Source organism: Actinosynnema sp. NPDC091369 (assembly GCF_044757065.1).
Lineage (GTDB): Bacteria > Actinomycetota > Actinomycetes > Mycobacteriales > Pseudonocardiaceae > Actinosynnema.
The window spans coordinates 1-55,199 of record NZ_JBIVUG010000012.1; the positions used below are offsets into that span (position 1 = coordinate 1).

58 protein-coding genes, 2 tRNA genes and 1 other RNA gene (1 of these 61 running past the window's edge) are annotated in these 55,199 nt (G+C 70.1%); 40 read left to right on the plus strand and 21 right to left on the minus strand.

What is annotated here, in order from left to right; translation table 11 throughout:
- The first annotated feature begins 148 nt into the window (after window positions 1-148).
- On the plus strand, window positions 149-1,003 hold the full coding sequence (locus ACIQMJ_RS32625; protein WP_499764842.1) for a GNAT family N-acetyltransferase: 855 nt from the start codon (window positions 149-151) through the stop codon (window positions 1,001-1,003).
- Here the strand turns inward: ACIQMJ_RS32625 and ACIQMJ_RS32630 are convergent.
- Genes ACIQMJ_RS32630 through ACIQMJ_RS32640 form a run of 3 tightly spaced genes read right to left on the minus strand, consistent with a single transcriptional unit; the run spans window position 984 to window position 2,285 of the window.
- Entirely contained in the window at window positions 984-1,190 is a 207-nt protein-coding gene (locus ACIQMJ_RS32630; protein ID WP_141978970.1) for a helix-turn-helix domain-containing protein, read from the minus strand. The genes ACIQMJ_RS32625 and ACIQMJ_RS32630 overlap by 20 nt on opposite strands.
- Window positions 1,187-1,789 carry a hypothetical protein gene (locus ACIQMJ_RS32635; protein WP_499764843.1) on the minus strand — a complete coding sequence of 201 codons (603 nt, stop codon included), beginning with the start codon at window positions 1,787-1,789 and terminating at the stop codon, window positions 1,187-1,189. The genes ACIQMJ_RS32630 and ACIQMJ_RS32635 overlap by 4 nt, the downstream gene beginning before the upstream one ends.
- 31 nt (window positions 1,790-1,820) lie before the next feature.
- The gene (locus ACIQMJ_RS32640; protein ID WP_499764844.1) at window positions 1,821-2,285 is read right to left on the minus strand and encodes an Lrp/AsnC family transcriptional regulator; all 465 of its coding nucleotides are present in this window, start codon (window positions 2,283-2,285) and stop codon (window positions 1,821-1,823) included.
- Between the two features lie 79 nt (window positions 2,286-2,364).
- Between ACIQMJ_RS32640 and ACIQMJ_RS32645 the strand changes: the two genes are divergently transcribed.
- The 6 genes from ACIQMJ_RS32645 (at window position 2,365) to ACIQMJ_RS32670 (ending at window position 8,981) form a co-directional block, all read left to right on the plus strand.
- Window positions 2,365-2,832: a rhodanese-like domain-containing protein gene (locus ACIQMJ_RS32645; RefSeq protein ID WP_499764845.1), complete on the plus strand. Its 468-nt coding sequence runs from the start codon at window positions 2,365-2,367 to the stop codon at window positions 2,830-2,832.
- 14 nt (window positions 2,833-2,846) lie between these two features.
- On the plus strand, window positions 2,847-3,584 hold the full coding sequence (locus tag ACIQMJ_RS32650; RefSeq protein WP_499764846.1) for a type 1 glutamine amidotransferase: 738 nt from the start codon (window positions 2,847-2,849) through the stop codon (window positions 3,582-3,584).
- A 126-nt stretch (window positions 3,585-3,710) separates the two neighbouring features.
- Window positions 3,711-4,844, plus strand: a complete 1,134-nt coding sequence (locus ACIQMJ_RS32655) for an inorganic phosphate transporter (RefSeq protein ID WP_499764847.1) — start codon at window positions 3,711-3,713, stop codon at window positions 4,842-4,844.
- Window positions 4,841-5,065 (plus strand): hypothetical protein, encoded by a 225-nt coding sequence (locus tag ACIQMJ_RS32660; RefSeq protein ID WP_499764848.1) that lies wholly within the window; start codon window positions 4,841-4,843, stop codon window positions 5,063-5,065. The genes ACIQMJ_RS32655 and ACIQMJ_RS32660 overlap by 4 nt, the downstream gene beginning before the upstream one ends.
- A 31-nt stretch (window positions 5,066-5,096) precedes the next feature.
- Window positions 5,097-8,039, plus strand: coding sequence for a bifunctional [glutamine synthetase] adenylyltransferase/[glutamine synthetase]-adenylyl-L-tyrosine phosphorylase (locus ACIQMJ_RS32665; RefSeq protein WP_499764849.1), 2,943 nt, complete (start codon window positions 5,097-5,099; stop codon window positions 8,037-8,039).
- A gap of 12 nt (window positions 8,040-8,051) precedes the next feature.
- Window positions 8,052-8,981 (plus strand): NADP-dependent oxidoreductase, encoded by a 930-nt coding sequence (locus tag ACIQMJ_RS32670; RefSeq protein WP_499764850.1) that lies wholly within the window; start codon window positions 8,052-8,054, stop codon window positions 8,979-8,981.
- 57 nt (window positions 8,982-9,038) lie between these two features.
- Here the strand turns inward: ACIQMJ_RS32670 and ACIQMJ_RS32675 are convergent, their stop codons facing one another.
- Entirely contained in the window at window positions 9,039-9,254 is a 216-nt protein-coding gene (locus tag ACIQMJ_RS32675; RefSeq protein WP_141978961.1) for a hypothetical protein, read from the minus strand.
- A 189-nt stretch (window positions 9,255-9,443) separates the two neighbouring features.
- Here ACIQMJ_RS32675 and ACIQMJ_RS32680 point away from each other — a divergent pair, with 189 nt between their 5' ends.
- Window positions 9,444-10,097, plus strand: a complete 654-nt coding sequence (locus ACIQMJ_RS32680; RefSeq protein WP_499764851.1) for a hypothetical protein — start codon at window positions 9,444-9,446, stop codon at window positions 10,095-10,097.
- On the plus strand, window positions 10,098-10,487 hold the full coding sequence (locus ACIQMJ_RS32685) for a YkvA family protein (protein ID WP_499764852.1): 390 nt from the start codon (window positions 10,098-10,100) through the stop codon (window positions 10,485-10,487). It begins immediately after the preceding gene.
- 43 nt (window positions 10,488-10,530) lie between these two features.
- Here ACIQMJ_RS32685 and ACIQMJ_RS32690 read toward each other — a convergent pair whose 3' ends face one another.
- A complete protein-coding gene (locus ACIQMJ_RS32690) occupies window positions 10,531-10,947 on the minus strand; it encodes a TA system VapC family ribonuclease toxin (protein ID WP_499764853.1) in 417 nt (138 codons plus the stop codon).
- On the minus strand, window positions 10,944-11,174 hold the full coding sequence (locus ACIQMJ_RS32695; protein WP_499764854.1) for an antitoxin: 231 nt from the start codon (window positions 11,172-11,174) through the stop codon (window positions 10,944-10,946). The genes ACIQMJ_RS32690 and ACIQMJ_RS32695 overlap by 4 nt, the downstream gene beginning before the upstream one ends.
- Window positions 11,175-11,947: 773 nt before the next feature.
- Between ACIQMJ_RS32695 and ACIQMJ_RS32700 the strand changes: the two genes are divergently transcribed.
- Window positions 11,948-12,499, plus strand: a complete 552-nt coding sequence (locus ACIQMJ_RS32700; protein ID WP_499764855.1) for a hypothetical protein — start codon at window positions 11,948-11,950, stop codon at window positions 12,497-12,499.
- 370 nt (window positions 12,500-12,869) lie between these two features.
- Here the strand turns inward: ACIQMJ_RS32700 and ACIQMJ_RS32705 are convergent, their stop codons facing one another.
- Window positions 12,870-13,295, minus strand: coding sequence for an NUDIX hydrolase (locus ACIQMJ_RS32705; protein ID WP_499764856.1), 426 nt, complete (start codon window positions 13,293-13,295; stop codon window positions 12,870-12,872).
- Between the two features lie 72 nt (window positions 13,296-13,367).
- Here ACIQMJ_RS32705 and ACIQMJ_RS32710 point away from each other — a divergent pair, with 72 nt between their 5' ends.
- The 9 genes from ACIQMJ_RS32710 (at window position 13,368) to ACIQMJ_RS32750 (ending at window position 21,313) form a co-directional block, all read left to right on the plus strand.
- Window positions 13,368-14,147 carry a GntR family transcriptional regulator gene (locus tag ACIQMJ_RS32710; RefSeq protein ID WP_499765014.1) on the plus strand — a complete coding sequence of 260 codons (780 nt, stop codon included), beginning with the start codon at window positions 13,368-13,370 and terminating at the stop codon, window positions 14,145-14,147.
- Window positions 14,148-14,283: 136 nt separating this feature from the next.
- Window positions 14,284-14,718, plus strand: coding sequence for a hypothetical protein (locus ACIQMJ_RS32715; RefSeq protein WP_123745596.1), 435 nt, complete (start codon window positions 14,284-14,286; stop codon window positions 14,716-14,718).
- Window positions 14,719-14,747: 29 nt separating this feature from the next.
- The gene (locus ACIQMJ_RS32720; protein ID WP_499764857.1) at window positions 14,748-15,035 is read left to right on the plus strand and encodes a hypothetical protein; all 288 of its coding nucleotides are present in this window, start codon (window positions 14,748-14,750) and stop codon (window positions 15,033-15,035) included.
- Entirely contained in the window at window positions 15,032-15,286 is a 255-nt protein-coding gene (locus tag ACIQMJ_RS32725) for a transcriptional regulator (RefSeq protein ID WP_499764858.1), read from the plus strand. Before ACIQMJ_RS32720 ends, ACIQMJ_RS32725 begins: the two co-directional genes overlap by 4 nt.
- 412 nt (window positions 15,287-15,698) lie before the next feature.
- Window positions 15,699-17,105 carry an FtsK/SpoIIIE domain-containing protein gene (locus ACIQMJ_RS32730; protein WP_499764859.1) on the plus strand — a complete coding sequence of 469 codons (1,407 nt, stop codon included), beginning with the start codon at window positions 15,699-15,701 and terminating at the stop codon, window positions 17,103-17,105.
- Window positions 17,102-18,760: a replication initiator gene (locus tag ACIQMJ_RS32735; RefSeq protein WP_499764860.1), complete on the plus strand. Its 1,659-nt coding sequence runs from the start codon at window positions 17,102-17,104 to the stop codon at window positions 18,758-18,760. The genes ACIQMJ_RS32730 and ACIQMJ_RS32735 overlap by 4 nt, the downstream gene beginning before the upstream one ends.
- Before the next feature lie 14 nt (window positions 18,761-18,774).
- Entirely contained in the window at window positions 18,775-18,963 is a 189-nt protein-coding gene (locus ACIQMJ_RS32740) for a helix-turn-helix transcriptional regulator (protein WP_499764861.1), read from the plus strand.
- Between the two features lie 36 nt (window positions 18,964-18,999).
- A complete protein-coding gene (locus tag ACIQMJ_RS32745) occupies window positions 19,000-20,190 on the plus strand; it encodes a tyrosine-type recombinase/integrase (protein WP_499764862.1) in 1,191 nt (396 codons plus the stop codon).
- A gap of 88 nt (window positions 20,191-20,278) precedes the next feature.
- Window positions 20,279-21,313 carry a P63C domain-containing protein gene (locus ACIQMJ_RS32750; protein ID WP_499764863.1) on the plus strand — a complete coding sequence of 345 codons (1,035 nt, stop codon included), beginning with the start codon at window positions 20,279-20,281 and terminating at the stop codon, window positions 21,311-21,313.
- Between the two features lie 164 nt (window positions 21,314-21,477).
- Here the strand turns inward: ACIQMJ_RS32750 and glnA are convergent, their stop codons facing one another.
- Window positions 21,478-22,902: a type I glutamate--ammonia ligase gene (gene glnA, locus ACIQMJ_RS32755; protein ID WP_141978957.1), complete on the minus strand. Its 1,425-nt coding sequence runs from the start codon at window positions 22,900-22,902 to the stop codon at window positions 21,478-21,480.
- A 194-nt stretch (window positions 22,903-23,096) separates the two neighbouring features.
- Between glnA and ACIQMJ_RS32760 the strand changes: the two genes are divergently transcribed.
- Entirely contained in the window at window positions 23,097-23,570 is a 474-nt protein-coding gene (locus tag ACIQMJ_RS32760) for an RDD family protein (protein WP_499764864.1), read from the plus strand.
- A gap of 90 nt (window positions 23,571-23,660) precedes the next feature.
- Here the strand turns inward: ACIQMJ_RS32760 and ACIQMJ_RS32765 are convergent, their stop codons facing one another.
- Window positions 23,661-24,401 carry a DUF4191 domain-containing protein gene (locus ACIQMJ_RS32765; protein ID WP_499764865.1) on the minus strand — a complete coding sequence of 247 codons (741 nt, stop codon included), beginning with the start codon at window positions 24,399-24,401 and terminating at the stop codon, window positions 23,661-23,663.
- 63 nt (window positions 24,402-24,464) lie between these two features.
- Here ACIQMJ_RS32765 and ACIQMJ_RS32770 point away from each other — a divergent pair, with 63 nt between their 5' ends.
- The 4 genes from ACIQMJ_RS32770 to ACIQMJ_RS32785 all read left to right on the plus strand — a co-directional run bounded on the left by ACIQMJ_RS32770 (window position 24,465) and on the right by ACIQMJ_RS32785 (window position 28,797).
- Window positions 24,465-26,531 (plus strand): ATP-dependent DNA helicase UvrD2, encoded by a 2,067-nt coding sequence (locus ACIQMJ_RS32770; RefSeq protein ID WP_499764866.1) that lies wholly within the window; start codon window positions 24,465-24,467, stop codon window positions 26,529-26,531.
- Between the two features lie 592 nt (window positions 26,532-27,123).
- Complete coding sequence (locus tag ACIQMJ_RS32775) at window positions 27,124-27,522, plus strand: WhiB family transcriptional regulator (RefSeq protein WP_499764867.1); 399 nt, start codon at window positions 27,124-27,126, stop codon at window positions 27,520-27,522.
- Window positions 27,519-27,743: a hypothetical protein gene (locus tag ACIQMJ_RS32780; protein ID WP_387489646.1), complete on the plus strand. Its 225-nt coding sequence runs from the start codon at window positions 27,519-27,521 to the stop codon at window positions 27,741-27,743. The genes ACIQMJ_RS32775 and ACIQMJ_RS32780 overlap by 4 nt, the downstream gene beginning before the upstream one ends.
- A 136-nt stretch (window positions 27,744-27,879) precedes the next feature.
- Window positions 27,880-28,797 (plus strand): class I SAM-dependent methyltransferase, encoded by a 918-nt coding sequence (locus tag ACIQMJ_RS32785; protein WP_499764868.1) that lies wholly within the window; start codon window positions 27,880-27,882, stop codon window positions 28,795-28,797.
- A 609-nt stretch (window positions 28,798-29,406) separates the two neighbouring features.
- Here the strand turns inward: ACIQMJ_RS32785 and ACIQMJ_RS32790 are convergent.
- The 4 genes from ACIQMJ_RS32790 to ACIQMJ_RS32805 form a co-directional block, all read right to left on the minus strand.
- Window positions 29,407-29,961 (minus strand): hypothetical protein, encoded by a 555-nt coding sequence (locus ACIQMJ_RS32790; protein WP_499764869.1) that lies wholly within the window; start codon window positions 29,959-29,961, stop codon window positions 29,407-29,409.
- An 81-nt stretch (window positions 29,962-30,042) separates the two neighbouring features.
- The gene (locus ACIQMJ_RS32795; protein ID WP_499764870.1) at window positions 30,043-31,353 is read right to left on the minus strand and encodes an ABC1 kinase family protein; all 1,311 of its coding nucleotides are present in this window, start codon (window positions 31,351-31,353) and stop codon (window positions 30,043-30,045) included.
- 86 nt (window positions 31,354-31,439) lie between these two features.
- A complete protein-coding gene (locus tag ACIQMJ_RS32800; RefSeq protein ID WP_499764871.1) occupies window positions 31,440-32,450 on the minus strand; it encodes a ThiF family adenylyltransferase in 1,011 nt (336 codons plus the stop codon).
- A 130-nt stretch (window positions 32,451-32,580) separates the two neighbouring features.
- The gene (locus tag ACIQMJ_RS32805) at window positions 32,581-32,736 is read right to left on the minus strand and encodes a DUF5679 domain-containing protein (protein ID WP_015098458.1); all 156 of its coding nucleotides are present in this window, start codon (window positions 32,734-32,736) and stop codon (window positions 32,581-32,583) included.
- Window positions 32,737-32,939: 203 nt separating this feature from the next.
- Here ACIQMJ_RS32805 and ACIQMJ_RS32810 point away from each other — a divergent pair, with 203 nt between their 5' ends.
- Window positions 32,940-33,467: a M48 metallopeptidase family protein gene (locus ACIQMJ_RS32810; RefSeq protein ID WP_499764872.1), complete on the plus strand. Its 528-nt coding sequence runs from the start codon at window positions 32,940-32,942 to the stop codon at window positions 33,465-33,467.
- Window positions 33,468-33,526: 59 nt separating this feature from the next.
- Here the strand turns inward: ACIQMJ_RS32810 and ACIQMJ_RS32815 are convergent, their stop codons facing one another.
- Window positions 33,527-34,873: a zinc-dependent metalloprotease gene (locus ACIQMJ_RS32815; protein WP_499764873.1), complete on the minus strand. Its 1,347-nt coding sequence runs from the start codon at window positions 34,871-34,873 to the stop codon at window positions 33,527-33,529.
- A gap of 81 nt (window positions 34,874-34,954) precedes the next feature.
- On the opposite strand from ACIQMJ_RS32815, the gene ACIQMJ_RS32820 reads away from it, so the two are divergent.
- A complete protein-coding gene (locus tag ACIQMJ_RS32820) occupies window positions 34,955-36,040 on the plus strand; it encodes a YlbL family protein (RefSeq protein ID WP_499764874.1) in 1,086 nt (361 codons plus the stop codon).
- Between the two features lie 151 nt (window positions 36,041-36,191).
- Here the strand turns inward: ACIQMJ_RS32820 and ACIQMJ_RS32825 are convergent, their stop codons facing one another.
- Entirely contained in the window at window positions 36,192-36,734 is a 543-nt protein-coding gene (locus ACIQMJ_RS32825; RefSeq protein ID WP_387489621.1) for a PPA1309 family protein, read from the minus strand.
- 105 nt (window positions 36,735-36,839) lie between these two features.
- On the opposite strand from ACIQMJ_RS32825, the gene ACIQMJ_RS32830 reads away from it, so the two are divergent.
- The 3 genes from ACIQMJ_RS32830 to ACIQMJ_RS32840 all read left to right on the plus strand — a co-directional run bounded on the left by ACIQMJ_RS32830 (window position 36,840) and on the right by ACIQMJ_RS32840 (window position 40,285).
- Window positions 36,840-39,818 (plus strand): UPF0182 family protein, encoded by a 2,979-nt coding sequence (locus ACIQMJ_RS32830; protein ID WP_499764875.1) that lies wholly within the window; start codon window positions 36,840-36,842, stop codon window positions 39,816-39,818.
- 94 nt (window positions 39,819-39,912) lie between these two features.
- Window positions 39,913-39,986 (plus strand) — tRNA-Met (locus ACIQMJ_RS32835).
- A gap of 225 nt (window positions 39,987-40,211) precedes the next feature.
- Window positions 40,212-40,285, plus strand: a tRNA-Met gene (locus tag ACIQMJ_RS32840).
- 52 nt (window positions 40,286-40,337) lie between these two features.
- Here the strand turns inward: ACIQMJ_RS32840 and ACIQMJ_RS32845 are convergent.
- Window positions 40,338-40,535 (minus strand): hypothetical protein, encoded by a 198-nt coding sequence (locus tag ACIQMJ_RS32845; protein WP_053717392.1) that lies wholly within the window; start codon window positions 40,533-40,535, stop codon window positions 40,338-40,340.
- 394 nt (window positions 40,536-40,929) lie between these two features.
- Between ACIQMJ_RS32845 and ACIQMJ_RS32850 the strand changes: the two genes are divergently transcribed.
- From ACIQMJ_RS32850 to ACIQMJ_RS32875, 6 genes are all read left to right on the plus strand, one after another.
- Window positions 40,930-41,430 carry a PadR family transcriptional regulator gene (locus tag ACIQMJ_RS32850; RefSeq protein WP_499764876.1) on the plus strand — a complete coding sequence of 167 codons (501 nt, stop codon included), beginning with the start codon at window positions 40,930-40,932 and terminating at the stop codon, window positions 41,428-41,430.
- Between the two features lie 51 nt (window positions 41,431-41,481).
- Complete coding sequence (prfB, locus tag ACIQMJ_RS32855) at window positions 41,482-42,582, plus strand: peptide chain release factor 2 (protein ID WP_499764877.1); 1,101 nt, start codon at window positions 41,482-41,484, stop codon at window positions 42,580-42,582.
- Between the two features lie 67 nt (window positions 42,583-42,649).
- Window positions 42,650-43,339 (plus strand): cell division ATP-binding protein FtsE, encoded by a 690-nt coding sequence (gene ftsE / locus ACIQMJ_RS32860; protein WP_141978939.1) that lies wholly within the window; start codon window positions 42,650-42,652, stop codon window positions 43,337-43,339.
- A 53-nt stretch (window positions 43,340-43,392) separates the two neighbouring features.
- Entirely contained in the window at window positions 43,393-44,295 is a 903-nt protein-coding gene (gene ftsX / locus ACIQMJ_RS32865; protein ID WP_387489611.1) for a permease-like cell division protein FtsX, read from the plus strand.
- 47 nt (window positions 44,296-44,342) lie between these two features.
- Window positions 44,343-44,819: an SsrA-binding protein SmpB gene (smpB, locus tag ACIQMJ_RS32870; RefSeq protein ID WP_141978937.1), complete on the plus strand. Its 477-nt coding sequence runs from the start codon at window positions 44,343-44,345 to the stop codon at window positions 44,817-44,819.
- Window positions 44,816-45,676 carry an amidohydrolase family protein gene (locus ACIQMJ_RS32875; RefSeq protein WP_499765015.1) on the plus strand — a complete coding sequence of 287 codons (861 nt, stop codon included), beginning with the start codon at window positions 44,816-44,818 and terminating at the stop codon, window positions 45,674-45,676. Before smpB ends, ACIQMJ_RS32875 begins: the two co-directional genes overlap by 4 nt.
- Here the strand turns inward: ACIQMJ_RS32875 and ACIQMJ_RS32880 are convergent.
- Entirely contained in the window at window positions 45,663-46,307 is a 645-nt protein-coding gene (locus ACIQMJ_RS32880) for a response regulator transcription factor (protein WP_499764878.1), read from the minus strand. The two genes, ACIQMJ_RS32875 and ACIQMJ_RS32880, sit on opposite strands and share 14 nt — an antisense overlap.
- Window positions 46,295-47,542 (minus strand): sensor histidine kinase, encoded by a 1,248-nt coding sequence (locus ACIQMJ_RS32885; protein WP_499764879.1) that lies wholly within the window; start codon window positions 47,540-47,542, stop codon window positions 46,295-46,297. Before ACIQMJ_RS32885 ends, ACIQMJ_RS32880 begins: the two co-directional genes overlap by 13 nt.
- A 165-nt stretch (window positions 47,543-47,707) precedes the next feature.
- On the opposite strand from ACIQMJ_RS32885, the gene ssrA reads away from it, so the two are divergent.
- Window positions 47,708-48,080, plus strand: a transfer-messenger RNA (tmRNA) gene (gene ssrA / locus ACIQMJ_RS32890).
- 133 nt (window positions 48,081-48,213) lie between these two features.
- Here ssrA and ACIQMJ_RS32895 read toward each other — a convergent pair.
- The 3 genes from ACIQMJ_RS32895 to hrpB are packed head-to-tail and all read right to left on the minus strand — an operon-like array spanning window position 48,214 to window position 51,623.
- Entirely contained in the window at window positions 48,214-48,825 is a 612-nt protein-coding gene (locus ACIQMJ_RS32895; RefSeq protein WP_499764880.1) for an alpha/beta fold hydrolase, read from the minus strand.
- Window positions 48,822-49,277 carry a hypothetical protein gene (locus ACIQMJ_RS32900; RefSeq protein ID WP_499764881.1) on the minus strand — a complete coding sequence of 152 codons (456 nt, stop codon included), beginning with the start codon at window positions 49,275-49,277 and terminating at the stop codon, window positions 48,822-48,824. The genes ACIQMJ_RS32895 and ACIQMJ_RS32900 overlap by 4 nt, the downstream gene beginning before the upstream one ends.
- Before the next feature lie 24 nt (window positions 49,278-49,301).
- Complete coding sequence (hrpB, locus tag ACIQMJ_RS32905; protein ID WP_499764882.1) at window positions 49,302-51,623, minus strand: ATP-dependent helicase HrpB; 2,322 nt, start codon at window positions 51,621-51,623, stop codon at window positions 49,302-49,304.
- Between the two features lie 29 nt (window positions 51,624-51,652).
- Here hrpB and ACIQMJ_RS32910 point away from each other — a divergent pair, with 29 nt between their 5' ends.
- The 4 genes from ACIQMJ_RS32910 to ACIQMJ_RS32925 form a co-directional block, all read left to right on the plus strand.
- Window positions 51,653-52,753 (plus strand): glycosyltransferase, encoded by a 1,101-nt coding sequence (locus ACIQMJ_RS32910; protein ID WP_499764883.1) that lies wholly within the window; start codon window positions 51,653-51,655, stop codon window positions 52,751-52,753.
- A 5-nt stretch (window positions 52,754-52,758) separates the two neighbouring features.
- A complete protein-coding gene (locus ACIQMJ_RS32915; RefSeq protein ID WP_499764884.1) occupies window positions 52,759-53,571 on the plus strand; it encodes a GNAT family N-acetyltransferase in 813 nt (270 codons plus the stop codon).
- A gap of 61 nt (window positions 53,572-53,632) precedes the next feature.
- Window positions 53,633-54,949, plus strand: a complete 1,317-nt coding sequence (locus ACIQMJ_RS32920) for an MFS transporter (RefSeq protein WP_499764885.1) — start codon at window positions 53,633-53,635, stop codon at window positions 54,947-54,949.
- A 67-nt stretch (window positions 54,950-55,016) separates the two neighbouring features.
- A protein-coding gene (locus ACIQMJ_RS32925; RefSeq protein WP_499764886.1) for a DsbA family protein crosses the window boundary here: on the plus strand, window positions 55,017-55,199 show its start. The gene runs 576 nt beyond the window's last position; only the first 183 of its 759 coding nucleotides appear in the window; the start codon lies at window positions 55,017-55,019; its stop codon lies beyond the right edge, outside the window.

Sequence of the window (55,199 nt, forward strand, 5' to 3'; positions counted from 1 at the left end):
GGTAGTTAAGCCTTCCAGCGCCGATGGTACTGCACTCGTGAGGGTGTGGGAGAGTAGGACGCCGCCGAACATAACTTCGCCTTCAGGGGCACTCGTGAACTCGAGTGCCCCTGAAGGCTTTTTGCGTTACGGTCCGATCGTGGCCGAGGTGAACAGACACGACGACCTGGCGGAGTTCTGGGCGCTGACCAGGGACTTCTTCAACGCCGACCCGGTGTTCCACACGATCCCCATCGCGGCGATCAGCCGCAGGCTCAACCACGCGGTACCCGAGGACGAGCCGGCCCTGATGGTCAGCGTCATCGAGGACGGCGTCCTGGTGGCCGCGGCCCTGCGCACACCGCCGTGGCCGCTGACGGTGAGCGGTGTGGCACCGCGGTGGGCGGAGGCCGTCGCGGACGCGTTGGCCGGTGACGTGGAACTGCCCGGCGTCAACGGCCCGCGCGACTCGGCGGAGGCGTTCGTCGTCGCCTGGGCGGCCCGCACCGGCTGCGGTGCCCGCGAGCACATGGCGTTGCGCCTGTACCAGCTCGGCGACCTCGTCACACCGGACGTTCCCGGCGCGGCCCGCGTGGCGACGCTGGACGACCTCGGCCTGCTCAGCCGCTGGCGCACCGACTTCGCCGACGAGGCGGACGTCCAGAACGCCGAGGAGAACAGCCTGGAGCGGTCCCGGCTCATGCTGGAGATCAGCATGGCGGCCGGGAACGGTCAGCTGATCTGGTACCACGGCGACACACCGGTGGCGTGGGCCGGGGCGAGCGCGCCGGCGTCCGGCATGTCCCGCATCGGCCCCGTCTACACCCCGCCCGAGCACCGCAGGCACGGCTACGGCGCGGCCGTCACCGCGGCGTGCGCGTCGTGGGCGCGCGAGCAGGGCGCGGAGCACGTCGTCCTCTACACCGACCTGGCGAACCCGACGTCGAACTCGATCTACCAGCGGATCGGGTTCCGCCCGGTGGTCGACTCGGCGGACTTCGTGTTCACCCCCGCCGGTGGCTGAGCAGGTCGCCCGGCTGGCAGTCCAACGCGTCGCAGAGAGCGGTCAGCGTGCTGAACCGGATCGCCCTGGCCCGCCCGTTCTTGAGGATCGACAAGTTGACCACGGTCACGCCGACCCGGTCCGCCAACTCGGTCAACGTCATGCCCCGCTCCGCCAGCAGCCGGTCCAGGTGCACCTGGATGCTCACACGGTCCCCTCCAGGTCTGCGCGCATGTCCGCGCTCCTGCGCATGATCTTCGCAAGCGTCAGCAGCCCGGCTCCGGTGACCACCGCCCACCACGGGACGTCCCACTCCCCGAAGAACGAGAGCGCGCCGGCGTCGTAGGTGACTGCGGCGTGCACCAACGTGGTGCGCGCGATCGACTCCACCCACGTCGCCCCGAGGACCGCCCACACCAGGCAGTGGCCGAGCCGCCGCACGCGGACCGCCGTGCCTACGGTGTGGATGCCTTCGTGGGTTGCGTGCTTGATCAGGAGCACGAGGACCAGCAGCGTGAAGGTGTAGGAGTACCAGCCGACCACGTCGGCGGTGAAGCCGGTCAACCGCTGCCAGAGCGCGGGTTCCTGGATGCACAGCCACACCTCGCGCACCCCGTCGAGCGTGGTGCCCGGGGCGAGGCCCTGCTCCTCCGCGCCGTACGGCCAGTTCCTCGCGACGAAGCACACCGGCTGGGTGATCAGCACGTACAGGCGGGCCACGGTGCCGACGACGAGCGCACCGCCGGTCACCATGAAGACCATGGACGTCGTGTTGGCCAGCGGTTGTAAGAGGTTCCCCTCGGACATGACATGCCCCCCCGCATATCGTTTATCGATGTTATCGAGAAACGATACCCCCGAGGACGTCCCGCGTCACGGGCCGGTTGCGCGCGTGGGAGGAGAACACGAGGGACGTGGTCGTGTCGCCGTACCGCTGGGCCTGCTCCACGAACTCCTCCAGCTCGACCATCGACCGGCACACCACGCGCAGCAGCCAGCAGTCGTCACCGGTCACGTGGTCGGCGTCGCGCACCTGCGCCAGCGTCACCACCCGCTCCCGGAACCGCGGCGTGTCGAGGCTGCGCACCCGCACCCGCACGATGGCCTCGATCGGCAACCCGAGCCGGTGCGTGTCGACCACCGCGACGTAGCCGGTGACGATCCCGGCCTGCTCCAGCCGCCGCACGCGCTCGGTCGTCGCGGGCGCGGAGAGGGAGACGCGCTTGGCCAGCTCGGTGAACGTCATGCGGCCGTCGCGCTGGAGCAGCTCCAACAACTTCCAATCCAGATCGTCCAGTTCCACCGTGGAATCGTAAGCGGATCGCGGTGCACGCCTGGAGTTCTCCATGGGGAAGAACACGCTGGTCAGCGACGATTTACCCATGACCAACACGCTCCGCTTCCCCGCCGCCGACCCCGCTGCCGCCGCCGCGTTCTTCGCCGCGGAGCTCGCCTTCGAGGCTGACCCGGACGACGTGGTCCGCGACCTGGCGGCGGGCACGACCGAGGGGTTCCGGCTCGTCGAGACCCGCAGCCCCGAGGCGTTCGCCCGCCTGCGCATCCCCGGCGCGATCAACCTCCCGCACTGGGACGTCGACGAGACCACCACCGCCGACTGGGACCGGGACCTCGTCTACGTCTGCTACTGCGAGAGCTTCGAGTGCAACGCGGCCACCAAGGGCGCGCTCAAGCTGTCGCGGCTGGGGTTCAAGGTGAAGCGGCTGGCCGGTGGCATCACGACCTGGCACGCCTCGGGCTACCCCGTGGAAGGCGACACGGTGGAAGGCGCCACGGCGACGGGTGACGCCGTGGTGCACGTGAGCCCGCACGGGATCTCCTGCGACTGCTGACTACCCTCGGACGGGTGACGCGCTTGCTCGTGGTGCAACCCGACGCCGACGACCCGCCCGCCCGCCTCGGTGAGTGGCTGACCGCCGCCGGGGCGGTGCTGGACGTGGTGAAGCCCTACGAAGACCCCGTTCCCGACACGCTCGACGGCTACCAGGGCGTGGTGTGCCTGGGCGGTGCCATGGGTGCGCTGGACGACGCCGTGCACCCGTGGCTCGCCGACGTGCGCAAGCTGCTGTCGCACGCCGTGGCGAAGAACGTGCCGCTGCTCGCCGTCTGCCTCGGCGCGCAACTGCTGGCCGTGGCGACCGGCGGGCAGGTGCGGCGCAGCCCGCAGGGGCCCGAGATCGGCGTGCAGCTGGTGGCCAAGCGGGACGTGTCGAGCGGCGACCCGTTGTTCAACGACCTGCCGTGGACGCCGGACGTGCTGCAGTTCCACGAGGACGAGGTCGGCTTCCTGCCGCCCACCGCGGTGCTGCTCGCGTCGTCCCCGAAGTGCGCCAACCAGGCGTTCCGCGTGGGTGATCGCGCCTACGGCCTGCAGTTCCACATCGAGACCACGCCCGAAGTGGTTCTGAGGTGGGCGGCGGGGTACCCCGAGGCGGTGGAAGGTGTGCGTCCGGGGGTGCTCGACCCGGTCCGGCTGGCCGAGGGGCACGAGGACATCCGGGAGGTGTGGCAACCGTTTGCCGAACGATTCGTGCGCCTGGCGGCCGGTGAGCTGACGATCCACCGGAGCCTGCCGCTGGTGTGATGAAGCTCCACCGATGTGAGCGTTCATCGTTCGGACAGGTAGCGTTCACCTTGTCGTTGTGAGTGTTCATCGGCCAGACGGGTAGCGTTTACCTTCGACTGTGTCGATTCAGTTGGAGGAATCAGCGTGGATGCCTCGCTCCTCGTCATCATCGTGGTCATCACAGCTCTGGTCTTCGACTTCACCAACGGCTTCCACGACACCGCGAACTCGATGGCGACCTCCATCGCCACCGGCGCGCTGCGGCCCCGCACGGCCGTCGCGTTCTCCGCGGTGTTGAACCTGGTGGGAGCGTTGCTGTCGGTCGAGGTGGCCAAGACCATCTCCGGCGGGATCGTCGACGACGCCAGAATCACGCCCGCGATCGTGTTCGGCGGGCTGATCGGCGCGATCATGTGGAACCTGGTGACCTGGTACGTCGGGCTGCCGTCGAGCTCGTCGCACGCCCTGTTCGGCGGCCTGATCGGGGCGACCTGGATCGCCTCGGGCGCGGACGCGGTGCACTTCGCGAAGGTCGTGGACAAGGTCGTGGCGCCCGCGATCGCCGCGCCGCTGGTGGCGGGCATCGTGGCGATGCTGGCCACCTACCTGACCTACCGGCTGACCAAGCGGGCCCGCAAGTCGGTGACCGACAAGGGGTTCAAGGCGGGCCAGATCGCGTCCGCCGCGCTCATGTCGCTGGCGCACGGCACGAACGACGCCCAGAAGACGATGGGCATCATCACGCTCACGCTGATCACCGCGGGCACGCTCGCGCCCGGCTCCGAGCCGCCGCTGTGGGTGATCCTGAGCGCGGCCATCGCCATCGCGCTGGGCACGTACCTGGGCGGGTGGCGCATCACGCACACCCTGGGCAAGGGCCTGACCACGATCGAGGCGCCGCAGGGCTTCGCCGCCCAGACCAGCGCGGCGACCGTGATCATGGCGTCCTCGCACCTGGGGTTCGCGCTGTCCACGACCCACGTCGCGTCCGGCGGCATCATGGGCTCCGGCCTGGGCCGCCAGCGCGACGGCGTGCGGTGGGGCGTGGCCGGTCGGATGGCCGCGGCGTGGGGGTTGACGCTGCCGGCGGCGGGTCTGGTCGGCGCGCTCGCGGGCAAGGTCGCCTCCCTGGGCACGTGGGGCGTGGTGGCCGTGGCGGTGGTCGGGGTGGGCGTGTCGCTGGTGATCTGGCTGCTGTCGCGCCGTGAGCCGGTGCGGCCCGAGCACGTGGTGGACGAGATCGCGGCGCAGGCCGAGACGCACAAGGTGGCGGCGTGAAGATCGACTGGGCGGCGTTGGCCGCCGTGTTCGGGGTGAGCCTCGCGGTGGTGCTGGGGCTGGTCCTGCTGTTCTCGGGCGGCCTGCGGGCGCTGTCGGCGCGGGAGGCGGCGCAGGAGCGCCAGGCGTCGACGGCGCTGCCGACGATCGCCGCGGGGGTGTGCCTGCTGGCGTGCGTGACCGTGGTGTTGTTCGGCATCTACTTGATCGTGGCCGGCTGATCACACCCCCGGCGGGCTACGGTGTTCGTCGATGACCGATCCAGCCCGTCTCCCCACGTCCCCCGCGCGGTTCGGCCTGACCGAGGCGCGCAGCGGTGAGCACCTGCACGCGGCCGGCTGGTGGGAGGGCCGGCGGCCGAGCGAGGGCAACGAGCCGATCCTGGTGGCGTTGTCCCGCAGCCCGGACCCGGACCTGGCGCTGCGCGGGGTCGACCGGCTGCGGGAGGCGCTCGGCGACGGCTGGCCCGAGCTGGACCAGGCGTTGCGGGACAGCGAGGCGTTGCGCGGCCGGCTGCTGGCGGTGCTCGGCTCGTCCACCGCGCTGTCGGACTTCCTGGTCGCGAACCCGGACCGCTGGCGCGGACTGGTGGACGACGAACCGGTGGACGCCGGGTCGTTCGCGCCCGCCCTGGTCGGTGCGGTCGAGGGGCTGACCGGCGCGGACGCCGTGAAGGCGTTGCGGCTGGAGTACCGGGCGCTGCTGTGCCGGATCGCCGCCGCCGACCTGGCGCACGTGGTCGAGCCGGAGCAGCTCTACGTCAACTACGACGACGTGGCCAGCCTGCTGTCGGACCTCGCGGTGGCCGCGTTGCGGGCCGCGCTGGACGTCGCCGCGCGGCAGGTGCCGAGGTCGGACGAGTGCCGGCTCGCGGTGATCGCGATGGGCAAGTGCGGGGCGCGGGAGCTGAACTACGTCAGCGACGTGGACGTGGTGTTCGTCGGCGAGGGGGACCTGGCCGTGGCGACCCGGCTGGCCGGCGCGGTGATGCAGGTCGCGGGGCAGGCGTGCTTCGAGGTGGACGCGGCGCTGCGGCCGGAGGGCAAGGCGGGCGCGCTGGTGCGCACGCTGGACGGCCACGCCACCTACTACCAGCGGTGGGCGCGGACGTGGGAGTTCCAGGCGCTGCTCAAGGCCCGGCCGGTCGCCGGTGACGAGGAGCTGGGCCGCCGGTACATGGACGTGGTGCGGCCCCTGGTGTGGACGGCCGCCGAACGGGAGAACTTCGTGCCCGACGTGCAGGCCATGCGCCGCCGCGTCGAGGACCACGTGCCCGCGGGGCTGGCCGACCGGGAGCTGAAGCTGGGCCGCGGCGGGCTGCGCGACGTCGAGTTCGCCGTGCAGCTGCTGCAACTCGTGCACGGACGTGGTGACGAGGAGCTGCGGATCACCACGACCACGCAGGCGCTGGCGGCGCTGGGGCGCGGCGGGTACATCGGCCGCGCGGACGCCGCCGACTTCGGCCGCGCCTACCGGTTCCTGCGCACGTTGGAGCACCGGTTGCAGTTGCAGCGGATGCTGCGCACCCACCTGTTCCCCGCCGACGACGACGTGGCCGCGCTGCGGTGGCTGGCGCGCGCGTCCGGGGTGCAGGCCGAGGGCGGGCTGTCGGAGGGGCAGGTGCTGCTCGCCGAGTTCCGCAAGCGCGCCAACCAGGTGCGCCGGCTGCACGAGAAGCTGTTCTACCGGCCGCTGCTCCAGGCCGTCGCGAACGTGCCGACCGAGGCGTTGCGGCTGACCACGTCCCAGGCGGCGGCGCGGCTGGCCGCGTTGGGCTACGCCGCCCCTGACGGCGCGTTGAAGCACATCGAGGCGTTGACCAGGGGTGTTTCCCGGCGGGCCCGGATCCAGACGGCGTTGCTGCCGGTGCTGCTGGACCTGTTCGCGACCACGCCGGACCCGGATGGCGGGCTGCTGGCGTACCGGAAGGTGTCCGAGGCGCTGGCCGAGACGCCCTGGTACCTGCGGCTGCTGCGGGACGAGGGCACGGTGGTCGACCGGCTTGCGGCCCTGCTGGGCACGTCGAGGCTGGTGCCGGACCTGCTGGTGCGCGCGCCGGAGGTGCTGCCGCTGCTGGCCGACACCGACGCGCTGGTCGGCCGCGACCCGATGACCATCGGCAACCCGCTGCGCAGCGCCGTGTCCCGCTACCGGGACCTGGACCGCGCGGTCACCGCCGCCCGGTCGTTGCGCCGCCAGGAGCTGCTGCGGGTCGCGTCGGCCGACCTGCTCGGGCTGGCGCCGTTGCGCACGGTGTGCGTGTCGCTGTCCGAGGTGTGGGTGGCGGTGTTGCAGGCGGCGCTGGACGCGGTGGTGCGGTCGGCGGGCGAGCCGGCGGCGTCGATCGCGGTCATCGGCATGGGCCGGCTCGGCGGGCGTGAGCTGGGGTACGGCTCGGACGCCGACGTGATGTTCGTGTGCGAGCCCGCGCCCGGCGTGAGCGATCCGGACGCCGCCCGCTACGCGTCGTCGGTGGTGGAGCAGGTGCGGCGGCTGCTCAGCGCGCCCAGCCAGGACCCGCCGTTGCAGGTGGACACCGACCTGCGGCCGGAGGGCAGGCAGGGGCCCCTGGTGCGCACGCTCGACTCCTACCGGGCCTACTACGCGCAGTGGGCCGAGCTGTGGGAGGCGCAGGCGTTGCTGCGGGCCCGCGTCATCGGCGGCGACGCGGACCTCGGCGCGCGGTTCATCGAGATGATCGACCCGGTGCGGTACCCGGCGAAGGGGTTGGACGCGGGGGCCGTGCGCGAGATCCGGCGGATCAAGGCCCGGGTCGAGGCCGAACGGCTGCCGCGCGGCGCCGACCCGTCCACCCACACGAAGCTGGGCCGCGGCGGGCTCGCCGACGTCGAGTGGACCGTGCAGCTGCTGCAACTCCAGCACGCGTTCGAGGTGCCCGGCCTGCGCACGCCGTCGACCGTGCGCGGGCTGCGCGCCGCGACCGAGGCGGGGCTGGTGTCGGCGGACGACGCGGCGGCGCTGATGGAGGCGTGGGAGGTGGCGACCCGGGCGCGCAACGCCGTCATGCTGGTGAAGGGCAAGGCCGGTGACCAGCTGCCCACGGTCGGGCGCGACCTGGCGGGCGTGGCGTCGGCGATGGGGCACGCGGGCGAGCCAGGCGAGTTCCTGGACGCCTACCGGCGCACCACGCGCCGCGCGCGGGCCGTGATCGAGCGCATCTTCTACGGGTCCTGAAGACTGGGGCCCGTGGAAGCGATCGCGCAGACCGAATTCGGAGATGCCGACGTCCTCGTGGTGCGGGAGCTGCCGGACCCGCCGATCGCGTTGGACCAGGTGCTGGTCGAGGTGCGTGCCGCCGGGGTGAACCCGGTCGACCGGCTGGTGCGCATGGGGTACGTGGCGAGCTCGATGCCGTGCCACTTCCCGCTGGTCCCGGGCTGGGACGTGGCCGGGGTCGTGCGGGCCGTCGGACCGGCCGTGGACGGGTTCGCCGTCGGTGACGAGGTGTTCGGCTACCAGCGCAAGGACCACGTGCAGCACGGGACGTACGCGCAGCTGGTGGCGGCCACCGAGCGCGGGCTGGCGCACAAGCCGGCGTCGCTGTCGTTCGAGGAGGCCGGTGGCCTCGCGCTGACCGGCCTCACCGCGTTGCAGGCGTTGCGCAAGGTCGGGGTGTCGTCCGGTGACACGGTGCTCGTGCACGCCGCCGCCGGTGGTGTCGGGCACCTGGCCGTGCAGGTGGCGCGGATCCTGGGCGCGGCACGGGTGATCGGCACGGCGTCGCCGCGCAACCACGGGTTCCTGCGCGGCCTGGGTGTGGAGCCGGTGGCCTACGGGGACGCGCTCGTGGACAACGTGGCCGAGCTCGTCGGCGGTGACGGGAAGGTCGACGTGGCGTTCGACTGCGTCGGCGGGGCGGCGCTCAACGACTCGCCCGCGCTGGTGCGCGACCCGGCCCGGATCGTGTCCATCGTGGACACCAACGTGCTGGAGCTGGGCGGCCGGTACGCCTACGCCAAGCCGGTGCGGGCCGACTTGGACTGGCTGGCCGAGCAGGCCGGCTCGGGGGCGTTGAAGGTGGAGGTGCAGCAGGTGTTCCCGCTGGAGCAGGCCGCGGAGGCGCACCGGCTGCTGGAGGGCAGGCACGTGCGGGGCAAGGTCGTGCTGACCGTGTGAGCAGGTGGTGAAGGGCCCCCATCCCGGTATCGCCGGACGCGGGAGCCCTTCGCTGCCTCACTCCTCGTCGGCGGTCGGGACCGAGGTGAGCAGTTCGACGATCCACTCCTCGACGAGCGCGTCGTCGGACTCCTCGTCCTGGACGAGGCGGTTCGACACTCGGACACCGAGGCCGAGCACGTCGGCGGCGCCGATCGCCTCGATCGCCTCGGCGGCGGAGTCGAAGATGTTGGTGGACAGCACCTGGGCGGGGGTTGCGACGTCATCAGACACGGCGCGACCCTAACCGCCCACCCCGGTCGGGGGACGGGCAGCCCTGGTGGGGACGGCGTGTCGATTGGGGGCTACCCACCGTCGAACCAGGGGTCGCACGCATTGACTATTGGTGTTCCTTATGTCGAGACTATCGGCACTCCTGGGGGAGATTCACGTTCGCACGCGTGCGCCCGGACGAAGGACGTCATGGACGACGGGAACCACCGCAAGAAGAGCAGCGCCGCTCTCAAGATCAGTTTGGTCGTGCTCGGAGTGCTGGTCCTGCTCGGCGTGATCCAAGCGGTCACCGCCGGCACGATCGGCGTCGGCGCGTTGAGCTTCACCCTGCGCGAAACCTCTTCGACCACCCCCGCCCCGACCGCTGCCCCCACGTCCTCCACTGAGGACGCCGTCGGCAGCCTGGACGGCGCCGTGGGCGGTGCCGCGTCGACCTCGGCTTCGCCGGACGACGCCCCGCCGAGCGTCGACGCGAAGGTCGTCACCGGATCGTGGAAGCAGGCGCGCGGCCTGCTCACCGTGGAGGTCACCAAGGTCGAGAACCTGGGCGGCCGCCTGAAGGTCTTCGTCACCGCGATCAACGCCAGCACGGCCAAGATGGACCTCCCCGTCGCGTCCGTCTCCGCGGTGGACGACGCGCAGCGCGACTACGGCGCGTCCACGACGACCAGCCGCTGGCCCGCGTCGATCGCGAAGAACTCCAGCATCAACGGGTTCCTGGAGCTGGACGCGGAGGCAGGCGCCGACAGCACCACGTTCTCGCTCACGTTCTCCGGGATCATCGGCCAGCTCGCCCCGACCGGCGGCGAGGTGACCGTGACCGGCATCCCGATCCCCCGGTAGGTGGACGTCCTCATCGGCGTGGCCATCGGCCTGCTGGGCCTGTGGCTGCTGCTGGTCCTGTGCCTGTTCCTCCTCCGGCCACGCGGCTCGGCGCTGTCCCAAGCCGTCCGCCTGCTCCCGGACGTCCTGCGCCTGATCACCCGCCTGGCCCGGGACCGCACCGTCCCCCGCCGCGCCCGCGTCCTGCTGTGGCTGCTCCTGGCCTACCTGGCCCTGCCGTTCGACCTGGTACCGGACTTCATCCCGGTGCTCGGCTACGCGGACGACGTGATCGTGATCAGCTGGGTCCTGCGCTCCGTCATCCGCTCCGCGGGCCCCGACGTGGTCGCCTCCCACTGGCCGGGTACCCCCGAGGGTCTGGCCGTCGTGCGCCGCCTGACCAGGACCTGACCGACCACCCGAGACCCGTGCGGCGTGGTGTCGGTACGCGGTGTCAGCGTGACGGCTGAACGGGAACTGTCGGCAGCAGGTCCGCGATGTCGCGGTGGAGCTGCGCGAGACCTTGGTCGAACGTCACGAGCCTGCCGCCGTGGTGTCGGGCGAGCTGCGCGAGGTAGGAGTCGGTCACCTGCCGGTGGCCGAGCACCCCGTGCATGGGCACGTCGCTGAACGCGACCGAGTCGGGCCAGAACTCATGGCGTTCGTCGTCCTTCACGGCCTTGAGAACGGCTTGGGCGCTGTCCGCGGTCTGCCCTTCGCGGATCAACAAGCGCAGCAGGCTGCCCTCGGTGATGGGGCACGTGGCGAAGCTGTCGTCCGAAGCTGCGAACCAGTCCTCGGCGAGGTCGTGGTGCACGTGGTCCGTGACGACAAGGGCGATGAGCACGTTCGCGTCGAGCAAGGTCGTCACTGATCGTCCTCCAGCGAACGGACGTCATCGGTGGTGATGACCTTCCCGAGGCTCACTACTGGCAGACCTGTCTTCCGACTGCGCGAACTCCCCGCAGCGGTTCTGCCTTCGCCGAGCCCGCGGCGTATGAGTTCGGCGACGGTCTCGCTGAGCGTGCGCGAGGTGTCGCGCGCGATGGACATGGCCTGACGGTGCAGGTCGTCCGGCAAGTCGATCGTCGTTCGCATGTGCTCATCATATCATCACTGCATCATGATGCAGAGCCACGATCCACCTCTCGCGGCAGCCCGGAGACGCCTGTCCTTCGGCGTCGCTATCCAGCGGCTTTACGGGCGTCTGATGGAAGCAGTTCTGCCTGTGCCAGACCTCGGTCGGCAAAAGGCTTAAGGCCGGGTGACTGTGGCAGTCACCCGGCCTTCGGCCTGTGGAGGCACTGGTCGGGACCTCACGGCCCCGCGCCGATCACACGTCGTAGGACTGTCAGTGGTCGGCGGCTACCTGCGGTTCGCCCTGTCGAACCATGCCTGACCTGCTCGTTTCGTCTCGACGTTCACCATCGTTGACCAACGCTGATCCACGTCTGACGGCCTGGAGACGGCCTGATCATGGCTATCTCCTTGATTGATTACATGACCAGCTTGGAAGTGCGGCGTCAGCCCCAGCTCACCGCCGCCAGCCAGCTCTTGTTGAGGTCTCAGTTGACTGCTGTTGACCCTCATTGACCTGGGCTAATCGTACGGTAATCGCACGGGTGCGACGTACGATGCATGACCACGTCGTGCGGAGCGATGAGGCGTGAGGTTGGGGCGTCCACCCCGATCGGCTCGACCTCCTTGGCGCAAAGGGTGCATATGTATTCACGATTCGGTTCGTCTAGATGCAAGGAGCTGGCAGGCAAGCTGGAGAACCTTTGAAGATCAGTCCCTCTTGTAGTGCGCGCTAAGCGTTGTATGATCGGGCGAGTTCTCGAACGAGTTGCGCATAAACTCACGGGGGATATGTGGACTACGACCTTCCCGCGCTCGGTGACCATGAAGCGGAGCAAATTCGATCACGTTTCTTGAAGGAGAGATTCGAGGATGGGTTGGTGCCCAGGCAGGTATTACTGGTGCTAAAAGGTCTAACGGACCCGGGTTGGTGGTTGCGTTACGGGAGAGTCGGAATGGAAACGGTAGTCGCCGCAGTCGGCAAACGACTCGGGGCAAAATATGCGTCACTTGTCGGCGCTTCAGAAGAGATTATGGATAAAATTCAAGACTCCAGGGGCAGCGCGTCTATCGTGAAATCGCACTGGAAATATTATGCGGAGTTCAATCGTAGTGGGTCTCGCGGTTTTCCCACTGTAAGGGTGGCGGTTTTCGCTGGTGATGAGTGTACTAACGAAATTGGTCCCACTGTGCTTGGTGGTGGCGTCACGGAGCCGTTCCATGAGGAGGTGACGCAGGCGATCGAGCGTCTAGGGTTTCGGCTGGTCATGGGGAAGACGTGGAAGAAGGCGGGCGACGGCAGCGGAGGCTGGGAGGTTCAAGTGCTTAGGAAGAGAAAAAGGTAGATGTCGCCGAGTGTGTAGATGAAGATATCGGTGAGGACTGACAATGTCCTCTCGGTGCCGCTGTGCGATTAGTCGTTGGCAAGACGGCGGAGCCGTCGCGGCAGTCGATCGCCGTGCCCAGCGCTGGCAGTCGTGTGACCGCGCGATCGTCCCGACTCTGGTGGCTGGAAGTGGCTTGGTGGCAGCTCGGGTCTGCGTGGCGCGCCGCCTTCCCGGCCACGTGCACCGACTCCGCGCGCGGCCGACGGGCGGAGCGGAGCGGGAGCCCGGCGTGCCGCGATGCGGGGAGTCGGTGCAGACGTGAGTCGGGACTGACCGCGCGTTGCCGCAGGCGGCGCGCCTTGATCCCATACAGCAGAATTCAGCAGTGCTACGGCAGAAGGTTCACGCCGTCGTGAGCGCGGGTGTGCAGCTCGGGCTCGAATGCGTCGGTTACTCGCACTGCGTATGCCGGTGACATTGCTTCGCGGACTTCGTCCAGTGTCATCCAGCGGACTTCAGTTGCCTCGGCGGTGGCGTGGACAGGCTCGTCCAGGGCTGTGCAGCGGTAGACCAGGGCGACGATGCCGCGCTGCATGTTCTTGTACACGCCGGTCAGGCGCTGGACCTGCACCGAGATGCCGGTCTCCTCCAGCACCTCGCGCCGGACGCCTTCCTCGAAGGTTTCGGCCACCTCCAAGACTCCGCCGGGTGGCTCCCAGTGGCCGTTGTCCCTACGGCGGATGACGAGTACCTGACCCGAATCGTTGACCACGATTCCGGCCACGCTGACCGAATGACGCGGCGTGTCGGCCATTCTCCCACTTTCGTCGCTGGGTGGACCTGTGGGAGCATGAACACGTCTAGTCGTCTGTAGGAGTAGGTGACCATGCTCGATCTAGGAACTATAGACAGGGCAAGCGATCGTCCGCCGTATCGGCAGATTGCAGACATCCTGCGTCAGCACATCGAGCGCGGTCGCCTGGCGGCTGGAGAGCAGTTGCCGTCCGAGGCGGTGATGATCGAGCACTACGGCGTGGCTCGGATGACGGTTCGTGAGGCCATCAAGGAGCTGCGAACCGAGGGCCTGGTGGTGGCGCAGCACGGTAAGGGTGTGTTCGTGCGGTCGGCTCCGCCGGTGCGTCGGTTGGCGTCGGACCGGTTCGCGCGGCGGCATCGGCAGGAGGGGAAGTCGGCCTTCCTAGCTGAGGCTGAGGCGGCTGGGCACGTGCCGAGGGTCGACCAGATCAGGGTGACCAACGAGGCTGCGTCGGCTGAGGTGGCGGAGCGGTTGGGGTTGAAGCCGCGGGAACGGGTCATCGTGCGGTCACGGCGGTACCTGGCTGATGGGCGGCCGGTGGAGGTGGCGACGTCGTACATCCCTGAGTCGATCGCCAAGGGGACGGCCATCGCGGAGGTCAACACGGGGCCTGGTGGGATCTACGCGCGGATCGAGGAGGCGGGGCACGAACTGGCGCGGTTCACCGAGGAGGTGTCGGCGCGGATGCCTTCGCCGGATGAGCGCAAGGCGTTGGAGATCGGGTCGGGGTCGCCGGTGTTGACGTTGGTCCGCACGGCGTTCGACACCAAGGGCCGCGCGGTGGAGGTCTGTGACACGGTCAAGGTGGCCACGTCGTTCGTGCTGGAGTACGACGTCCCGGCCAAGTAGTTCGGTTGCGAAAGCGAAGAGAAGGGCGGACTAGTTGAACTCCTCTAGACGACTAGGTACGGTGAACTTGTCTAGAGGACTAGGTGAGCTGATCTGCTCCGGTTGAGGAGCACGGAAGATCGAGAAAGGTCTAACGATGGCTATTCCTGCTGGTCACAGGTTCCCGATCACCTTCGACGAGCTGTTCCCGCAAGGGTTCTTCGTGCTGAAGGTGGAGCGGGCGCAGGAGTTCAACGAGGGTAAGGCACCGCGTCCGGCCAACGACAAGGTGACGGGCCTGCCGGTGTGGACGGTGCAGGGCACGGACCCGTCGGCGCGCGGGAAGAACACCGGTGCGGTGGTCAAGATCGCGTCGGAGTACCAGCCGGTGCCGCCGGAGGTGCTGCCCGGTACGCCGTTCCGTCCAGCGGTGTTCACCGGGCTGAAGGTGTCGCCGTACGTGCGGGACGGCTGGGTGAACTACACGATCTGGGCTGAGGAGATGGTGTCGCCGCAGGAGGCAGCGGCGAAGGGGCGTCGGGGCAACGGCAAGTCGGACTCGTCGGCGGGCGCTCCGCCGGTTGCGGCCTGAGAGGGGGCGTCGTGGAGATCGAAGGATTGATGACGCCTGGTCTGAACGCCGCGCCGCAGGTGGTCACCAAGCCGGGTACGGACTGGTACGGGCTGCGGCTGATGATGGACCCCGGTGAGGTCGTGCTGGGCCTGCCGGAGGACGAGGACGGGCGGCAGAGGTTGGCGACCTTCCTGACCGAGTTGGCCCGGTGCGCGCATTTCCTCGTGGGAGTGCTCGACCCGTCACCGAACCACCTGTTGATGCCGGGAAGCGGCACGGTGTTGTCGGACGCCACGTTCTTCGGGGAGTCCGGGCCGGGGAGTCGACCGCGATGACCGCTGCCACCGGTGCCAAGCCCAAGTACACGGTCTTCCTTCGAGCGAACTCGTTCGGGCGGGCCATGGCGTTGGCGGGGTTCCGGTCGGAGTACGCGTTGGCCAAGGCCATGGGGCTCAACCGGTCGACGGTGAAGCGCGTGCGGACCGGCGAGCTGATGCCGGGGCCGGGGTTCATCGCTGGTGCGTTGAAGGCTCTTGCGCCGATGGCGTTCGAGGACCTGTTCGAGGTCGACGCCAGCGAGGGGTGACCGTGCCTGCGGGTGCGTGACAACTGAACAGATCGCGGCTGGTCGGTGTGGTCGCGGGGAGGCAGTCCAAGTCTTGGCGGGCTCCGGCCGTCTCCCCGCGACTCACCTGACTGGCTTCGCCATGCACTTTTGTTGACACACAAGGGATTCCAGTCATGTCAAGGGTATCTCGTCGCGGGGGACGTGCGTCAAATCGGGCCGTCGCCCCGTCAAGGTGGAAGCTGTCCAACGGTTCCAAGTGCCAGCGTTGCAAGCGGATCGGTGTGTTCGCGGCCGGACAGCTCGCCTGCTGCGCCTGTCTGGGGTGGCTCGCGCTGATCTTCGCCCCGGTCGGGGGTGCGGTCTGATGGCGCGGTGGGTTGATCCGGCTTCGTTCGAGGGTTCTCGGCCTCAGTTGCCGTGGTGGGCGTTGGTGCCGGGCAAGCTGAAGTGGTTGGCGCTCGTCGTCGCGGTGGTGTGGCTGCTCCTGGTGGGCGTCGTGCGCCTGGTGCTCGTCGTGGTCAGGTACCCGGTGGTCACGCTGGTGCCGTTGACGGCGGCCTGGTGCTGGTTGCGGTTCGGGCTGTCACCGCTGGTCCTGGCATTGCTGAGCCTGACGGCAGGGCTCACGGTCTGGGCCGGCTTGGATCGGGCGTCGTTCCTGCGGCACGTGTGGTTCCGGCTGGTCACCGAGTACCGACGGGCGACGGTCTACGTGCCGCGTTGGCGTACCACCATGCGCCTGGCGGAGCTGGCCAAGGACAACCGGGGACGTGAGTACCGGCCCAAGCTGCGGCGCGTCCGGTCCGAGGGTTGGCGGGACCGGGCCCGGGTGCGGATGATCCCGGCGCAGGCACCGGAGGCGTGGGAGCTGCGTCGTGACGGCCTGGCGCACTCGTTCGGGGCGCAGTCGTGCCGGGTGCGGGTGCTGCGCCCGAAGGTGATCGAACTCGACTTCGTGCACTCCGACCCGTTGGCGCGGTCGTTGCCGGTGCCCGCACTGGCCGATGACGCTGACGTGGTCGACCTGAAGCGGGTCGTGGTCGGGCGTACGGAGACCGGTAAGCCGTGGCGGATTCGCTTGCAGGGCAACCAAGTTCTCGGCGTCGGTGTGCAGGGTGCGGGCAAGGGGTCGGTGCTGTGGTCGATCATCTGGCACCTTGCTCCGGCGGTTCGGGCCGGTCTGGTGCGCCTGGTGGGTATCGATCCCAAGGGCGGTATGGAGCTGGGGCAGTGCCCGGACGCGTTCGCCCGGCTGGTGTTCGACAACGGCCGTGAGGCGGTCGAGCTGCTGGAGGAGTTGGCGGCTGAGGTCAAGGAGCGTGCGGCGCAGTACCGGGGTGTCCGCCGGCTCTGGACTCGCTCGAACGGTGAGCCGTTCACCGTGCTGGTGGTCGACGAGCTGGCGGACCTGATCGCCTATCAACCGGACAAGGGCCTGCGAGAGCGGGCGATCCGCGCCATTCAGACGATCACCTCCCAGGGGCGGGCTCCGGGCTTCTGCGTCCTGGGCCTGGTGCAGGACCCGCGCAAGGAGGTCGTGGGCTTCCGGCACCTGTTCGGCACTCGCGTGGCGCTGCGCCTGGACGAGTCGGCGCAGGTGGACATGGTCCTGGGCGACGGTGCTCGTGCCCGTGGCGCTGCGGCTCACGAGATCAGCGAGCAGACACCCGGCGTGGCCTGGGTCAAGACCGATGGACGCGGTGAGCCGGAGCGCGTGCGGGCCTTCCACGTCACCGACGCGGACTTGGTCGAACTGGGCGTCTACCTGGCTGACGCGTCCGTGCACGAGTTCCCGAACCGACCCGATGGCGACGTGACCGGAGGTGCTGCGGCATGACCACCCCTGTTGTGCCTGCGGTGACGCTCGACGTGGCGGGCATGACCTCGGCCGAACGCGCCCGGCTGCCGCTGTCCCTCGACGTGGTCAAGGCGGCGGCCGAACAGTACGGCGTCTGCACCCGGCCCGTGCTGCGCGAGGTAGTGGACCTGGACACCGGAGAGGTGCGGATCGTCGGTATCCGCTGCAACTCCACCCAGGCGTCGAAGTGCCCGGCCTGCGCCGAACGTAACCGCCGTTCCCGCATGGCCCAATGCCGTGAGGGCTGGCACCTCGACCACGAGCCCGTGGCCGAACGTCATGCGCCCACGGTCGACCAGATCGAGCTGGTCACCTACCGCTCGGACCTGACCGCCGAGTACCGCAGTGCCGTCGCTGAGGGCGCGGTCGACCAGGTGGAAGACCTGCGCGAGGGCATCCGGGAAGCGGACATCGACCTCAAGCGGGAGGGAGTCCGCGGGAACCTCCCCAACGTCGAGCGTCCTGGTCGACCGGCGCCCACGCGCTCCACCCGGCGCAGGCAGGACGCGCCCAACCTGCCTCGTCGCAAGGTCGCCAAGCGCACCGTGGGTCGGGAGTTCGCTGGCAAGTACCGGCCCTCGACCTTCATCACGCTCACACTCGACAGCTACGGCAAGGTCGGACCGGACGGTGCCCCGGTCGACCCGGACACCTACGACTACCGGCGGGCGGCTCGGGACGCCGTGCACTTCGCCTCCCTGGTCGACCGGTGGTGGCAGAACCTGCGCCGGGTCGTGGGCTGGGACGTCCAGTACTTCGGCACGGTCGAGCCGCAGCGTCGGATCACGCCTCACGCACACTTCGCCGTGCGTGGGTCGATCCCGCACAAGGTCGTCCGCCAGGTCACGGCGGCCACGTACTTGCAGGTCTGGTGGCCCCAACACGACCGGATGATCTACGGCGGCGACCGGCTGCCGGTCTGGGACATGCGCACCAAGGGCTTCGTGGACCCCGACACCGAACAGCCGTTGACCACCTGGGTCGACGCCGTAGCCGACCTGGACGCTCCCGCCCACGTAGCCGAGTTCGGCCGCCAGGTCCACTCGAAAGGCATCCTCGGCGGCACGGAGGAGTCCGGGCGGCACATCGGCTACCTGACCAAGTACCTCACCAAGTCCATCACCGAAGTGGTGGACGCGGACACCTCGCCCCGGCTCACCGACCACGCCGACCGCCTGGCGGCGGAGCTGGCCGTCACGCCGTGCTCGGAGCGCTGCGCGGTCTGGCTGCTCTACGGCGTCCAACCCAAGGGCGTCACGTCCAAGACCACGCCCGGCCACTGCAAGGGCAAGGCGCACCGCCGAGACACCCTCGGCCTGCCCGGTCGTCGGGTCCTGGTCTCGCGGCGGTGGTCCGGCAAGACGCTGGCCGAGCACAAGGCGGATCGGGCCACATTCGTCAGGGAGGCGCTCAAGGCTGCGGGCATCGCCAAGCCGGAGGCCGAACGCGCCCGGCTGCAGTGGGGACCGGTCCGGCCCGGTGACCCACACGCCCCGTCCCGGACGGAACTGCTGATGCACATGATCGCTCAGCGACTCACCTGGCAGGCCGAATACCAGCAAGCCCAAACCACCCTCGCGCACCTGCGACCACCCGGGCCTGACCTTTCAGCAACTTCGCAGGCGGCGGCTTGAGCAAAGGGGGAGCTGTGGGGGAGATCGAACCGCTGTGGGGCGTGGAAGAGGTCTCGACGTTCCTCGGGGTGCCGGTGCACACCATTCGTGGCTGGCGCAGCAAGAACTACGGGCCACCGGCTCGGAAGGTCGGAAAACACCTGCGGTGGGACCCGGTCAAAGTCCGTGAGTGGTTCGACGGGCTCGACCAGGACGCGGCCTAGAGATTTCAGCAATTCGACACAGGGGAGAAGTCTGTCATGGGGCATGTGCAAGACCGCTGGTGGACCGTCAAGGACGGCAAGCGGGAGAAGACGCCGCAGTACGGCAAGGGAATGCGGTATAAGGTGCGCTTTCCCGGTCCAGACGGTCGGGAGCGGTCGAAGATGTTCCCGGACCGGCAGAAGGGGGCGGCGGATGCCTTCCTGCACGAGATCGAGACCGACAAAAACAAGGGGACGTACCTGGACCCTGACGCGGGCCGCATCACCTTCCGGGACTACACCGAGAAGCACTGGATCAACGCCCGGACCTTCGACGAGTCCACGCGCGAGGGCGTGGAGTTCCGACTCAAGCTCCACGTGTACCCGTACTTCGGGGACACCGAGCTGCGGCTGATCCAGCCATCCACCATCCAGGCATGGGAGCGGAAGCTCCAACAGAAGGGCCTGGCCGAGACGTACCGGCGGACGATCTTCGCCAACGTGTCGGCGGTCTTCACGGCTGCAATCGATGACGAGCGGTTGCGCAAGAACCCGTGCAACGGGAAGTCGGTCATTAAGCCTCGGGGCGAGTACCCGAAGATCACTCCGTGGGAGGAGAAGCGAGTACATGCGGTGCGCGCAGAACTGGGAGAGCGATACCGCGTCGCAGTGAACCTTGGTGCTGGGTGCGGTATGAGGCAGGGAGAGGTGTTCGGAGTTTCGCCCGATGACGTGGACGAGTCGGAAGGGGTGATCCACGTTCTTCGGCAGATCAAGATCGTGCGAGGCAAGATGGTGTTCGGAGCGCCGAAGCACGGGAAGACTCGTGACGTGCCGTTGGCCGGAAGTGTGGCGGCTGCGATTAAAGCCCACGTGAAGAAGTTCGAACCGCTCTCCGTGACGCTGCCGTGGGGCACGCCTGACGGCAAGCCCGTGACGGTGCCGCTGATGATCTACACGCGGGAGTCGGGCCAGCTCCACCGGCACTCGTTCAACCATCACGTGTGGAAGCCGGCGCTGCGGGCGGCTGGGGTCGAGACGCCGGGCCGTGCCGAGGGCTTCCACGCGCTGAGGCACTTCTACGCCTCGTCGCTCCTAGAGGCGGGCGTGAGCATCAGGGCGCTCGCTGAGTACCTGGGCCATGCGGACCCGGCCTTCACCCTCCGGGTTTACACGCACCTGATGCCCGCCAGTCACGACCGCGCTCGAATCGCGGTGGACGGCGTCTTCGGCCCGCCGGGTGCCTAGCGGCGAGCAAGCATCTGCAGCGGATGCTTGCATCGGTGTCGCGAGTGTGGTTCCCCAGCAAGCATCGAAGCAAGCATCGGGAGGTTCGATGGCGGACGACGAGAAGCGCGAAGGTCGAGCTCGTGGAGGGGCGGAGAGGGCTAAGCGCCTGTCGCCTGAGGAGCGGAGCAAGATCGCTAAGCGGGCTGCAGAGGCTCGCTGGAGTGACTCGCTTACGGAAGCGGTTTCGGGCTCGCCTGATCGACCACTTCGGATCGGTGACATCGAGATCGAATGTTACGTTCTTGATGATGGAACTCGCGTGATTACTCAAGCAGCCTTTTTGAAGGCTGTAGGGCGGCACCCGAGGGCGAAGGCGAACAGTGGGCGCGAAGGTGGTGGCAACCCAATTCTACCCATTCTTCAGAGCAAGGCTATCAGTCCGTTCGTCACGGACGAAATCCGTGAAAAGGCTCGCCCGATAGCGTTCAGGGTTCCAACCGGCGGTAGGGCAAGTGGCTATAACGCCGAACTTCTTCCCGTGGTTTGCGAGGTCTACCTTAAAGCGCGAGATGCTGGCCTTTTGGATCGGCAGCAGGTGCACGTTGCCCGTCAAGCCGAAATCTTGGTTAGAGGGCTGGCGCACGTCGGCATCATTGCTCTTGTTGATGAAGCTACAGGTTACCAGGAAGCGCGGGCTCGGGATGCTCTGGCTAAGATCCTTGAAGCTTTCATCGATAAAGAGTTGCAAGCGTGGGTGCGTACGTTTCCTGACGACTTCTACCGCGAGCTGTTCAGGCTTCGCGGGCTTGAATTCCCTATGGACTCCGTGAAGCGTCCACAGTACTTTGGCCGACTGACGAATGATATAGTCTATAAGCGGTTGGCTCCCGGAGTGCTTGAAGAGTTGAAGCGTGTAACACCCAAGAACGAAAAAGGTCGGCCGAAACACAAGCTATTCCAGCGACTTACGGCCAATATCGGTTATCCGAAGCTGCGCGAGCATTTGGGTTCGGTCGTTACTCTGATGAAACTAAGTGACGATTGGTCCGACTTCATTTCAAAATTGGATAAGATTCACCCACGCGTGGGGGACACTATTCCACTTCCGCTTGAATCCGATGAGAACGAAAAGGGGCTATAGCGTTACGGTGGTTACGAGAAAGTTGAAAAAACTCTGGGCCGGATGACTGGTGAGTCATCCGGCCCAGAGTCGTTGAGCTTGGCGGCCTCTCCAGCTCAGACGGCCTGGAGACGGCCTGGGTGGGGCTTCAACCGGTAGAGCTGCTGGTCAGAGCCCCGCGCCGATCACACGTCGTAGTAGAGCGCGAACTCGTAGGGGTTCGGGCGCAGGCGCAGCGGGTCGATTTCCTGCTCCCGCTTGAACGAGATCCAGGTGTCGATGACGTCCGGCGTGAAGACGCCGCCCTCGAGCAGGAACTCGTGGTCCGCTTCGAGGTTGTCCAGCACCGCGTCCAGGGACGCCGGCACCTGCTTGACGTCGCGGGCCTCCTCGGGCGGCAGCTCGTAGAGGTCCTTGTCGATCGGGGCCGGCGGCTCGATCTTGTTCTTCACGCCGTCCAGGCCGGCCATCACCATGGCCGAGAACGCCAGGTACGGGTTGCCCGACGAGTCGGGGCAGCGGAACTCGATGCGCTTGGCCTTCGGGTTGTTGCCGGTGATCGGGATGCGCACGCACGCCGAGCGGTTGCGCTGGGAGTAGACCAGCGACACCGGGGCCTCGTAGCCCGGCACCAGGCGGTGGTAGGAGTTCACCGTCGGGTTGGTGAACGCCAGCAGCGACGGCGCGTGGTGCAGGATGCCGCCGATGTAGTGGCGCGCCGTGTCCGACAGGCCCGCGTAGCCGGACTCGTCGTGGAACAGCGGCTGGCCGTCCTTCCACAGCGACTGGTGGGTGTGCATGCCCGAGCCGTTGTCGCCGAACAGCGGCTTCGGCATGAACGTGACGGTCTTGCCGGCCTGCCACGCGGTGTTCTTGATGATGTACTTGAACAGCATCAGGTCGTCTGCGGCGTGCAGCAGCGTGTTGAACTTGTAGTTGATCTCGGCCTGGCCGCCGGTGCCCACCTCGTGGTGCGCCCGCTCGACGGTGAAGCCCTGGGCCTGCATGTTCAGGACCATCTTGTCGCGCAGGTCGGCGTAGTGGTCGGTCGGCGTGACGGGGAAGTAGCCGCCCTTGTACTTGACCTTGTAGCCGCGGTTGCCGCCCTCTTCGTCGCGGCCGGTGTTCCAGGCGCCGGAGATCGCGTCGATCTCGTGGAAGGACGCGTTCGCGGTCGTGTCGAAGCGGATCGAGTCGAAGATGTAGAACTCCGCCTCGGCGCCGAAGTACGCGGTGTCCGCGATGCCCGACTCGGTGATGTACTGCTCGGCCTTGCGCGCGATGTTGCGCGGGTCGCGGCTGTACGCCTCACGCGTGAACGGGTCGTGCACGAAGAAGTTGACGATCAGCGTCTTCTCGATCCGGAACGGGTCGAGGCGCGCGGTGTAGAGGTCGGGCAGCAGCAGCATGTCCGACTCGTGGATCGACTGGAAGCCGCGCACCGACGAGCCGTCGAACGCGAGGCCCTCCGCGATGGCGTCGGCGTCGAACGCGCTGGCCGGGAGCGTGAAGTGCTGCATCACGCCGGGCAGGTCGCTGAAGCGGACGTCAACGAACTTCACGCCCTCGTCGGAGATGAACTTCAGGACCTCGTCGGGATTCTTGAACACCCTCGTCGACTCCTCTGCTGCGGTGGGGGCGTGGTTGTACGCCGCTGCGTGGTGCGGCCTGCCATCGTGGCGAAACTAAGACCGCGGTGTTGCCCAGCCATCACCCGCGTGTTTCGCCAGTGTTAACGGGCGGCTCAGGTCGGGCAACCCGACCGTCACTCCTCACCCGCTGAGCACGGCCTTACTCTGGTGGGGTGAGCAAGTGGACCGGTTCGTGGCTGTCAGGACCCCGTTCGGCGTTGGAGCCCGGCGCCGACTCCGGTGACGGTACCGGGCAGCGGTGGCGTGGTGAACGCCTCGGCCTGCCGCGGTCCGGTCCGGGCTCGGTCGCGTCCACGGGCCGTCGCGCCCTCGCCATCCTGGTCGACTTCGCCCTGTCGGCGGGCGTGGCGGGGCTGTTCACCATGCCCGAGCTGCCGCGCAACTGGAGCCTCGCGGCCTGGTTCGCCATCACCGTCACCGCGGTTGCGTTCTTCGGCTTCACCCCTGGTCACGCGCTGTTCGGGCTGCGGGTCGTGCGGGTGGACGGCACGGCGACCGTCGGGCTGCCCCGCGCCGCGCTGCGCACCGCGTTGATCTTCCTCGTCATCCCGGCCGTGGTCTGGGACGCAGACAACCGGAGCCTGCACGACAAGGCCGCGGGCACCATCGTCCTGCGGGCCCGCTAGCGCTCCCGTGAAACGCCGCAGGCCCGCCCCGACGACTGCCGGGACGGGCCTGAGCTGCTCAAATGCTGCCAGAGCGCGGCGGAACGCCGGTCAGCGACGCCGCATGGCGCGCTGCACGTTGCGCATCTTGGCACCCTGGGGCATCGGGCCCTTGGGCAGTGCCGCACCCCGGCTCGCCAGCGCGGCCAGCCGGTTGTCGATCGTGTCGACCTGGGCGGTCGAGATGTTGCGGGGCAGCTTCATCAGGTGGCTCTGCAGCTTGCGCAGCGGCACCTGGCCGTCCTCGGTGCCCACGACGACGTCGTAGATCGGCGTCTCGCCGATGACCCGCGCCACCCGCTTCTTCTCCTGGGCGAGCAGGTTCTTCACCCGGTGCGGCGCGCCTTCGGCGACGAGCACCACACCCGGCCGGCCGAGCACCCGGTGCACCATGTCACCGCTGGTCGTGCCCGCGACGGCCTGCGTGACGCGCCACTTGCCGCGCAGGTTGTCCAGCGCCCACGCCGCCGCACCCGGCTGGCCGTCCGCCTTCGCGTACACGGTGCGCTGCACCCGGCGGCCGAACACGATGACCGCGAGCAGCGCGCCCACCGCGATGCCCATGGGCAGCAGCACCCACTGCATGTCCCAGATGAGGCCGATCAGGAACGCCGCGGCCGTCGCGCCCAGCAGGCACGCCAGCATCAACGGCACGAGCGCCTTGTCCTCGCGGCGCTGCATCTTGAACGCCTCGAAGATCTGGCTGCGCTTCGCCTTCGATGCCGCGCGCCGAGCCTTCGCCGCTTCCTTGGCAGCCGCCTTGGCGGCCGCCTTGTCCTGCTTACCAGCCATACCCACCAGGATACGGCGCGCCGCGTCGCCCCATGACGGGAGTACTCGCTGACCTCTGCGAGGATGCAGCGCATGGACCGGCTGCTGGAGGGACTCGACCCGGAACAGCGCGCCGCCGTGGAAGCTCCGCGCGGCCCGGTCTGCGTGCTAGCGGGCGCCGGCACCGGCAAGACCCGCACCATCACGCACCGCATCGCGCACCTGGTCCAGCGCGGGCACGTGTCCGCCGGTCAAGTCCTCGCGGTCACGTTCACCGCACGTGCCGCGGGGGAGATGCGGACCCGGTTGCGCGCGCTCGGCGTGCACGGCGCGCAGGCCCGCACGTTCCACGCCGCCGCGCTGCGGCAACTGCGCTACTTCTGGCCGCGCGTGGTCGGCGGCGAGCAGTGGCAGCTGATCGACCGCAACAAGCTGCGGCTGGTCGCGCAGGCCGCCAACCGCGTGGGCCTGTCCACCGAGTCGGACTCGCTGCGCGACCTCGCCGGCGAGATCGAGTGGGCCAAGGCGTCGCTGGTCGCGCCGGACGACTACCCGAACGCCGCCGGCCGCACCAGCCGGGACACGCCTGCCCCCGCCGACCAGGTCGCGCAGGTCTACCGGACCTACGAGGAGCTGAAGAACCAGGCGCAGCTGCTCGACTTCGACGACCTCCTGCTGCACACCGCGGCGGCGTTGGAGGAGCACGGCGAGGTCGCCGAGGAGTTCCGCGACCGGTACCGGTGCTTCGTGGTGGACGAGTACCAGGACGTGACGCCGTTGCAGCAGCGCGTGCTGGACGCGTGGCTGGGCCAGCGCGACGACCTGACCGTGGTCGGTGACGCGAACCAGACCATCTACTCGTTCGCGGGCGCCTCGCCGCGCCCGCTGCTGGACTTCCCGCGCCGGTTCCCCGAGGCGGTCGTGGTGCGGCTGGAACGCGACTACCGGTCGACGCCGCAGGTCGTGGAGCTGGCCAACGAGGTGATCAAGTGGGCGCGCGGCCGGCCGGCCGGGTCGCGGCTGCGGCTGATCGGGCAGCGGCCGGACGGGCCGAAGCCGACGTTCACCGAGTTCGACGACGAGACGCTGGAGGCCGCGGCCGTCGCGCGGCGGGTGAAGGCGCTGCTGGACGAGGGCGTGCCGGCCAGCGAGATCGCCGTGCTCTACCGCGTGAACGCCCAGTCGGAGGTGTTCGAGCAGGCGTTGGCCGAGGTCGGCGTGCCCTACCAGGTGCGCGGTGGTGAGCGGTTCTTCCAGCGGGCCGAGGTGCGCCAGGCGATGGTGGCGCTGCGGTCGGCGGCGGCGCACGAGCCGACCGGTGAGCTGCCGAAGGTGGTGCGCGAGGTGCTGGCCGGGATCGGCCTGACCGACGAGCCGCCCGCCGGCGGGACGGCCCGGGAGAAGTGGGAGTCGCTGCTCGCGCTGGTCGAACTGGCCGAGGAGCTGGTCACCACCGTGGACTCGGCGGACCTGCGGACGTTCGTCGGCGAGCTGGAGATGCGGGCCGAGGCGCAGCACCCGCCGACGGTGGAGGGCGTGACGCTGGCGTCCCTGCACGCGGCGAAGGGGCTGGAGTGGGACGCGGTGTTCCTGGTCGGGCTGGTCGAGGGCACGCTGCCGATCCAGCACGCCGACGGCGACGACGCGGCGATCGAGGAAGAGCGCAGGCTGCTGTACGTGGGCGTGACGCGGGCCCGCGAGCACCTGTGGCTGTCGTGGGCGTTGGCGCGGGCCGCGGGTGGGCGCCGGTACCGGCGGCGCAGCCGGTTCCTCTACGGGTTGGTGCCCGACGACCACCCGGCGTCACGCACGGCCGCCAAGCGCGAGCCGCTGCAGAAGCGGCCCAAGCCGCAGTGCCGGGTGTGCGGGTCGGCGCTGGTGGACGCGCGGGCGATCAAGCTGAGCCGGTGCGCGTCGTGCCCGTCGGACCTGGACGAGGAGCTGCTGGCCAAGCTGCGGGCGTGGCGGGCGGACCGGGCGCGTGAGCTGAAGGTGCCCGCGTACGTGGTGTTCACCGACGCGACGCTGGTCGCGATCGCCGAGCAGCGGCCGGAGGACGTGGCCGGGCTGGTGTCGATCTCCGGCATCGGGGCGGCCAAGGTGGGCCGGTTCGGCGACGACGTGCTGGCGCTCGTGCGCGGCGGACGCTGACGGCCGGTCGCTGACGGCTGCCCGCCGGCGGGCAGCCTCGTCCGTCCGAGTGGTCGCGTGCTGGCGCTCTGTGCAGGGCAAACGCGGAATTTTCACTCAATCGACAGGTATTTGGAAAAACCTGTTGCACCCGTCCGGCGCGGGGTCATAACCTGCTCAGGCCGGGCACGGAGTGCCCGCTGGGGATTCAAGAGCTAGCAGTCGAGTCGAGACACCCGAGGAGGTGACCGGTCGTGAACACTCTCATGTGCTTCAAGACGCCCGGTTACCTGAAGACCGGGGTGGCCTTGGCCGCAGGCGCTGCTCATGTCGCGGGGGAGAAGTCTGCCCGCGATCGCCACGCCCTCAAGTGGGGTGCTGAGCGAGTTCAGCTGATCCAGGTGCCGGCGCCGTACGCGCCGACCGTTGTCCCGACTCAGAACGTTGCGCCGTCCGCGCACGAGCGAAGTACCTGACCACCCAGTAGTCAGGCCACCAAGCTCACGAAGGCCGCGGACCCGTAACCGGATCCGCGGCCTTCGTGCTGTTCCGACCCGTTTTTCGGTTCGAACGACAAAAACCCCATGCAAGACCCTTGACAGGAGTCCACCTGATGTTGACCGCGACCGTCCCCATAAGCGGGGCGCTGTCCACCGAGTCGGAGCTCGCCGGAGCGGGTGTCGCTTCCTTGATCGACACCGCGCCCGACGCCGGCTTGGAGCTTCCTTGCCGTACCAACAACCCGGACCTGTGGTTCGCCGACGCGCCGGCGGAGCTGGAGGAGGCGAAGAGGTTCTGCGCCACCTGCCCCGTCATCGCGGAGTGCCTGGCCGGTGCGCTTGCTCGCCACGAGCCCTGGGGGGTCTGGGGCGGCGAGATCTTCGAGCGCGGAGCTGTGATCGCGCGCAAGCGTCCCCGTGGACGTCCGCGCAAGGACGCAGCACCTGTTGTTCCCGCGGCGCCCGCCGCGACCGTTGTCCGGGGGGCTAACGACCAGGAGGCCGCCGCGTGACCACGTACCGATCCACCGCAGACGAATCGATGCTCGTCGAAGTCAATCCCAAGGGGAACCCCATGCTGCTCGAAGAAAATCTCGCCAGATCCCGAATGCATGACGCGGAGATATTCGCGCGACAGCATCGGCTGGCCCACCGCCTCGTCGTCGCCCGCAGGTGGCGGCGGCTGGCCGGATGGGCCCAGCGCCGGGCGGCTCTGAAGGCCCGCGCGATCTGATGCTCGCAGGCGGCCCGCCCTTCCCGTCCCGATGACGGGGAGGGCGGGCCGTCCGCGTTCGCGGGTGCCCGGCGACCCGGTCCGCGGGCCGTGGTTGAGAGCGCCCTCACCTCGCCGCGTGGGTACCGTTCGACGTGTGGCAGCTCACTCTCACAACCATGGCCATGCCCACTCGCACGACGGGATCGACTGGTCGTCGCGCCTGACCTTCCTCCGGCAGGCCGACGAGCTGGACGCCGAGTCGAAGCGGGTGGTCGCCCGCAGACTCGTCCGCGCCCTGCCCGACCAGCCGACCGTCCTCGACGTCGGGTGCGGTGCCGGTGGGATGAGCGTGGCGCTGGTCGAGGCCCTGACCGCCCGGGGCGGCGGCACGGTCGTGCTGGTGGACGGCACGCCCGAACTGCTGGACGCCGCCACGACCGCCGCCCGGTCGGCCGCCACCTACGAGACGGACACGACCACGGCGACCGTGCGCGTCCGGCCGGTGCTCGCCGACCTGGCCACCGAGCGACCGGTGGACCTCGCCGGGCCCGCCCAGTTGGTGTGGGCGTCGAACGTCGTGCATCACCTCCCTGACCAGCGTGCGGCTGTGCTCGGGTTGATCGAGGCGGTCGCGCCGGGTGGGTGGCTGGCGCTCGCCGAAGGTGGGTTGAGCGGCAAGTTCCTCCCCTACGACCTGGGTGTCGGTGAGCCCGGTTTGCAGGACAGGCTGTCCGCGGCGCGGGCCGAGTGGTTCGTGCGGATGCGGGAGAACACGACCGGCTCGGTGCGCATGTCCGGTGGCTGGAACCTCGTGCTCTCCGAGGGCGGTCTGGTGGACGTGACGGCGTTCAGCTACCTGGTCGACCACCCCGCGCCGCCCAAGCAGGCGGTGCGCGACTGGGCGGTGAACCAGCTCAAGTGGTACGAGGAGGTGGCGGGCGACGCCCTGCACCCCGCCGACCGCCGCACGGTCCGGCAACTGCTCGACCCGCAGGACCCCGCGTTCCTCGGGCTGCGCGACGACGTGTTCCTGCTGACCGCCAACACCGTGCACGTGGGGCGGAAGCCGTGACCGACTCCTGCGCTCGCTGTGGGCGGACGCGGTCGTCGGTCACCGACCCGGCCCAGCTCTTGGCTTGGGTGCGGGAGCGGGAACGCGGCACCGACCGGTGGCTGTGCCACGTGTGCGCGCGGGCGCACGTTCGGGACATCGAAGGCAAACTGCCCTCCGACTACTGGGCCGCCGGCTGACGCAACGCCGAGCGACGACCGTCACCGGCTCATCCACCTAGAACCCAACACCGCCGCCATGCCCACCGCCGCAATTCAGTTGGAGACGGTGGGTGCGCGGGTCGGTGCGTCGACCGTGTGCGTCGCGCTGAGGGCGCGGACCCGGGTGTCGGCGCTGGTGCCGGAGTAGGTGCTTGGGCTGGCGCTGGGCCGGTGCCGGTGCGGGGTTGGGGCTGAGCTGGGTTGGGCTGGGCGGGGATCTGGTCTGGCTCGATGTGGTGGTTGGGCGCTGTCGCGGTTCGTTCGGGCTGGTTGGGGTCGGTTGGGCGCAAGTAGGGGAAGTTGAGGTTTGGTGCTGGCTGACCTCGGCCGTTCGGCTCGGTGTGGTGGGCCTGGATGGTTGAGGGGTGGGTTGAGAAAGCCCGAGGTTCGAGGGCCTGGGTGTAGTGGGTCAGTGGAGGAGGGCGGAGAGGAGGCGCAGAGTGGTTCGGGGGATGGCGGTGCCGCGTTTGCTGCCGGCGTTCAGTTCTCTGGTCAGCGTGGTGACTGTGCACAGACCTGAGCGGACGGCGGTGGCCAGTAAGTGGTGTTGGCGCAGGGGGTTCGGCTCGTGGCGGGCGGCGTCGAGGGTGGCTCGGGTGGGTTCGGCCAGGCGCAGGCCCGAGTGGTGCACCACTTCGGGTGGGCGGGTGGTGCGTTCCAGCAGGACGTTGTCCGGGCAGGAGCGGCGTGTGGTCGCTGGTTGGAGCAGGTGTATCCGGGGTGGCGGTGGCAGGGCGTCGAGGCCGTGGGCGTGCAGGGCGTCGACGCCGGTGACGACGGCTCTCGGACCCGCGTAGGCCAGCGCGGCCTGAAGGCGTTGCGCGCGAGTGGGCGGGCTCGCGCTGAGCAGCACGACGCCCGGCAGGATGCGCTGCCACGGGCCGCCCGGACGGCACTTCAGGTCGATGACGTAGGCTGGCACGCCGGCCGCTTTCAGGTCCGCGGTCTTGATCACTTGGTCCATGGGGTTGATCCTCCGGGGGGTCCGGGGGTGGTGCCATGGGGTGTGGGTGATCTGTGGATAAGTCGGGAACCTGTGGACAACTCAGTCGTCGAAGCCCGGCTGCCAGCGGGCTACGATGGCCCTGGCCTGCACGTTCGCGTCGAGCTGACAGAGGATGCCCGTCGCGCCCAGCGTCACCCTGTGGATAAGTAGGTACTGCGGGGGCAGGTTCAAGGACCTTCCCGTTTGCGAATCGGGGCTGCGGAGGTCGCCGACGCGCTCCGCCTGCTTCTGCAACCACCGGCGGGTGAAGTGGAACGTCTCGGTCCGCAGCGGCTCGACGAACGGGGCCAGGTAGCTCAGCACGTCCTCGGCGTGCAGCTCGGTCCCCGGTCGGATGAACCGCTCCGACCGCAGCAGCTCCACCAGGTCCCCCGACCGGCCGTCGAGCGCCAGCCGGGTCATCAGGCCGAGCGTCTTCGGCAACCCGTCGGGCAGCCGGGCGACCGCGCCGAAGTCGAGCACGCGCAACCGGCCGTCCGCACCGAGCATGAAGTTGCCGGGGTGCGGGTCGGCGTGCAGCAGCCCCGACCGGCTCGGCGCGGAGAAGTGGAACTCCGACAGCAGCTGACCGGCCAGGTCGCGCTCGTCCCGCTCACCCTCGCGGATGATCTTGGACAACGGCGTGCCGTCGGTCCACTCGGTCACCATCACCTTCGGCGCGCTGGCCACCACCCGCGGCACGAGGACGCGGTCGTCGCCGTCGAACGCCTTCGCGAACACCCGCTGGTTGCCCGCCTCGGTCCGGTAGTCCAGCTCCTCCAGGTACCGGTCCCGCAGCTCCTCCAGCAGCGGCTTGACCTCGGCACCCGGCACCACCGCCTGCAACACCCGGCTGAACCGCAGCAACGTGTTGAGGTCGCTCTGCAACGCCTCGTCCGCGCCCGGGTACTGCACCTTCACCGCCACGTCCCGGCCGTCGTGCCACACCGCCCGGTGCACCTGCCCGATGCTCGCCGACGCGGCGGGCGAGTCGTCGAACGACGTGAACCGCTTCACCCACCCCGCGCCCAGCTGCTCGGCCAGCACCCGGTGCACGGTGCGCGCGGGCATCGGCGGCGCCGCCGTCTGCAGCTTGGTCAGCGCCTCGCGGTACGGCTCGGCCAGCTCGTCCGGCACCGCCGCCTCGAACACGCTCAGGGCCTGGCCGAACTTCATGGCACCGCCCTTGAGCTGCCCGAGCACCGCGAACACCTGCTCCGCGGTCTTCGCCGACACCTCGGCGCTGACCTCCTCGGAGCTGCGGCCGGCCAGGCGCTTGCCCCAGCCGCCCACCACCCGCCCCGCCACGCCGAGCGGGAGGCTGGCCAGCTTGGCGGTGCGCTGCACGGCCTTGCGCGGGATCTCGCTCACCCGGTGATTCTCCTCCCGCCGGTCCACGTCATCGCGGTGGTTCACGCCCCTGCCCCAGAACCTACACAGCTCCTCCTGAGGACCGGTCACGTCGCGGAACGGCACTCGCAGCGCGGGTGCACCGGCGCGATCCGGTGCTCGACCACCCCGGCGAACGCGTCCACCTCCAGCGTCGCGTCCCAGGTGGGCGGCCTCGTCCCGGACGGCTCGGACCGGTCGAGCGCCAGCAGCGCCTGCCCGACCGCCACCCCGGCGGTCGCCGTGACGGTGGCCAGGTCGGCGTGCTGCGCCCGGTCGACCAGCTGCGCGGCGATCATCGGCCACGCCGGGTCCTCGTCGGCCTGGTGCCGGTCCGCGCACCTCAGGCAACTGCTACGACCCGGCACGACCAGCGGCCCGACCACGCCCAAGCCCTCCCGGACCCGCACGGCCAGGTGCGGCGTGCCGTCCGCGGCCAGCCGGTGCAGCAGCTCCGGGGCGGGCACCAGGACGTCGGCCAGCACCACCAGGTCCACCGCCCGCCCCACCGGCCGCACGGTCCCGCACGCCCGCCGCACGGCGTCCTGGGCCGCCTCGGCGCGCGGTCGGCCGACATCCGCCTCGACGTACCCCGATCCGGTGTCCTCCGGCCCCACGCGACCCCGCGCGACCACCCGAACGTGTGCCACTCCGGCAGCCGCCAGGAGCGCGGCGACGGTGACCGCGAGCCGCCCCTCGCCGTGCACGACGACCGACCGGGCGGTGCGGTCGGCGGGCAAGCCGGCGGCGGGGCGACGGGTCCGCAGCGCCCACCCGGTCGCCTCGGCGGTCAGCCGGGGGTGCGGCACGGGCACGGTCTCCTCGACCAGCCCGGCCCGCGCCAAGCCGTGCAGGACACCGGTGAGCTCGGCGGCCTGCCGCCCGTGGCCGGCGAGGCGTTCACGCAGGTCGGAGAGGGTGTGATGGCCGTCGAGGCCGAGCAGGACGGACGCCATGGGCTCGGGCACGTCCTCGACCAGCATGGCGTGCCGCGGGTCCGTGCCGATCTGCACCACGTCGGCCCGGCGGCGCAGCAGCGGCAGGCCGGGCAGGACCCTGGGGCGGTTGGGTAGATCCACACCGGCAGCCTGCCCGGGGCGGCCGGCACGGCAAAACGCCTGTCCACAGGCTTGCCGGTTGTCCACAGAGGCCGACGAGGGCCTTGACGGGAGGCCGGGCGCCGCGAGGGCCCCGGCCACCCGCCGGCGATCAGACCTTCGCCTTGCCGAGGATTCGGGTCACCGTGGTGCCGCAGACCGGGCACTTGCCCTTGGCCATCCTGCGGTTGTTGCTCTCGTGCACCTCGCCCGTGAAGTCGCGCTTCTCACGGCACTTGACGCAGTAGCCGTTGTAGGTCTCGGCCACGGCTTCCTCCTCGCTTCGAGAGTGCGGAGCGATCTGCGCCACACTCGGGGGTTGCGCTGAACGCTACCTCCGGGGACGCCCCTCCGCTGCACGCCGCGTCGAGGGTGTCCAGCCGCCTTTCGGTGGAACCTGTTGGTCCGTCCTTCCACACACCGCCGCTTGGCCGCCGCGGATTGTCGGTCCCTGGCCTTACCGTGAACGCCATGCCCGAACCGCAGGTGGAGGTGCGGCGCAGCGCCCGGCGCCGTCGCATGGTGAGCGCGTACCGCGAGGGGGACACGGTCGTCGTCCTGCTGCCGGCCCGCATGAGCAAGAGCGAGGAGAAGCACTGGGTGGCGGAGATGCTGAGCCGCCTCCAGCGCAGCGAGACCCGCCGGCGCTCACCCACGCGCACGTCCGACGCCGCGCTGCTGGCGCGGTGCGAGGAGCTGGCGGAGAGGTACCTGGACGGCGTGCGGCCGAGCAGCGTGCGGTGGGTGCCGCCGATGCGGACGAGGTGGGCGTCGTGCACGCCGAGCGAGGGCACGATCCGGATCAGCGAACGGCTGCGGGACGTGCCCGCGTGGGTGCTCGACTACGTGCTGGTCCACGAGCTGGCGCACCTGGAGGTGCCGGGGCACGGCAAGGACTTCTGGTCGCTCGTGCACCGCTACCCGAAGGCGGAGCGGGCCATCGGGTACCTGGAAGGTCTCTCGGCCGCGGCCGGGCTGGGCATCACCGAGGAGGATTGAGGCACGACCGAACCCCGCGAGGTCGACGGGCGTGACCTCGCGGGGTTCGGCCGCGGTTGTCAGGCGTCCTTGGGCTTGTCCTGGTCGTCCGCCGGCGCGTCGTCGCCCTCGGCCTGGTCACCGGACGCGCCCTCGTCGCGCAGGGTGCGCTCCAGCTCGGCCATCGGGTCCTCCAGCGCCTTGCGCGTCTGGCCGAACCGCTCGGCGAACTCCATCGGGTCGTCCAGGTCCTCCGCCGACGGCACCAGGTCGGGGTGCTCCCACACGCTGTCGCGCTGCTCGATCCCGTGCTGGTCGGTGAGCAGCTTCCACAGCGCCGCCGCCGAGCGGTGCCGGCGCGGGCGCAGCTCCAGGCCCACCAGCGTGGCGAACGTCTGCTCCGCCGGCCCACCGGACGCACGCCGCCTGCGCAGCGTCTCCCGCAGCGCCTCCGCGCCGGGCAGCCGCTCGCCGACCGCCTCGTTCACCACCACGTCCACCCAGCCCTCGACCAGGGCCAGCAACGTCTCCAGGCGGGTCAGCGCGGCCTTCTGCTCGGGCGTGGTCTGGGGTTCGAGCATCCCCGACTTCATCGCCTCTTCGATGCTCGCCGGGTTGGCCGGGTCGATCTGGCCGGCCAGCTGCTCCAGCGCCGACGTGTCGACGGCGATGCCGCGGGCGAACTCCTCCACCGTGTCCAGCAGCCGCTGCCGCAGCCACGGCACGTGGCTGAACAGCCGCTGGTGCGCCGCCTCGCGCGCGGCGAGGAACACCAGCACCTCGCTGGTCGGCCGCTCCAGGCCCTCGGTGAACTTCTCGATGTTGTCGGGCAGCAGCGCGGCCGTGCCCTCCGGCCCGAGCGGCAACCCGACGTCGGTCGACGTCAGCACCTCCGAGCCGAGCTGCGCCAGCGCGCCGCCCAGCTGCGAGCCGAACGCCATGCCGCCCATCTGCCCGAGCATCGACAGCAGCGGTCCGGCGGCCTCCTTCGCCTCGGCGGGCATCGCGTCGACCCACGCGCCGGACACGCGCCGCGCCACCGGGTCGCACAGCCGCTGCCACGTCGGCAGCGTGCGCTCCACCCAGTCGCGCGCGGTCCAGCCCTGGGACGTGCGGGCGCCCGCGGGCAGCGACGTCACCGGGTCCAGCCACATCTCGGCCAGGTGCACGGCGTCGGTCACCGCGCTGTCCTGGTCCGGGCGGAACCCGGTGCCGCCCTTGCCGGCGAGCTGCTGCAACGCGATCTGCTTCGCGAGGTCGTAGTTGACCGGCCCGGACGACGTGCCCGCGTTGCTGAACATCGCACCGAGCTGGCTCAGCATCGCGCCGAGCTGGTTGAAGTCGAAGGGGTTCTCCCCTTGGTCTCCGGGTTTGCGGTCGCGGTCGTCGGGGTCCTGCGGGCTGAACCCGAAGGGCAGGTCACTCATGGGTCCACGGTACGCGGCACGGCAGGCCCGCGTGGGACCGGTTCGCCGGCAGCGTGACGCCGTGGTCGTACCCTGTCGGGCGTGACCGAAGGCACCGACACCGTCGTGGACCAGGCACCAACTCCACCGCACGCGCCGCGGCGCGGCCTGACCCGGCGGACGTGGACCCTCGTGGTCAGCCTCGCGGTCGTGCTGGCCCTCGGCCTGCTCGGCGGGTTCGCGCGCGTGCCGTACGTCGCCCTGGGCCCCGGACCGACCTACGACACGTTGGGCCAGGTCAACGGGGGCGACGTGGTGTCGGTGGAAGGTCAGGAGACGTTCCCCACCGGCGGCCGGCTCACCATGACCACCGTGTCGCTGACCGACGACGTGTCGCTGTTCGGCGCGCTCGGCCTGTGGCTCAGCGGTCGGTACGCGCTCGCGCCGCGCGAGGAGTTCTTCCGGCCCGGCGAGTCCGAGCAGCAGGTCCGCGACCAGAACGTGAAGGCGTTCCAGGACTCGCAGACCAGCGCCGAGGTGGCCGCGCTGCGCTACCTGGACTACCCGATGAAGGTCGTCGCCGCCGAGATCACCAACGACACCGCCGCGGCCCAGGTGCTGGAGCCCGACGACCGGCTGCTGGAGGTCAACGGCAAGCAGGTCTCCACCGCCGACGACGTGCGCTCGGCGCTGGAGACGACCAAGCCGGGCGACCAGATCACGCTCACGTTCGAGCGCGGGTCCGAGCGCAAGACCGCCACCGTCACCCTCGGCCGCACCGAGGGCCGCGAGACCGGCTTCCTGGGCGTGCTGCCGCTGGACCGCGCGGACGTGCCGTTCGAGATCAAGATCAGCCTCACCGACGTCGGCGGACCGTCCGCGGGCCTGCTGTTCGCGCTGTCGATCGTCGACAAGCTCACACCGGGGGAGCTGAACGGCGGCCAGTCCGTCGCGGGCACCGGCGAGATCAACGACAGGGGCGAGGTCGGCCGCATCGGCGGCATCGGGTTCAAGATGGTGGCCGCCCGCGAGGGCGGCGCCACCGTGTTCCTCGTGCCCGCCGGCAACTGCGACGAGGCCAAGCAGCACGCGCCGGAGGGCCTGCGCCTGGTCAAGGTGCAGAAGCTGGACGACGCCGTGCAGTCGCTGGAGTCCCTGAGCAAGGGCGGCGACGCGCCGGGTTGCTGAAACCCGGACCCGCTACTGGGCCACCACGCGAGGTCGCGTCGATCGTTCGCGGCTCATCTTCCGGCGATCACGCTTCTCGATCGCCGGAAGATCAGGCGCGAGCGGTCGACTTCCAGGCGACCGAGCCGCCGTCTGCGGAGCAGCGGCCATGTCACGGGCGGAGCGTCTCCAGCAGAGCCCTCGTCAGGTTGGGGGCGAGTTCGGGGTGGGCCACGACCTCCTCCGGCACCTCCACGTTGCCCCGCAGCCGCAGCACGCACGCCGCCGAGCCGTCCCGCAGCACGGCCGCCACCAGCCGGGCCTCGCGGCGCTGCGGGTGTTCGGCGGCGAACTTGCGCGCCTGCTCGTCGTCCAGCTCCTGCTCGGTCAGCTGGGCCTCGGCGTCCGGCGGCAGCACGACGATCTCCTGCGCCAGCGCGCACCCGTGCACGACGTCCGGCCACACGATGCCCGCCAGCGCCCGGTCCAGCTCCTCGTCGGGCAGCGAGTCCTGGGCGATCGGCGTCAACGGCGACGACTCGGGGTCGAGCTGGCCCGCCAGCTCCGGCTGCTGCGCCAGCAGCTCGGCCGTCGGGACCAGCGCGAACAGCTGGGTCGGCTGGTTCCAGCCGCCGGTGGACACGAACTCCTCGACCTCGCGGGCGACCTCGGGCAGCACCACGGGCGGCGTTTCACTCGCTGACACGTGCGCCATGGTCGCATCCGGGTAAAGGGTCGACCGAACGGGGAACCCTCGGCGGCCTCCGTAGAGTTGGACAGAACGTACGAACGCCACTACCGCGATCCAGGAGCGTGCCCCGTGGCCACACGGCCCCCGGTCGGACTGCCCAGGCTGTCCCGTCGCAGCCGGATTCTGCTCATCGTCGGTGCGGTGGTCCTGGTCGGTCTGATCACCGGCTCAAGGCTGCTCGGCACCTACGTCAACTGGCTCTGGTTCGGCGAGGTCGGCTTCCGCAGCGTCTACGGCACGGTGCTCGCGACCCGGTTCGGGTTGTTCCTCGCCGTGGGTCTGCTGGTGGGCGGTCTCGTCGCGATCAACCTGATCCTCGCCTACCGCACCCGGCCGGTGTTCGTGCCGGTGTCCGGGCCCGACGACCCGGTGGCCCGCTACCGCGCCGTCGTCAGCAGGCGCATGAAGCTGTTCGCCATCGGACTGCCGGTGCTGATCGGCCTCATCGCCGGCACCTCGGCCCAGGGCGACTGGCGCGAGGCCCAGCTGTTCTTCAACGCCACCTCGTTCGGCGTGACCGACCCCGAGTTCGGCCACGACATCGGCTTCTACGCCTTCCAGCTGCCGTTCTACACGTGGGTCATGTCGTGGCTGTTCATCGCCACGGCGGTCGCGTTCGTCGCCGCGGTGGTGGCGCACTACCTGTTCGGCGGCATCCGGCTGGCGGGCCGCGGCGGTCAGCTCTCCGGGCCCGCGCGCACCCACCTGGCGATCGTGGCCGGCGTGTTCATCCTGCTCAAGGCGGTCGCGTACTTCCTCGACCGGTACACGCTGCTGTTCGAGCGCAACGACAAGTTCGACGGCGCGAGCTACACCGACCTCAACGCGGTGCTGCCCGCCAAGCTGATCCTGCTGTTCATCGCGGTGTTCTGCGCCATCGCGTTCTTCGCGGGCGCGGTGCTGCGCAACCTGCAACTGCCCGCGATCGCGACCGTGCTGCTGGTGCTGTCCTCGATCCTGGTCGGCGCCGCGTGGCCCGCCGTGCTGGAGCAGTTCTCGGTGCGCCCGAACGCCATCGAGAAGGAAGCCGAACCCATCGGCCGCAACATCGAAGCGACCCGACAAGCCTACGGGTTGACCGATGACAAGGTGGAGAGCAAGCCGTACGCGGGCAAGCAGAACGTCTCGCTGGAGGAGCTGAAGAACGACCAGGCGACCGTCGGCAACGTCCGGCTGCTCGACCCGGCCGTCATCTCCAAGACGTTCACCCAGTTCCAGCAGCTGCGGCCGTTCTACGCGTTCCCGGAGAAGCTGGACGTCGACCGGTACACAGTGGACAAGCAGCTCCAGGACTACATCGTCGCGGTCCGCGAGCTGCACACCGCGGGCATCCCGCAGGGCCAGCGGGACTGGATCAACCAGCACCTCATCTACACCCACGGCAACGGCATGGTGTTCGCCGAGGCCAGCAAGGTGAACTCGCCCGCGGACGAGGGCGGCAACGGCGGCTACCCGGTGTTCGAGGTGGCGCAGGTCGGCCAGGACGGCAAGGTCCAGCCCGGCCCGTTCGGCGTGGAGCAGCCGCGCACGTACTTCGGTGAGCTGGGCGGCCCGGCCGACTACGCCATCGTCGGTGGTCGTGGCGAGGGCGCGCCCGGCGAGTACGACACCGACGGCTCGTCCTACACCTACACCGGCAAGGGCGGCGTCCGCATCGGCGGCCTGTTCAACAAGATGGTCTTCGCCGCCGCCTACGGCGAGCGGAACATCCTGTTCAACTCGGCCATCGGCGACGACTCGCGGATCATCTTCAACCGCCACCCGCGTGACCGCGTGGAGGCCGTGGCGCCGTGGCTGACCGTGGACGGCGACCCGTACCCGGCGGTGGTCGACGGCCGCATCACGTGGATCGTCGACGGCTACACCACGCTCGACAACTACCCGTACGCGCGCCGCACGGCGCTGGGCGACGCCACGAACGACTCGCTGCCGGGCGTGGCGCAGCAGCCGAACCGGGAGATCAGCTACATCCGCAACTCGGTCAAGGCCACTGTGGACGCCTACGACGGCACGGTGACCCTCTACGAGATGGACACCAAGGACCCGGTGCTCAAGGCGTGGATGGGCGTCTTCCCGGGCACGGTGAAGGCGAACAGCGAGATGTCGCAGTCGCTGAAGGAGCACCTGCGCTACCCCGAGGACCTGTTCAAGGTGCAGCGGGAGATGCTGTCGGAGTACCACGTGGACAACCCGCGTGACTTCTACTCCGGCGTCTCGTTCTGGTCCGTGCCGTCCGACCCGACCATCGACAACGCCACCACGGTCGAGGCGCAGCAGCAGGGCGTGCAGCAGCAGCGTGACCGGCAGCCGCCGTTCTACGTGCTGGCGGGCGACCCGACCGGTGACGCGAACAAGGTCAGCTTCCAGCTCACCAGCGCGCTCGTACGGCTGAACCGCGAGTTCATGGCGTCGTACGTGACGGTGAGGTCCGACCCGGACAACTACGGCAAGATCAGCGTGCTGACGCTGAACAACGAGGCCAAGGGCCCGCAGCAGATCCAGACCACGTTCCTGACCAACGGCGAGGTCAGCAGCGAGCTGAACCTGCTCACCCAGCGGCAGACCAAGGTCGTCTACGGCAACCTGCTCACCCTGCCGGTGGGCGGCGGCCTGCTCTACGTGGAGCCCATCTACATCGAACGGGCCAGCCAGAACACCCAGTTCCCGCAGCTCTACAAGGTGCTGGTGAGCTTCGGCGACAAGGTGGGCTACGCGCCGACGCTGGCCGAGGCGATGGAGAAGGTGCTGTCCGGCTCGTCGACCCAGGTGCCGCCGTCGGACAACACCGGCCAGCCGCCCAGCTCCACCCCGTCGACCACGCCCACCGCGCCGAACGACGGGCAGGGCGGCACGGAGCTGCAACAGGCCGTGCGGGACATCCAGTCGGCCCTGGCGCGGGTGAAGTCGGCGCAGTCCAGCGGTGACTTCGCCGAGCTCGGCAACGCCTACAAGGCGCTGGACGAGGCGACGAAGAGGTTCGAGACGGCGAGCGCGGCGTCCACCCAGACGCCGTCGACCACCCAGGCGTCCCCGACCCCGACCGGCTGACCTGCACTGATATCGCGATCGGGTGGCCTGGGACACGTTCCGGGCCACCCGATTTGCATATCCCGGTAACGGGGGCGTAGAGTTCTGAATGCAGCGCGGGGTGGAGCAGCTCGGTAGCTCGCTGGGCTCATAACCCAGAGGTCGCAGGTTCAAATCCTGTCCCCGCTACAAAGTGGAAAAGCCCTGTTCGCGGAGATCGCGAACAGGGCTTTTTCGCGTTTGCACCGCGGGGTCGACCCCCGGACCCCGGGCGGGAGGGCTTCGCCTCCCTGCACCCCCGGCAGGTCGGCCAGGGCGGGTGAGCTGCGGCGATCGGGTGGGTGAGCTGGGGAAATGTGGTTGGGGGACCCCGGTGAAAAGTGGTTTTCAGGGCGTGTATAGTTGTCCTTACAGCGCGGGGTGGAGCAGCTCGGTAGCTCGCTGGGCTCATAACCCAGAGGTCGCAGGTTCAAATCCTGTCCCCGCTACTACGCGAAAGGCCCCCGGGAATCGTCCCGGGGGCCTTTCGCCTGTTCCGGCTCAGGTCATGTTCTCGGCCCAGTACTGGGCGCAGGTGAGCGAGCAGACCCGACCTTCGCCGCTCACCGTGCGGTGCCTGCGGATCTGCTTGCCGCACACCATGCACTCGTCCTTGCCCGCCTGCTCCGGGATCGTGCCGGACGCCCAGGCGCGGGCGTTGCGGACTACCTTCGTCCCCGTCGTCCATTTGATGCCCACAGCTGACCTCCCAGTCGAACGAGCACAGTCGAACGAACACCCGCGGTAATGGTCCCACCACCCGACGTGTTTGCCACTTCGAGAGCGCGGACATCACCGGGTTGTGCTATCGGCCCCCGGCCCCGCCGGGGCGGGCCGGACGCGGCGCGTGACCCCGCGCTGCCGTTCGAGTGAACGCAATAGTGCGGTTTCCCTTGTGCTCCAATGGATTTCCACTTCGCGTGGACAGGCGAGGTCAAGCGGCCGAACGCGTGGCGTTGATCAGCGGCCGGTTACGCAGCGATGCTTTGCGTTGCTCCGCTTGGCCCAACTCCACTAGCCCGTGATCAGCCACAGTGGACAGAACGGCTGACCATTGTGGACAGCGACCGGTGAGCGTGGCACCGTTGGAGGGGTGTCGGACCTGAATGCGACGGCAGCTGCCCTGCTCGGGCTGCTGCACGACGGACCCAAGACCGGTGGCCAGCTCGTGGCTGAGGCCGGAGAGCGCTTCGGCGCGTTCTTCAGCGTCACCCGCAGCCAGGTCTACCGCGAGCTGCCCGCGTTGGCGGACGCCGGCCTGCTTCGCCTCGGCAAGCAGGGCCCGCGCTCCAGCCAGCAGTACGTGCTGACCGCGGCGGGCAAGAAGGCTTTCAAGAACTGGCTGCTCTCCGAGCCCGGACCGGACCACCTGCGCAGCCCGCTGATCCTGCGGCTGGTGCACGCGGGCTCCCTGACCGCCAAACAGCGGCAGGCGCTCGTGGACTCCGCCCGCGCGAGCTACGGCGCCGAGCAGGAGGCCGCCAGGACGGCGGTCAAGACCGCGGAGGACGCCTACGCCAAGGCGGTCGCCGAGTTCGGCCTGGCCCACGCCAAGGCCGTGCTCAAGCTGCTCGACGCCATCCCCACGGCCTGAGACGCGCCCACCGGTCGCGCTCCGCGACCGGTGCCGGCGTAATCTTGGGACGTGAATCCCGACGTCGAAGCAGACATCAAGGACCTCTCCGCCACGCTCTCGAGCATCGAGGCGGTGATGGACCTCGATGCGCTGCGCGCCCAGGTCGACGAGCTGGAGCAGGCGGCGGCCCGGCCCGACCTCTGGGACGACCAGGAGAAGGCCCAGAAGGTCACCAGCCAGCTCTCCCACAAGCAGGGTGAGCTTCGTCGTGTCACGAACCTGCGCGACCGGCTGGACGACCTCTCGATCATGTACGAGCTGGCCGAGGACGAGGGCGACGCGGGCAGCCTCGCCGAGGCGGACACCGAGCGCGCGAAGCTCCGCGAGGAGATCTCCTCGCTGGAGGTCCGCACGCTGCTGTCCGGCGAGTACGACGAGCGCAACGCCCTGGTCACGATCCGTGCCGAGGCGGGCGGCGTGGACGCGGCCGACTTCGCCGAGATGCTCCTGCGCATGTACTCGCGGTGGGCCGAGCGGCACGGCTACGGCGTCGACGTGTTCGACACGTCCTACGCCGAGGAGGCGGGCATCAAGTCCGCCACGTTCCGCGTCACGGCCCCGTACGCCTACGGCACGCTCAGCGTCGAGCAGGGCACGCACCGCCTCGTGCGCATCTCGCCGTTCGACAACCAGGGCCGCCGGCAGACGTCGTTCGCGGGCGTCGAGGTGGTGCCCGTGGTCGAGCAGACCGACCACGTCGACATCGACGAGAAGGACCTGCGGGTCGACGTCTACCGCTCGTCCGGCCCCGGCGGCCAGGGCGTGAACACGACCGACTCGGCGGTGCGCCTGACGCACATCCCGACCGGCATCGTCGTCTCCTGCCAGAACGAGCGCTCGCAGCTGCAGAACAAGGCCACCGCGATGGCCGTGCTCCAGGCCAAGCTGCTGGAGCGCCAGCGGCAGGAGGAGCAGGCGAAGATGGACGCGCTCAAGGACACCGGGTCGAGCTGGGGCAACCAGATGCGCTCCTACGTGCTGCACCCGTACCAGATGGTCAAGGACCTGCGCACCGAGCACGAGGTCGGCAACCCGTCCGCGGTGCTCGACGGCGAGATCGACGACTTCCTGGAAGCGGGCATCCGCTGGCGCAAGCAGCACCAGTCCTGATCGGTCAAGCCCCCATCCGGCGGGCGTGACGAGGGCTTTACCCGGCCCGCGAGTACACTCGCGCCTCGTGATTCGCCTCGAACACGTGTCCAAGGTCTACAAGAGCTCCGCGCGTCCCGCGCTCGACAACGTCTCGGTCGAGATGGACAAGGGCGAGTTCGTGTTCCTCATCGGGCCTTCCGGTTCCGGGAAGTCCACGTTCCTGCGGCTCCTGCTGCGGGAGGAAGTGCCCAGCAAGGGCCGCGTGTACGTGTCGAACTTCGACGTGGCCAAGATGTCGCGGCGCAGGGTCCCCCGCCTGCGCCAGTCCATCGGCTGCGTGTTCCAGGACTTCCGGCTGCTGACCAACAAGACCGTGGCGGAGAACGTCGCGTTCGCGTTGGAGGTGATCGGCAAGCCGCGCAACACCATCGTCAAGGTGGTGCCCGAGGTGCTGCAACTGGTCGGCCTCGACGGCAAGGCCGACCGGATGCCGAACGAGCTGTCCGGTGGCGAGCAGCAGCGGGTGGCGATCGCCCGCGCGTTCGTCAACCGGCCGCTGGTGCTGCTGGCCGACGAGCCGACGGGAAACCTGGACCCCGACACCAGCCAGGACATCATGTTGCTGCTGGAGCGGATCAACCGCACCGGCACGACGGTGCTGATGGCCACCCACGACCACTCCATCGTCGACTCCATGCGCCGTCGCGTGGTCGAGCTGGACCACGGCCGGATCATCCGCGACGACGCGCGGGGTGTTTACGGCGTGGGCCGCTGAGCCCGAGGCCGCCGGACCCCCTCATCCCCCGACCCTGAGGAACGTTCCCCCCGATGCGTACCAGCTTCGTGTTCAGCGAGGTCGTCACCGGCCTGCGCCGGAACGTCACGATGACCATCGCGATGATCCTCACGACCGCGATCTCGCTCTTCCTGCTCGGTGTCGGCCTCCTGGTCGTCAACATGGTGGGCAAGATGCAGGACGACTACCTCGGCAAGCTCGAGGTGGCGGTCATGCTCACCAACGACATCAGCGTCAACGACAAGGACTGCACGCAGCAGCCCTGCTCGAGCCTGCGCAGCCAGCTGGAGACCACGTCCGGGGTCGAGACCGTCGTCTACGAGAACCGCGACAAGGGCTTCGAGCGGTTCAAGAAGGTCTTCGAGTCGCAGCCCGAGCTGGCGAAGCTGGCCCGTCCGGAGGCGATCCCGGCGATGTTCCGGGTCAAGCTGGAGGACGCGGAGCGGTCCGACGTGATCGTCCAGGCGTTCACCGGCAAGGCGGGCGTGAAGAAGGTCGACGACCAGCGCGAGGACCTCGACCGGCTGTTCGGCTTCCTCAACGGCGTGCGCGACGCGGCGCTGGCCCTGGCGCTGCTCCAGGCGTTCGCCGCGCTGATGTTGATCTCCAACACGATCCAGGTGTCGGCGTTCACCCGCCGCACCGAGGTCGGCATCATGCGGCTGGTCGGCGCCACCCGCTGGTACACCCAGCTGCCGTTCCTCATCGAAGCGGTGGTCGCGGGCGTCATCGGCGCGGTCGCCTCGATCGGATTGCTCGTGGTGACCAAGATGTTCCTGCTCAACCGGGTGCTCGGCGAGCTGTTCCAGGCGAACATCATCCCCGAGGTGAGCATGGTCGAGATCCTGTTCCTGTCCCCGATCCTGGTCGGCGTGGCGATCGCGATCTCGGCGCTGACCGGCTACGTCACGCTGCGCCTCTACGTGCGCCTGTAGGTTCCGGCCGCGGATAACCGCTGGCGCGCTCACGTAAGGTTTCGGTCATGGTCAAGGAACGCGGTCAGAAGGTGATCGCGTCGAACCGCAAGGCTCGGCACGACTACACCATCCTCGACACCTACGAAGCGGGTGTCGTGCTCGTCGGCACCGAGGTGAAGAGCCTGCGCATGGGCAGGGCGTCCCTTGTGGACGCCTTCGCCCAGGTCGACGACGGCGAGATCTGGCTGCACGCGCTGCACATCCCGGAGTACGTGGCGGGCACCTGGACCAACCACGAGGTGCGCCGCAAGCGCAAGCTGCTGCTCCACAAGAGCGAGATCGAGCGGCTGATCGGCAAGACCAAGGAGAGCGGTCTGTCGCTGATCCCGCTGTCGATGTACTTCAAGGACGGGTACGTCAAGGTCGAGATCGCCCTGGCGCGCGGCAAGAAGTCCTACGACAAGCGGCAGGACCTCGCCAAGCGCGACGCGCAGCGGGAGATCCAGAAGGCGCACGGCCGGGCGTTGAAGGGGCGGTACTGACCCTGGACGGGGTGCCTGGCCTGGTCGACGTGCACGTGCACTTCATGCCGCAGCGCGTGCTGGACAAGGTGTGGGCCTTCTTCGACTCCGCGTCCCGGCACTACGGGGTCGACTGGGCGATCCGGTACCGCCTGCCCGAGGACGAGCGGCTGGCCGTGCTGCGGTCGTTCGGCGTGGTCGCGTTCGCGCCCCTGGTGTACCCGCACAAGCCGGGCATGGGGGAGTGGCTGACGGACTGGGCGCTGGAGTTCGGGGCGCGCGTGGACGGCGCGGTGCCCACGGCGACCCTGTACCCGGAGCCGGGCGTCGAGGCGTACGTGTCGCGGGCGTTGGCGGCGGGCGCGCGGTGCTTCAAGGCGCACGTACAGGTCGGGGACTACGACCCGCGGTCGTTGGACGGCGCGTGGGGTCTGCTGGCCGAGGCGCGGGTGCCGGTGGTGGTGCACTGCGGCCACGGCCCGGTGCCGGGCGCGCACACCGGGCTGGACGTGTTCGAGGACGTGCTGCGGCGGCACCCGTCGCTGGTCGCGGTGCTGGCGCACGCCGGGATGCCCGACTACGCCGGCGCGCTGGACCTGGTCGCCCGCTACCCCGGGGTGCACATCGACACGACCATGGTCGGCGTGCCGTTCACGCAGGCGCGGGCGGCGCTGCCCGCCGACTGGGCGGCACGGCTGGTCGACGTGGCCGACCGGGTGGTGCTCGGCTCGGACTTCCCCAACATCCCGTACGACTACTCCGAGCAACTGGACGCCATCCGGGGCTGGGCCGCGGCCGACGACCGGCTCGGTGAGCCGTTCCTGCGGGCCGTGCTGCACGACAACGGCGCCAGGCTCCTCGGGATCAGCCCAGGTTGAGGTAGGCCAGCACGGCGCGGACCCGGCGGTGCTCGCTGGTGCTGGGCTCCAGGCCGAGCTTGGCGAAGATGTTGCCCACGTGCTTCTCCACCGCGCCGTCGGACACGACCAGCGAGGCCGCGATGGCGGCGTTCGACAGGCCCTCGGCCATCAGCCCGAGCACCTCCCGTTCACGCTGGGTGAGCGAGTCCACCGGGTTGCGCTTGGAGCGGACCATCAGCTGCGTGATGACCTCGTGGTCGATGCTCGTGCCGCCCTCGGCGACCCGGCGCACCGCGGCCACGAACTCCGACACGTCGGCCACGCGCTCCTTGAGCAGGTAGCCGATGCCGTTCGCGCCGCCGGCCAGCAGCTCCACCGCGTACCGCTCCTCGACGTACTGGGAGAGCACCAGCACCGGCAGGTTCGGGATGCGCTTGCGGGCCTCGATCGCCGCCCGCAGGCCCTCGTCGGTGAACGTCGGCGGCATCCGCACGTCCACCAGGGCCAGGTCGGGGCGGTGCTCCTCGATCGCGGCGAGCAGCGCGTCGCCGTCGTCCACCGCCGCGACCGTCTCGATCCCCTCGTCGGCCAGCAGGCGCTGCACGCCCACCCGGAGGAGGACCGAGTCCTCCGCGATCACCACGCGCACGGCAGCTCCGTCCGGATCACGGTCGGCCCGCCGATCGGGCTCACCACGACGACCACGCCGTCAATCGTCGCAGCACGGTCCGCGAGCCCCGCGAGGCCACCACCCGGGCGCACCTCCGCCCCGCCCCGGCCGTTGTCGGTGACCTCGACCACCACGGAGCTCTCCGTGCGGGACACCTGCACGCGGGCCTGCGTCGCGCCGGAGTGCTTGGCGACGTTCGTCAACGACTCGGCGACGGTGAAGTACGCCGTGCTCTCCACCGCTGTCGGCGGTCGCGGCTCGACGTCCACCTCCACCTCGACCGGGATCGGCGACCGCGCGGCCAGCGACGACAGGGCCGCGTCGAGCCCCCGGTCGCCCAGCACGGACGGGTAGATGCCGCGGGCCAGGTCGCGCAGCTCGGAGATCGCCAGCTTGGCGTCGGCGTGCGCCTCGGCGATCAGCTCGCGGGCCCCGTCCGGGTCGGACTCCATCTTGCTGCGCGCCCGGCCCAGCCCCATGGCCACCGCGACCAGGCGCTGCTGCGCGCCGTCGTGCAGGTCGCGCTCGATGCGCCGGCGCTCGGCCTCGGCCGCCTCCACGCCGCGGGCGCGGCTGGCGGACAGGTGCTCCGCCTTCGCCTCCAGCACCTCGTAGCGGGACGGGCCGAGCAGTGACTGGGCGAGCAGCGCGTGACCCCGGCCCATGGCCTTGAGCAGCCGGTAGGCCACCACGCCGAGCAGCAGGCCCACGACGCTCACCGGGAGCGCCTTGGCGAACGAGTCGATCAGCCACACCGTGCCGTCGGGCAGCGTCACCTCCCACGTGGCCGGCAGCCAGTGAAGGTAGAACGGGAGGAGAACGGTGCCGAGCACGGCCGACCACAGCGCCACCGTGAGCGCGAACTCCACGGCGCCCAGCGGCAGCATGATCAGCCAGTAGGAGAAGTCCCGCCAGGTCGCCGGGTCCTTCGCCATGGCCTTCGCGCGGGCCGTGGCGCCCTCCGGCAGCGGTCGGTACGGGCGGGGGATGTCGACGCCGAGGGTCGCGCCCAGCCAGGCCCGTTCCGCCGAGGCCGCGCTGCGGGCCAGGACCATCGTCAGCACGCCGAGCGGGAGGCCCACCCACACGACGGCGGTGCCCACGCTCACCGCGCCCAACGTCACGAGCAGGACGAACCAGAAGATGCCGGTGACCAGGTTCAGCAGGAAGTACCCGCTGACCCGGCCGATGTTCGGGTTGACCCGCGTCGCCATGTTCCCCACCTTCACGCCCGATGTACCCGACCAGCATCGCTCGAACGAGTGGTCGGAACCATCAGGTCCGCCGGTCGGCGAGGGGTGGGGACAGCCCTACCAACCTAATGGGGAAGAAGTGCGGGCCTCGGGGCGTTATGCTGTGCGAGGCAAGTCCCACGACACGGGGGTGAACGGTTTCGACTTTGTGCGTTGATTCAAGGGAAGCGTGCCGGTGCAGGCGAGAGACCACCGCAAGCGTCATCGCAAACCAATAAGCGCCGAGTCTAACGACCAGCGCGCGTTCGCCCTCGCCGCCTGAGGCTAGGAGCAACGCTGTCGGCCCGGAGGTGCCTCCGCTCCGGTCGCCGGCATCAGCTAGGAGGCTCACCGCCGTCCCCGGCCACGGGGAACGGTTGGGACACCCACAGTGGCTGGGCTCATCACGGTGACTTGTCCGCGTGATCACCGGGGCCGAGTAGAGATGTAGCGGACTGCGCACGGAGAAGCCTTGATGAAGCGGCAGAGGACCCGGGTTCGATTCCCGGCACCTCCACTCGCTCTGGGCGAGGTGTGTCCGCGGAACGCGCGGACCACCTCGCTCGTCGTGTTTTCCGGGGGTGCGACCCCCGGGCCCCGCCCGGAGGGCGTTGCCCCCGGACCCCCATCCGTAGGTGGTGGCGTTGGGCGGGTCAGCGGGTGGACAGGTAGGTCTTGATCAGGGTGGCGACCAGGGTGGGGTTGTCGCGGGTCATGGCGTGGGTGGTGTCCAGGTGGACCACCGTGATGTTCGGCGGCAGTGTGGGGAGGTCGCGGGACAGGCCCTGGTGGCAGGGCTCGAAGAGGGCTTGGCCCGGCATCGGTTCGGTGGCCAGGGCGAGCAGCATGGGGCAGCGCAGTGCCCGGAAGACGTCGAAGCAGTCGAGGTCTTCCAGGGCCTGTTGCAGTTCGGGTTGGTCGTAGGCGCGGAACTGGTCGCGCAGGGCGGTGATGTCGTCCGCGACGGCGGCGGGGTCCGGGTAGCGCTGCGGTTGGGTGGGGACGCCGTGGCCGTCGAGGTTGATCACCGCCGGGCACTCCGGGTGCCGGAGGCCCCAGAGGGCGGCGACCATGCCGCCCATGGACATGCCCAGCACGGCCGGGTTGTCGGTGGCGTGCGGCTCGATCCGGTCCAGGACCGAGTCCCAGTTCCAGGGACCGGTCACGGGTAGCGGGACGATCTCGTGGTCGTCCTCCAGCGCCTTGACGATCGGGTCCCAGTCCGCCGGGGAGCCGCCCGCGCCGTGCAGTGCCAGCACTCTCATCCGTTCAACCTCGCTCGCACCGAGGCGACGGTGACGCCGCCGCCGTCCGAGTTCCGCGCCAACTTCCCGCGTCGCACCAGGTCGTGGACGCCCTGCTTGGTGACGCCGAGCATCGCGCCGGCCACCGAGTACGACACGGCCTGCGCCGCCGGGTGGCCCATCCGCCGCGCCACGACCTGGCCCAGCGGCGTGCGCCACCAGTCGGCCGGCGGGTCGAACGGCTCGTCACCGGGGTACAGCGCGCCGATCAGCCGTGCGATGGCGAGCACGGCCGCAGCGTCGTCGTCCCCCTCCATGGCCGCGGCCATGCGCCGTGCCACCTCGTCGGCACGGGACGGCAGGTCGCCGACGTCGTCGAAGAGGATCTCCAACGGGTCGAGCAGCCGGGTGCGGATGATCGTGGCGATCTGGTCGGCCAGCAACGCGATCACCTCCTTGACGCCTATCGTCAAGTACTTGACGGTATGCGTCAAGTACTAGCGGCGCGCGGCGTGGGCGGTCATCGGGTCCTCGGGCCAGCGGTGCTTGGGGTAGCGACCCCGCAGTTCGGCCCTGACCTGCGGGTATCCCGTCCGCCAGAACGACGCCAGGTCGCCGGTCACGGCCGTCGGGCGGCCGGCGGGGGAGAGCAGGTGCAGCACGACGGGCACGCGGCCGTCGGCCAGGCGAGGCGTGTCGGTCCAGCCGAAGACCTCCTGGACCTTCACCGGCAGCACCGGCTCGGGCCCCGAGTAGTCCACCCGGATGCGTGAACCCGAAGGCACTTCCAGCCGGTCCGGCGCGAGCTCGTCGAACCGGGCCGCGGCGGGCCACGGCAGCAGTCGCCGCACGACCTGCTCGCCGCTGATGCGGGCCAGGTCGGCCCTGCGCCGCGCGTCACCCACGTCGACCACGGTGAGCAGCGCGTCGTCGTCCACCGACGGCCACGGGTCGCCGATCACGCGGTGCAGGAACGCCATCCGCTCACGGGTGCGCAGACCGTCCGCGTCCCACCGCAGCAGGCCGGTGCCCTCCGTGCGCAGACCTTCCAGCAGCGCTCGTCGGATCGCCTCGCGGTCGTGCAAGGGCTTGCTGGACAACGTGATCGCGCCCAGCTTGCGCAGCCGGTTCGCGACCACGTCGCCGTCCCAGCGCACGTCGTCCTCGGAGGTCAGCAGGGACGACGCGGCGGTGACGGCGAGCTCTTCGTCCGCCCGCACGGCCAACCGGATGCGGCCGTGCGCGCGGCCCGCCTCCCGGTCCGCGACGGCCACGGCCAGCCACTCGGCGTCGGCCAACCCGCTGCCCGGCGGCAGCTCCACCGCCGTGCCGCCCGCCATCAGGTACACCGGCGACCCGGGGGAGCGCCTGCGCGCCAACCGCTCCGGGTGGGCGAGCGCGACCACCAGCGCCGGGTCGCCGCGGCCCGTACCGTCGACCATCGCGGCCAGGCGGCGGACCTCGCGCGGGTCGGCGTCACGGGTCGACAGCTCGACGCCGGAACTCGCCCGGTCGTCGTCCAGCAGCGCCACCACCTCGGCGGCCGTGCGCGCGCCCACGGCCGCAGCGCCGTCCAGCAACGCCCGCGCCAACCGGGGGTGCAGGCCCAGGTCGGCCATCCGGCGGCCCCGGTCCGTGACGCCGTTCGGGTCCAGCGCGCCGAGAGCGCGCAGCACCGCGCGGCCCGCGTCCAGCGCGCCCTGCGGCGGTGCGTCCCACCAGCCGAGCCCTTCGCCGTCGGGCACGCCCCAGCAGGCCAGCTCCAGGGCCAACCGGGTCAGGTCGGCGGTGCGGATCTCCGGCTCCGGGTAGCGCGGCAACGTGCTGTGCTCGTGCGCGGGCCAGCAGCGGTAGACCCGGCCCGGCGCCTCCCGTCCCGCCCGGCCCGCGCGCTGGTCCGCCACCGCCGCGCTGACCCGCACCGTGGCCAGGCCCGACAGCCCCCGCCGGTGGTCGACCCGCGGCACGCGCGAGAGGCCCGAGTCCACCACCGCCCGCACCCCCGGCACGGTCAGGCTCGACTCGGCGATGGCCGTGGCCAGCACGACCCGCCGGCGGCGACCCGGGCGCAACGCGTCGTCCTGCGCGGAGGCGGCGAGGCGGCCGTGCAGCGGCAGCACGTCCACGTCGTCGCCGATCAGCCCGGCGCACCGGCGGATCTCCGCCACGCCCGGCAGGAACGCCAGCACATCGCCGTCCACTTCGGACAACGCCTGGCGGACGGCGCGCGCGACGGTGGCCTCGACCCGCTCGTTGCGGGCCGGCGGGGTGTGCGCGACGTCCACCGGGAACGTCCGCGCCTCCACCCGGATCACCGGCGCGTCGCCCAGCAGCTCGGCCAGCCGGTCGGCGGCCACGGTCGCGGACGTCGCCAGGAGCCTCAGGTCCGGCCGCAGCCCGGCGCGGGCGTCGAGCAGCAGCGTCAGCAGCAGGTCCGCGTCCAGGTGGCGCTCGTGGCACTCGTCCAGCAGCACCGTGCCGACGCCCGCCAGCTCCGGGTCGTGCTGCAACCGCCGCACCAGCAGCCCCGAGGTGACCACCTCGATCCGGGTGTCCTTCGACGTCTTGCGGTCACCGCGCACCGAGTAGCCCACGGTCCGGCCCACCGGTTCGCCGAGCAGGCTCGCCATCCGCGCGGCGGCGGCACGGGCGGCCAGCCGGCGCGGCTCGGCCACGACCACGCGGCCCTCCAGCGCCAGCGGCACCAACGTCGTCTTGCCCGTGCCGGGCGGTGCGACCAGCACCGCCGAGCCGTGCGCGGTCAGCGTGGCCGCGATGTCGCCGAGCAGCGGGCGGATCGGCAGGTTCGGCAGCTCCACGCCGTCCAGTCTTGTGCCACTGTGGACCCATGGGGAAATGGGGTGCCCTCGGCGCGGCGGTGGCCCTGGCCCGCGCGGCCGTCGCGTTCAAGGTCTGGCAAGAGGTCAAGCGGCTGCCGATGGCGCAGGTCGACGCCGGTCCGGTCACCGTGGTCGTGCCCGCGCGCGACGAGGAGCGCAACATCGACCGGTGCGTCGCCGCGCTGCGCGAGCAGGACTACGCGGACCTGCGGATCGTGGTCGTCGACGACGCGTCGACCGACCGCACCGCCGAGATCGTGCGGCGGCACGCGGAGCAGGACCCGCGCGTGCGGCTGGTGAGCAGTTCCGGGCCGCCGTCCGGCTGGGCGGGCAAGGTGCACGCGCTGCACGTCGGCACCGCCGGGGCCGACACCGACTGGCTGCTGTTCGTCGACGCCGACACCGAGGCCGCGCCCGACCTGGTCGGCCGGCTGCTGGCGGGCGCGCTCCAGGGCGAGCTGGACCTGGTGTCCACGTCCGGGCGGGGGACCAGGCCGGGCGCCGGGTGGTGGCTGCTGCTGCCGCCGGTGAACCAGCTGCTGTTCGAGACGACGACCGTGGACGGGCGGCGCGGCATGGCGCTGGCCGTCGGGCACTGCATCCTGGTCCGCCGGGCGATGTACGAGCGGGCGGGCGGCTGGGCGGCCATCGCCGGGTCGCGCGCGGACGACGTCGGCTTCGCCACCCTCATCCGCGACACCGGGGGGCGCACGCGGTACGTGGACGGGGCGGACTCGCTGACCACGTCGGGCCTGGACACGTTCGGCGAAACGTGGGCGTCGATGCGCAAGAGCATGGTCGCGGGCACCTCCCTGTACGCGAAGGGACCGGCGAGCGCGTTCCTGTCGCTCGGGTCGACCGGGCTCGCGCACATCGCGTACGGCGTGGTGCCCGTGGTGGCGGCGTTGCGCGGGTCCAAGCTCGGGCTGCTCGCGTGGCTGGCGCAGACGGCCGCCGGGTGGATCTTCCTGCGGCGGTCCCGGCAACCGCAGCAGGCGGCCGTGCTCGCGCCGCTGTCCTACGTCACGTTCGGCGCGATGTCGCTGGAGGCGGCGTGGCAGGCGCTGCACGGCACCACGAAGTGGAAGGACCGGGACGTGCGAGGCTGACGTCCGTGGTTGACCCGCTGCGCGACCCCGACGACCCCGAACTGCTCGACCCGTACCGGGCCCGGGACCTGGCCGGGCTGGTGGAAACCGCCCGGCTGGCCTCCGGCGCCGTCCGGTACGGCAAGGTCGGCCGCGTCGGGGTCGCCCAGGTCGTGGTGAACCGGGACAACCCGCTGCCCGGCGGCAACCACGCGTGCGGCGTGTACGGGTCGTCCGCCGAGGTCGCGGGCACGCTGATGCGGCTGGAGCAGACGTTCGCCGACGTGGGGCGGGCCGAGGCGGTGCTGTACGCGTCACCGACCACGGTGGCCGAGATCGAGGGCATCGCCGACGACACCGGGTGGCACGCGGTGGAGGAGTCGCTGGCCGTCGTGCACCGCGGCGAGGTGCGGCGGTCGCCGCTGGTGCGGCCCGCGCACGACGGCGACCTCGAAGGCATCGCCGAGCTGCTGGCCGACGACCTGGGCGTGGACGGGCCGCGGCTGCTGCGGCACCTCGGGCAGCGGCTGGACGACCCGCGGTGCGTGTTCGTCGTGGTGGACGACGGCGACCGGATCGGCGGGTTCGCGTCCGGGTTCGGCGAGCGCCGGGTCGGGCTGGTCGAGCACGCGGTCGTGCGGCCGGCCCGTCGTCGGCGCGGGCTGGGCCAGGCGCTGGTGCTGGGCGTGGTGGCCGAGTTGCGGGAGGCCGGCGCGCTGCTGGTGGCCTCGCACGTGGCCGAGGGCGGGGCGGGCGAGCGGTTCGTGGAAGCTTGCGGCTTCGACGTTTGTTATCCGGTAACGGCGTACGCGCGCAGGGTCGACGAGCTGCTCGATTGAGTAATTGGTTGCCGTACCGCATATCCTTAGCACAGCTAACGGAGATCGGAAGGGGCGCACAGTGCTGGGGACCGGGTCCGACACGAAGGTCAAGCCCCGGCTACCCGGCGAGGTGTGGGTCCTCGTCGTGGCGAGCTTCATCATCGCCCTCGGGTTCGGCATCGTGGCCCCCGTCCTGCCCGCGTACGCCAAGAGCTTCGACGTCGGCACGTTCGCCGTGTCCGCCGTGGTCAGCTCGTTCGCGCTGGTCAGGCTGCTGTTCGCGCCGATGAGCGGCCGGCTCGTCAACAAGTTCGGCGAGACGTGGGTCTACATCGTCGGCATCCTCATCGTCGCCCTCGGCACCGGCGCGTGCGGCTTCGCCACCGCGTACTGGCAGCTCATCGTGTTCCGGTCGTTCGCGGGCATCGGGTCGACCATGTTCACCGTCGCCGCGGTCGGCCTGCTGATCCGCATCACGCCCGCCCCCATGCGCGGCCGGGCGTCCGGGCTGTGGGCGACCGGGTTCCTGCTCGGCAACATCGGCGGCCCCATCGTCGGCGCGGCGCTCGTCGAGATCTCCATCCAGGTGCCGTTCGTCACCTACGCGGTCGCGCTCGTGGTGGCCGCCCTCGTCGTGTGGTGGTTCCTGCGCCGGTCCACGCTCGCCGCCGCGCTGGACAAGTCCGTCGAGCAGGAGTCCATGCCGGTGCGCACAGCCGTGCGGCTGTCGGCGTACCGGGCGGCCCTGGCGTCGGGCTTCGCCAACGGCTGGGCCGTGTTCGGCGTGCGCATCTCGCTCGTGCCGCTGTTCGTGGTCGAGGCGCTGCACAGCACGCCCGCCATCGCCGGCATCTCCCTGTCGGTGTTCGCCGCGGGCAACGCCGCCGTGCTGATGATCTCCGGGAAGCTCGCCGACACCATCGGCCGCAAGCCCGTCGCCATCGCCGGGCTCGCCGTGTCCGCCGTCGGCACCGTGTGGCTCGGGTTCAGCGTGGGCGTGCCGATGTTCATGGCCGCATCGCTGGTGGCGGGCATCGGCGCCGGGCTGCTCAACCCGCCGCAGAACGCCGTCGTGGCCGACGTCATCGGGACGAAGGCCAAGGGCGGGCCGGTGCTGGCGGCGTTCCAGATGGTCGCCGACTGCGGCGCCATCGTCGGGCCGCTGCTCGCCGGCGTGCTGGTCGACCAGCTCTCGTACCAGGCCGCGTTCACCCTGACGGGTGCGATGGCGGCGGTGGCGCTGGTGTTCTGGCTGTTCGCGCCGGAGACCCTGCCGCGGGCCGAGGAGACGCACGTCGCCGCGGACGTGGCCGGGGAGTCGGGGTGCCTCGACGAGGGACCCGAGGTCCCCGTCGGCGAGCGCGTGTCGGGCCGACCGCGTCAGCCGGACGCGTGAGCGCTCAGGTTCTGCTCAGCATCTCTCGATAGCCTGCGGGCCGGCTTGTGACCGGGAGGGCAGTGCGGTGGGTGGCGCGGAGCGCAACGCTCGGAAGAAGAAGCAGCAGCAGCGGGCGGGCAAGGCGGTGGCCGCAGCGCGCGGCACGTCGAGCGACCGGACCAAGGTCGTCATCGGTGTCGTCGTCGTGGTGGTGCTCGCCGTGGCCGTGATCGGAGGGGTGATCTGGTCGTCCAGGTCGGACTCCGAC

What these genes read in the sequence shown, in the direction of transcription:
- ACIQMJ_RS32775 (WP_499764867.1), top strand. Translation starts at nt 27,124, where the DNA reads ATGTTGACCGCGACCGTCCCCATAAGCGGGGCGCTGTCCACCGAGTCG.
- ACIQMJ_RS32750 (WP_499764863.1), top strand. Translation starts at nt 20,279, where the DNA reads ATGGCGGACGACGAGAAGCGCGAAGGTCGAGCTCGTGGAGGGGCGGAG.
- ACIQMJ_RS32825 (WP_387489621.1), bottom strand. Translation starts at nt 36,734, where the DNA reads ATGGCGCACGTGTCAGCGAGTGAAACGCCGCCCGTGGTGCTGCCCGAG.
- ACIQMJ_RS32710 (WP_499765014.1), top strand. Translation starts at nt 13,368, where the DNA reads ATGCTCGATCTAGGAACTATAGACAGGGCAAGCGATCGTCCGCCGTAT.
- ftsX (WP_387489611.1), top strand. Translation starts at nt 43,393, where the DNA reads ATGCGTACCAGCTTCGTGTTCAGCGAGGTCGTCACCGGCCTGCGCCGG.
- ACIQMJ_RS32895 (WP_499764880.1), bottom strand. Translation starts at nt 48,825, where the DNA reads ATGAGAGTGCTGGCACTGCACGGCGCGGGCGGCTCCCCGGCGGACTGG.
- ACIQMJ_RS32645 (WP_499764845.1), top strand. Translation starts at nt 2,365, where the DNA reads ATGACCAACACGCTCCGCTTCCCCGCCGCCGACCCCGCTGCCGCCGCC.
- ACIQMJ_RS32745 (WP_499764862.1), top strand. Translation starts at nt 19,000, where the DNA reads ATGGGGCATGTGCAAGACCGCTGGTGGACCGTCAAGGACGGCAAGCGG.
- ACIQMJ_RS32765 (WP_499764865.1), bottom strand. Translation starts at nt 24,401, where the DNA reads ATGGCTGGTAAGCAGGACAAGGCGGCCGCCAAGGCGGCTGCCAAGGAA.
- ACIQMJ_RS32910 (WP_499764883.1), top strand. Translation starts at nt 51,653, where the DNA reads ATGGGGAAATGGGGTGCCCTCGGCGCGGCGGTGGCCCTGGCCCGCGCG.
- ACIQMJ_RS32715 (WP_123745596.1), top strand. Translation starts at nt 14,284, where the DNA reads ATGGCTATTCCTGCTGGTCACAGGTTCCCGATCACCTTCGACGAGCTG.
- ACIQMJ_RS32810 (WP_499764872.1), top strand. Translation starts at nt 32,940, where the DNA reads ATGCCCGAACCGCAGGTGGAGGTGCGGCGCAGCGCCCGGCGCCGTCGC.
- smpB (WP_141978937.1), top strand. Translation starts at nt 44,343, where the DNA reads ATGGTCAAGGAACGCGGTCAGAAGGTGATCGCGTCGAACCGCAAGGCT.
- ACIQMJ_RS32770 (WP_499764866.1), top strand. Translation starts at nt 24,465, where the DNA reads ATGCAGCGCATGGACCGGCTGCTGGAGGGACTCGACCCGGAACAGCGC.
- ACIQMJ_RS32790 (WP_499764869.1), bottom strand. Translation starts at nt 29,961, where the DNA reads ATGGACCAAGTGATCAAGACCGCGGACCTGAAAGCGGCCGGCGTGCCA.
- ACIQMJ_RS32695 (WP_499764854.1), bottom strand. Translation starts at nt 11,174, where the DNA reads ATGCGAACGACGATCGACTTGCCGGACGACCTGCACCGTCAGGCCATG.
- ACIQMJ_RS32665 (WP_499764849.1), top strand. Translation starts at nt 5,097, where the DNA reads ATGACCGATCCAGCCCGTCTCCCCACGTCCCCCGCGCGGTTCGGCCTG.
- ACIQMJ_RS32725 (WP_499764858.1), top strand. Translation starts at nt 15,032, where the DNA reads ATGACCGCTGCCACCGGTGCCAAGCCCAAGTACACGGTCTTCCTTCGA.
- ACIQMJ_RS32635 (WP_499764843.1), bottom strand. Translation starts at nt 1,789, where the DNA reads ATGTCCGAGGGGAACCTCTTACAACCGCTGGCCAACACGACGTCCATG.
- ACIQMJ_RS32720 (WP_499764857.1), top strand. Translation starts at nt 14,748, where the DNA reads ATGACGCCTGGTCTGAACGCCGCGCCGCAGGTGGTCACCAAGCCGGGT.
- ACIQMJ_RS32735 (WP_499764860.1), top strand. Translation starts at nt 17,102, where the DNA reads ATGACCACCCCTGTTGTGCCTGCGGTGACGCTCGACGTGGCGGGCATG.
- ACIQMJ_RS32680 (WP_499764851.1), top strand. Translation starts at nt 9,444, where the DNA reads ATGGACGACGGGAACCACCGCAAGAAGAGCAGCGCCGCTCTCAAGATC.
- ACIQMJ_RS32815 (WP_499764873.1), bottom strand. Translation starts at nt 34,873, where the DNA reads ATGAGTGACCTGCCCTTCGGGTTCAGCCCGCAGGACCCCGACGACCGC.
- ACIQMJ_RS32885 (WP_499764879.1), bottom strand. Translation starts at nt 47,542, where the DNA reads ATGGCGACGCGGGTCAACCCGAACATCGGCCGGGTCAGCGGGTACTTC.
- ACIQMJ_RS32705 (WP_499764856.1), bottom strand. Translation starts at nt 13,295, where the DNA reads ATGGCCGACACGCCGCGTCATTCGGTCAGCGTGGCCGGAATCGTGGTC.